The organism is Acidovorax sp. sif1233 (assembly GCF_019218755.1).
GTDB lineage: Bacteria > Pseudomonadota > Gammaproteobacteria > Burkholderiales > Burkholderiaceae_C > Acidovorax.
The window spans coordinates 1,409,785-1,467,234 of sequence record NZ_JAHUWZ010000001.1 but is presented as its reverse complement, the minus strand read 5'-3'; the positions used below and the strand labels follow the sequence as shown (position 1 = coordinate 1,467,234).

Annotated in this window: 48 protein-coding genes and 4 tRNA genes (2 of these 52 cut by a window edge); 23 read left to right on the top strand and 29 right to left on the bottom strand. The window is 67.5% G+C overall.

Features of this window, described 5'->3' with window-relative positions; all coding sequences use genetic code 11:
- The 4 genes in view from KW843_RS06710 to KW843_RS06695 are tightly spaced (each overlapping or abutting the next) and all read right to left on the bottom strand, a layout consistent with a single transcriptional unit that may run on beyond the window.
- Positions 1–419: the 5' portion of a DUF2894 domain-containing protein gene (locus tag KW843_RS06710; protein ID WP_218294265.1), read on the bottom strand. The gene continues 175 nt to the left of window position 1, outside the view; 419 of the gene's 594 nt are visible here — the first part of the coding sequence; its start codon is at positions 417–419; its stop codon lies off the left edge, out of view.
- Positions 412–1,071, bottom strand: a complete 660-nt coding sequence (locus KW843_RS06705; RefSeq protein WP_218294264.1) for an OmpA family protein — start codon at positions 1,069–1,071, stop codon at positions 412–414. Before KW843_RS06705 ends, KW843_RS06710 begins: the two co-directional genes overlap by 8 nt.
- Complete coding sequence (locus KW843_RS06700; RefSeq protein ID WP_218294263.1) at positions 1,068–3,749, bottom strand: DUF802 domain-containing protein; 2,682 nt, start codon at positions 3,747–3,749, stop codon at positions 1,068–1,070. The genes KW843_RS06705 and KW843_RS06700 overlap by 4 nt, the downstream gene beginning before the upstream one ends.
- Positions 3,746–4,516, bottom strand: a complete 771-nt coding sequence (locus KW843_RS06695) for a DUF3348 family protein (protein WP_218294262.1) — start codon at positions 4,514–4,516, stop codon at positions 3,746–3,748. Before KW843_RS06695 ends, KW843_RS06700 begins: the two co-directional genes overlap by 4 nt.
- 337 nt (positions 4,517–4,853) lie before the next feature.
- Between KW843_RS06695 and KW843_RS06690 the strand changes: the two genes are divergently transcribed.
- The 10 genes from KW843_RS06690 (at position 4,854) to KW843_RS06645 (ending at position 13,664) form a co-directional block, all read left to right on the top strand.
- On the top strand, positions 4,854–5,477 hold the full coding sequence (locus tag KW843_RS06690) for a YitT family protein (RefSeq protein ID WP_218294261.1): 624 nt from the start codon (positions 4,854–4,856) through the stop codon (positions 5,475–5,477).
- 87 nt (positions 5,478–5,564) lie between these two features.
- Positions 5,565–6,038: a hypothetical protein gene (locus KW843_RS06685; protein ID WP_218294260.1), complete on the top strand. Its 474-nt coding sequence runs from the start codon at positions 5,565–5,567 to the stop codon at positions 6,036–6,038.
- Positions 6,039–6,590: 552 nt separating this feature from the next.
- Positions 6,591–8,051, top strand: a complete 1,461-nt coding sequence (locus KW843_RS06680; RefSeq protein ID WP_218294259.1) for a TolC family protein — start codon at positions 6,591–6,593, stop codon at positions 8,049–8,051.
- A gap of 1 nt (position 8,052) precedes the next feature.
- Positions 8,053–9,435 carry a multicopper oxidase family protein gene (locus tag KW843_RS06675; RefSeq protein ID WP_218294258.1) on the top strand — a complete coding sequence of 461 codons (1,383 nt, stop codon included), beginning with the start codon at positions 8,053–8,055 and terminating at the stop codon, positions 9,433–9,435.
- A 44-nt stretch (positions 9,436–9,479) separates the two neighbouring features.
- Positions 9,480–9,977, top strand: a complete 498-nt coding sequence (locus KW843_RS06670) for a plastocyanin/azurin family copper-binding protein (RefSeq protein WP_218294257.1) — start codon at positions 9,480–9,482, stop codon at positions 9,975–9,977.
- Between the two features lie 26 nt (positions 9,978–10,003).
- Positions 10,004–10,582, top strand: coding sequence for a DUF411 domain-containing protein (locus tag KW843_RS06665; RefSeq protein WP_218294256.1), 579 nt, complete (start codon positions 10,004–10,006; stop codon positions 10,580–10,582).
- Complete coding sequence (locus KW843_RS06660; RefSeq protein ID WP_218294255.1) at positions 10,579–10,947, top strand: copper-binding protein; 369 nt, start codon at positions 10,579–10,581, stop codon at positions 10,945–10,947. Before KW843_RS06665 ends, KW843_RS06660 begins: the two co-directional genes overlap by 4 nt.
- 65 nt (positions 10,948–11,012) lie before the next feature.
- Positions 11,013–12,023 (top strand): P1 family peptidase, encoded by a 1,011-nt coding sequence (locus KW843_RS06655; RefSeq protein WP_218294254.1) that lies wholly within the window; start codon positions 11,013–11,015, stop codon positions 12,021–12,023.
- A 329-nt stretch (positions 12,024–12,352) separates the two neighbouring features.
- A complete protein-coding gene (locus KW843_RS06650) occupies positions 12,353–13,150 on the top strand; it encodes a lectin (RefSeq protein ID WP_218294253.1) in 798 nt (265 codons plus the stop codon).
- A gap of 10 nt (positions 13,151–13,160) precedes the next feature.
- On the top strand, positions 13,161–13,664 hold the full coding sequence (locus tag KW843_RS06645; RefSeq protein ID WP_218294252.1) for a hypothetical protein: 504 nt from the start codon (positions 13,161–13,163) through the stop codon (positions 13,662–13,664).
- A 31-nt stretch (positions 13,665–13,695) separates the two neighbouring features.
- Here the strand turns inward: KW843_RS06645 and KW843_RS06640 are convergent, their stop codons facing one another.
- On the bottom strand, positions 13,696–14,358 hold the full coding sequence (locus KW843_RS06640) for a gamma-glutamylcyclotransferase (protein WP_218294251.1): 663 nt from the start codon (positions 14,356–14,358) through the stop codon (positions 13,696–13,698).
- 300 nt (positions 14,359–14,658) lie between these two features.
- On the opposite strand from KW843_RS06640, the gene KW843_RS06635 reads away from it, so the two are divergent.
- Positions 14,659–15,981 (top strand): TAXI family TRAP transporter solute-binding subunit, encoded by a 1,323-nt coding sequence (locus KW843_RS06635; RefSeq protein ID WP_218294250.1) that lies wholly within the window; start codon positions 14,659–14,661, stop codon positions 15,979–15,981.
- Between the two features lie 95 nt (positions 15,982–16,076).
- On the opposite strand, the gene KW843_RS06630 is transcribed toward KW843_RS06635, so the two are convergent.
- Both KW843_RS06630 and ettA read right to left on the bottom strand, forming a co-directional pair.
- Positions 16,077–18,536 (bottom strand): DUF1631 family protein, encoded by a 2,460-nt coding sequence (locus KW843_RS06630; protein ID WP_218294249.1) that lies wholly within the window; start codon positions 18,534–18,536, stop codon positions 16,077–16,079.
- Positions 18,537–18,594: 58 nt separating this feature from the next.
- Positions 18,595–20,256 (bottom strand): energy-dependent translational throttle protein EttA, encoded by a 1,662-nt coding sequence (ettA, locus tag KW843_RS06625; protein ID WP_010460919.1) that lies wholly within the window; start codon positions 20,254–20,256, stop codon positions 18,595–18,597.
- Positions 20,257–20,498: 242 nt separating this feature from the next.
- On the opposite strand from ettA, the gene KW843_RS06620 reads away from it, so the two are divergent.
- From KW843_RS06620 to KW843_RS06605, 4 genes are all read left to right on the top strand, one after another.
- Positions 20,499–22,331, top strand: coding sequence for a DEAD/DEAH box helicase (locus tag KW843_RS06620; protein ID WP_218294248.1), 1,833 nt, complete (start codon positions 20,499–20,501; stop codon positions 22,329–22,331).
- Between the two features lie 37 nt (positions 22,332–22,368).
- Positions 22,369–22,944 carry a nucleoside-diphosphate sugar epimerase gene (locus KW843_RS06615; protein ID WP_369642251.1) on the top strand — a complete coding sequence of 192 codons (576 nt, stop codon included), beginning with the start codon at positions 22,369–22,371 and terminating at the stop codon, positions 22,942–22,944.
- Between the two features lie 54 nt (positions 22,945–22,998).
- Positions 22,999–24,108: an endonuclease/exonuclease/phosphatase family protein gene (locus tag KW843_RS06610; protein ID WP_218294246.1), complete on the top strand. Its 1,110-nt coding sequence runs from the start codon at positions 22,999–23,001 to the stop codon at positions 24,106–24,108.
- A gap of 289 nt (positions 24,109–24,397) precedes the next feature.
- Entirely contained in the window at positions 24,398–26,269 is a 1,872-nt protein-coding gene (locus tag KW843_RS06605; RefSeq protein ID WP_370628445.1) for a M14 family zinc carboxypeptidase, read from the top strand.
- A gap of 64 nt (positions 26,270–26,333) precedes the next feature.
- On the opposite strand, the gene ybaL is transcribed toward KW843_RS06605, so the two are convergent.
- Positions 26,334–28,085, bottom strand: coding sequence for a YbaL family putative K(+) efflux transporter (ybaL, locus tag KW843_RS06600; protein WP_218294245.1), 1,752 nt, complete (start codon positions 28,083–28,085; stop codon positions 26,334–26,336).
- 215 nt (positions 28,086–28,300) lie between these two features.
- Here ybaL and KW843_RS06595 point away from each other — a divergent pair.
- Positions 28,301–28,377 (top strand) — tRNA-Arg (locus KW843_RS06595).
- Between the two features lie 127 nt (positions 28,378–28,504).
- On the opposite strand, the gene KW843_RS06590 is transcribed toward KW843_RS06595, so the two are convergent.
- The 11 genes from KW843_RS06590 to KW843_RS06540 all read right to left on the bottom strand — a co-directional run bounded on the left by KW843_RS06590 (position 28,505) and on the right by KW843_RS06540 (position 38,863).
- A complete protein-coding gene (locus KW843_RS06590) occupies positions 28,505–28,708 on the bottom strand; it encodes a hypothetical protein (protein WP_055400780.1) in 204 nt (67 codons plus the stop codon).
- 180 nt (positions 28,709–28,888) lie between these two features.
- Positions 28,889–28,964 (bottom strand) — tRNA-His (locus KW843_RS06585).
- Positions 28,965–29,012: 48 nt separating this feature from the next.
- A complete protein-coding gene (locus KW843_RS06580; protein ID WP_218294244.1) occupies positions 29,013–30,941 on the bottom strand; it encodes a SurA N-terminal domain-containing protein in 1,929 nt (642 codons plus the stop codon).
- A 60-nt stretch (positions 30,942–31,001) separates the two neighbouring features.
- Positions 31,002–31,077, bottom strand: a tRNA-Val gene (locus tag KW843_RS06575).
- Between the two features lie 15 nt (positions 31,078–31,092).
- Positions 31,093–31,365 carry an HU family DNA-binding protein gene (locus tag KW843_RS06570; protein ID WP_008906675.1) on the bottom strand — a complete coding sequence of 91 codons (273 nt, stop codon included), beginning with the start codon at positions 31,363–31,365 and terminating at the stop codon, positions 31,093–31,095.
- A 475-nt stretch (positions 31,366–31,840) separates the two neighbouring features.
- Positions 31,841–32,407, bottom strand: coding sequence for a CDP-diacylglycerol--glycerol-3-phosphate 3-phosphatidyltransferase (gene pgsA / locus KW843_RS06565; RefSeq protein WP_218294243.1), 567 nt, complete (start codon positions 32,405–32,407; stop codon positions 31,841–31,843).
- 60 nt (positions 32,408–32,467) lie between these two features.
- The gene (gene uvrC, locus KW843_RS06560) at positions 32,468–34,477 is read right to left on the bottom strand and encodes an excinuclease ABC subunit UvrC (protein ID WP_218294242.1); all 2,010 of its coding nucleotides are present in this window, start codon (positions 34,475–34,477) and stop codon (positions 32,468–32,470) included.
- A gap of 112 nt (positions 34,478–34,589) precedes the next feature.
- Positions 34,590–35,570: a tripartite tricarboxylate transporter substrate binding protein gene (locus KW843_RS06555; protein ID WP_218294241.1), complete on the bottom strand. Its 981-nt coding sequence runs from the start codon at positions 35,568–35,570 to the stop codon at positions 34,590–34,592.
- An 82-nt stretch (positions 35,571–35,652) separates the two neighbouring features.
- On the bottom strand, positions 35,653–36,633 hold the full coding sequence (locus KW843_RS06550; protein WP_218294240.1) for a tripartite tricarboxylate transporter substrate binding protein: 981 nt from the start codon (positions 36,631–36,633) through the stop codon (positions 35,653–35,655).
- A gap of 47 nt (positions 36,634–36,680) precedes the next feature.
- Positions 36,681–37,661 (bottom strand): hydroxymethylglutaryl-CoA lyase, encoded by a 981-nt coding sequence (locus KW843_RS06545; RefSeq protein WP_218294239.1) that lies wholly within the window; start codon positions 37,659–37,661, stop codon positions 36,681–36,683.
- Complete coding sequence (locus KW843_RS06540; protein WP_218294238.1) at positions 37,658–38,863, bottom strand: CaiB/BaiF CoA-transferase family protein; 1,206 nt, start codon at positions 38,861–38,863, stop codon at positions 37,658–37,660. The genes KW843_RS06545 and KW843_RS06540 overlap by 4 nt, the downstream gene beginning before the upstream one ends.
- A gap of 132 nt (positions 38,864–38,995) precedes the next feature.
- Between KW843_RS06540 and KW843_RS06535 the strand changes: the two genes are divergently transcribed.
- The 3 genes from KW843_RS06535 to efp all read left to right on the top strand — a co-directional run bounded on the left by KW843_RS06535 (position 38,996) and on the right by efp (position 41,762).
- Positions 38,996–39,901, top strand: a complete 906-nt coding sequence (locus KW843_RS06535) for a LysR family transcriptional regulator (protein WP_218294237.1) — start codon at positions 38,996–38,998, stop codon at positions 39,899–39,901.
- Positions 39,898–41,052: an elongation factor P maturation arginine rhamnosyltransferase EarP gene (earP, locus tag KW843_RS06530; protein ID WP_218294236.1), complete on the top strand. Its 1,155-nt coding sequence runs from the start codon at positions 39,898–39,900 to the stop codon at positions 41,050–41,052. Before KW843_RS06535 ends, earP begins: the two co-directional genes overlap by 4 nt.
- A gap of 155 nt (positions 41,053–41,207) precedes the next feature.
- Positions 41,208–41,762: an elongation factor P gene (gene efp / locus KW843_RS06525; protein ID WP_057223504.1), complete on the top strand. Its 555-nt coding sequence runs from the start codon at positions 41,208–41,210 to the stop codon at positions 41,760–41,762.
- A gap of 179 nt (positions 41,763–41,941) precedes the next feature.
- Here the strand turns inward: efp and rimO are convergent, their stop codons facing one another.
- Entirely contained in the window at positions 41,942–43,333 is a 1,392-nt protein-coding gene (rimO, locus tag KW843_RS06520; RefSeq protein ID WP_218294235.1) for a 30S ribosomal protein S12 methylthiotransferase RimO, read from the bottom strand.
- Between the two features lie 143 nt (positions 43,334–43,476).
- The gene (phaR, locus tag KW843_RS06515; RefSeq protein ID WP_218294234.1) at positions 43,477–44,010 is read right to left on the bottom strand and encodes a polyhydroxyalkanoate synthesis repressor PhaR; all 534 of its coding nucleotides are present in this window, start codon (positions 44,008–44,010) and stop codon (positions 43,477–43,479) included.
- Between the two features lie 288 nt (positions 44,011–44,298).
- Between phaR and KW843_RS06510 the strand changes: the two genes are divergently transcribed.
- On the top strand, positions 44,299–45,387 hold the full coding sequence (locus KW843_RS06510; protein WP_218294233.1) for a mechanosensitive ion channel family protein: 1,089 nt from the start codon (positions 44,299–44,301) through the stop codon (positions 45,385–45,387).
- Between the two features lie 841 nt (positions 45,388–46,228).
- Here the strand turns inward: KW843_RS06510 and KW843_RS06505 are convergent.
- The 4 genes from KW843_RS06505 to KW843_RS06490 all read right to left on the bottom strand — a co-directional run bounded on the left by KW843_RS06505 (position 46,229) and on the right by KW843_RS06490 (position 50,204).
- Positions 46,229–46,381: a hypothetical protein gene (locus KW843_RS06505; protein WP_218294232.1), complete on the bottom strand. Its 153-nt coding sequence runs from the start codon at positions 46,379–46,381 to the stop codon at positions 46,229–46,231.
- A gap of 467 nt (positions 46,382–46,848) precedes the next feature.
- Positions 46,849–46,925: transfer RNA gene (locus KW843_RS06500), tRNA-Val, on the bottom strand.
- 112 nt (positions 46,926–47,037) lie between these two features.
- Positions 47,038–49,248 (bottom strand): bifunctional (p)ppGpp synthetase/guanosine-3',5'-bis(diphosphate) 3'-pyrophosphohydrolase, encoded by a 2,211-nt coding sequence (locus KW843_RS06495; protein WP_218294231.1) that lies wholly within the window; start codon positions 49,246–49,248, stop codon positions 47,038–47,040.
- Entirely contained in the window at positions 49,245–50,204 is a 960-nt protein-coding gene (locus KW843_RS06490) for an alpha/beta fold hydrolase (protein ID WP_218294230.1), read from the bottom strand. The genes KW843_RS06495 and KW843_RS06490 overlap by 4 nt, the downstream gene beginning before the upstream one ends.
- A gap of 228 nt (positions 50,205–50,432) precedes the next feature.
- Between KW843_RS06490 and KW843_RS06485 the strand changes: the two genes are divergently transcribed.
- Positions 50,433–51,215 carry a 3-hydroxybutyrate dehydrogenase gene (locus tag KW843_RS06485; RefSeq protein WP_218294229.1) on the top strand — a complete coding sequence of 261 codons (783 nt, stop codon included), beginning with the start codon at positions 50,433–50,435 and terminating at the stop codon, positions 51,213–51,215.
- Positions 51,216–51,370: 155 nt separating this feature from the next.
- On the opposite strand, the gene KW843_RS06480 is transcribed toward KW843_RS06485, so the two are convergent.
- Complete coding sequence (locus KW843_RS06480) at positions 51,371–52,087, bottom strand: SIMPL domain-containing protein (protein ID WP_218294228.1); 717 nt, start codon at positions 52,085–52,087, stop codon at positions 51,371–51,373.
- Positions 52,088–52,304: 217 nt separating this feature from the next.
- Between KW843_RS06480 and ompR the strand changes: the two genes are divergently transcribed.
- Positions 52,305–53,036: a two-component system response regulator OmpR gene (gene ompR / locus KW843_RS06475; RefSeq protein WP_010460834.1), complete on the top strand. Its 732-nt coding sequence runs from the start codon at positions 52,305–52,307 to the stop codon at positions 53,034–53,036.
- Between the two features lie 19 nt (positions 53,037–53,055).
- Positions 53,056–54,594 (top strand): ATP-binding protein, encoded by a 1,539-nt coding sequence (locus tag KW843_RS06470; RefSeq protein WP_218294227.1) that lies wholly within the window; start codon positions 53,056–53,058, stop codon positions 54,592–54,594.
- 33 nt (positions 54,595–54,627) lie between these two features.
- On the opposite strand, the gene gudD is transcribed toward KW843_RS06470, so the two are convergent.
- From gudD to kdgD, 3 genes are all read right to left on the bottom strand, one after another.
- Positions 54,628–55,980 (bottom strand): glucarate dehydratase, encoded by a 1,353-nt coding sequence (gene gudD, locus KW843_RS06465; RefSeq protein WP_218294226.1) that lies wholly within the window; start codon positions 55,978–55,980, stop codon positions 54,628–54,630.
- A gap of 49 nt (positions 55,981–56,029) precedes the next feature.
- Positions 56,030–57,007, bottom strand: a complete 978-nt coding sequence (locus tag KW843_RS06460; protein WP_218294225.1) for a tripartite tricarboxylate transporter substrate binding protein — start codon at positions 57,005–57,007, stop codon at positions 56,030–56,032.
- A gap of 88 nt (positions 57,008–57,095) precedes the next feature.
- Positions 57,096–57,450, bottom strand: partial view of a 5-dehydro-4-deoxyglucarate dehydratase gene (gene kdgD, locus KW843_RS06455; RefSeq protein WP_218294224.1) — the end only. It continues 557 nt past the right edge of the window; only the last 355 of its 912 coding nucleotides appear in the window; its start codon lies beyond the right edge, outside the window; the stop codon is at positions 57,096–57,098.

Genomic DNA, 57,450 nt, shown 5'->3' with positions numbered 1-57,450 from the left:
TTGAGCGGCCCCGCGTTCTCCGGTCCACGGTCCAGCGCCTGCACCACCTGCTGCTCCGCGGCAATGCGGGACCACACCTCGCCGAACTGGCGCACGCTCTTCATGTCCGACGCGCTGGCACCGCCTTCGATGCGCACCCGTTCCGCATCGGCCTGCGCCCGTGCATCCAGGTCGCGGTTGAGCCGGGCCAGGGGTGATGCCGCCGGTGGCTCGACCGCGCCGGGGGCCGGCCCGCCGGCCGCGCGGGCTCCGTCCGCATAGGCCCCAACGGCCCGCCGCAGCCGCTGTTCCAGTATCTGCTGCACCGCGGGGGGCTGTGCGGGCAGGCGCGCGGCCAGCACCTCCAGGTAGCGGTAGCGCACGGGGTCGTGGCGGTCCGCGCCCTCGGCGCGCAGGGATTCGAGCGTGGGTTCACTCATGCCGCGCAGGCTTTGCACCCGATGCCTTGGGCACGGGAGCCATTTCCACGCGGCGGTTCTGCGCGCGGCCTTTTTCATCCGCGTTGGAGGCCACCGGCTGCTCCGCGCCGAACGCTGCGGCGAACACCTGCGACGACGGCATGCCTTCGTCGATCAGCGCCCGCGCGACCGTCAGCGCCCGCTGGGCGGACAGCTCGAGGTTGTCGGCAAAGCGCTGCTGGCTGCCGCGCAGCAGTGTGGTGTTGTCGGTGAACCCGCTCACCATCAGCATCTCGTCGCGTTCGCGCAGGTACACCTGCAGGGGCTGCACGAGGCTTCTGAGAAGCTGGCGGCCTTCGGGCCGCAACTCGTCGGAGCCCGTGGCGAACAGCACGCTGCCGCTGATCCCGATGCGGCCGTCATTCACCGTCACACGGCCGCTGGCCAAGGGGATGGCCAGCGCCTTCTCCAGGGCCATGCGGCGCTGCTCTTCCTGCTGGCGCTTTTCCACCTCCTGCCTGAGGCTGGCCACCAGATCGATCTGTACCACCAGCACGCCCACCAGGATCAGCACGAAGGCGCCCAGCAGGCCGGCCATGAGATCGCCGAACACGGCCCATACCGGCGCGGTCTGCTCGGTCCCCTCGTCGAGGGCGTCGTCCAGGCCCATCATCCGGCCACCTCCGGTTCGGCAGCGGCCACCGCCCTGCCCTTGAGCCGGCGCAGGTCTTCCACAATGCCCTGCTGCGACGCGATGCTCAGGTCGATCACTTCGCGTGCCTGCGCCACGTAGTAGGCCAGTTGCTCGTCACTGCGCGACAGGGACTGGCCGATGGCGCCTTCGATGCGCTGCAGGCTGTCCATGAGCTTTTCGTTGCTGGCGGTGAACAGCCCCACGCCGTGGCCAAAGGCCTCGCCCAGGCTCGACAGCTCCACCGCGCTGGCGGCCACGTGGGTGGCCGCTTCGTCCGCCTTGCCGACCTGGCTGTCCAGCGCCTGTGCAAACTGCGATGCCGCCTGCTCCAGCACCGAAGCGGCCGTGCCCACCAGGGATTCGATGGCACCGCGCTGCTCTACAGCGGCCTCGTTGACGGACTGGAGCAGCGTACCCAGCTGCTCCATCATGGCCGTGCGCTCGGCCAGCGCCACGTTGTCGCGCTCGCTCAGCTGCGTCATCTCATGGCGCAGCTGGGCGATGACCTCCGCAGCCGCTTGCGGCACGTCGGACGCCGTCTGCAGCAGGCGCGTGAGCGGTGCTTCCAGCGCCGACCCCAGCGTGGCCAGGTGCTGGGCCACGGCCTCCTGCAAGGCCTCCAGGCGGTCGACCGCCGCACGCCCGCGCTCAGCCTCGGCATCGCGCAGCGCCGCCAGCTCGGTGCGCCACACGCCTGCCAGCGCATCCATGCGGTCGCCCTGCGCCTGCAGCCACTGGGCCTCCGCGTCGGTGCGGGTGCGCAGCAAGGCTTCGGACTGGTCCATCAGGCGCGCGGTGCCGTCCAGGGTCTTGGCCACCTGCTCGCCCATGCGGCCGGTGAGCCCGGTCACCGCGGTCTCGAGGGCATCGCACACGGCCTGCTGGCGCTCCAGCGTCTGGGTGCTCACGCGTTGCCATTCGGCCGTCAGCGACTGCGCAATACCCTCCATGGACGCGTTCCAGCCGGCCAGGCGCGCCTGGTCGGCCGACATCTGGGCCGTGTGGGACTGCGCCACCGTGTCCTGCAACGACGACAGCAGCGCGCTGGAGCGCTGGTCGAACGATTGCGTGGCCGATTGCAGCGACTCGCCCAGCTGCGCGCCAGCACCTGCGAGCGCCTGCGCCACGCCCCGCTGCTGGGCTGCGGCCTGCTCGCCCGCGCGCTCCCATTGGGCGGCGAGTGAGCGGGCCGTGTCTTCCATCGATGCGCGCCAGCCGGCGATGCGCTGCTCGTCGGCCGCTGCCTGGGCCGCGTGGGTGTGCGCCACCGTGTCCTGCAGCGACGCGACCAGGGCCGTGGAGCGCTGCTCGAAAGCCTGGGTGGCCGCTAGCAGGGACTGGTCCAGGCGCGCCGTGGCGCCCTCCAGCGCGTCGCGCATGCCCTGCTGCTGCTCCACGGCGCGTGTGCCCGCCCGCTCCCACTGCGCCGCCAGCGTCTGGCCCATGCCCTCCATCGACCGCGTCCACCCTGCCAGGCGCTGTTCGTCGGCCGCCTTCTGGGCGGCGTGCGACTGCGCCGCCGTGTCCTGCAGCGCCGCGTGCAGCGCCGCGGAGCGTTGCTCGAACGACTGGGTCACCGACTGCAGCGCGCCATCGAACCCGCCCATCAGGCGGTCCTGCACTTGCGTGTGCTTGTCCAGGGCCGATGTCCAGGTGTCCGAGACCTGGCGGGCCGTGCCCTCCCACTGGGCCGAAAGCGCCTGCATCTGGGCCGCCGTGGCATCGGCCAGCCGCTGGTGCGCGCGTTGTGATTCCTGCGCCAGTTCGGCCATGGCCTGCTCGACCACGGGCCGCAGCGTTTCGCCGGCCATGCGGGCACTGGCGCCCAGGCTGTCGTGCAGCGATGCGCCCACGGCGCCCGCCAGCTGGGTGTAGGCCGACGACGCCTCACCATGGAAATCCTTCTGCTGCGCCAGCAATTGCGCGGCCAGCTTGTCGTGGCGGCGTTCCAGCCCTTCCACCAGGCCCTGAAGGCGCTCGGCGATCAGCGGCATGGCCTGTGCCTGGGCCTGCAGCGCCTGGAAGGTCTCCTCGCGGCGATGGCTCGCAGAGAACGGGCGGAACACGGTGGGAATGTGCGCATCGAGCTGCCGCACCGCCACCAGCCGCTCACGACGGGCGATCGCGGACATGAGCCCCAGCATGGCCGAGGCCGCCACGCCCGCCACCGAGGTGCCGAACGACAGGCCCAGGCCCTTGATGGGCTCGGCCAGGGCGGCGCGGATGCCCTCCAGGCTGCCCGAGGTTTCCAGGGCAAACACCGCGCCCTTGAAGGTGACCACCATCCCGAGGAAGGTCCCGAGCATGCCCAGCATGACCAGCAGTCCCACCAGATACGGCGTGAGGGCCGGCCCCGGGAGCACGGCACGCTCCCCCTCGATGCGCTGGCGCACCGGGTGGCGCAGCGCGGCGGGCAGGCGGTCGAGCCAGGAGCCCAGGTCCACCAGGGGCTGCTGCGCGCCATCCGCCAGCGCCGTGGCCAATGCCACGGTGCCGCGGCGAAACTGCACCAGCTCCAGCGCACCCAGCACATAGACCGCGCCGATCACCACCGTCATCGCCAGTGCCAGCGGGCTCGACCCCACGAATCCCCAACCGACCCATCCCACTGCCGCCAGGCCCAGGGCAAATACGGCGGCCATCACACTCTTGTTCATTCGTGTCGTTCCAAGTTCTCGTTGCGGGCTGCTTCCAGCAGGCCCAGGATCGGTTGCAGCCGCACATGCATCTCGGCCAGAAGCAGCGCCTGCATGTCGCGCTCGAACGCGTGCAGCCACCCGCCGGGCAGGCGCCAGCGCTGCGGGTCATCCGGCAGCCCCTGGGCCGAAAGCCGCTCCTGGTGGGCGCGGCGCAATTGCACCAGGCGCCGGTCCAGGTGCGCGGACAGGGATGCCCACAGGCGCTGTTCGCGCACAAAGCTCAGTTGTTCCATCACGGCATCGAGTGCCGCCAGTTGCCTCAGGCCCCGGGAGCCTTGCGACACCCCGTGGCGCACCTGCGCGCGCAAGCCCAGCAACTTCGCATCCATCTGCTTTTGCAGGCCCAGGTAGCGCGGCGCATGAAAGCCGTACTCGGCCTCGGCCTGCGGGTCCGGCGCCTGGGCGCGCGTGTTGTCGGCGCGCTCGCGGGCCGGCTTGGCGGGTGCGGGCTTGGACGACGCCAGCGCCGTCAGCTCTGCCTGGGTGCGCTGAAACAGCGCTTGCAGTGCCTGCAGGTCCGCCCCGTCCGCGCCCGCCACCTCCCCCTGCGGGAAGGCGTCGATGGCATGCAGCGAACGGCTCAGCGTGACGGCGTCCACCGTGCTCAGCCATTGGCCCAGCTCCTGCGCCACGTCGGCGCGCGCGGCCGCACCCGCATCGGCCTGCATCCATTGCTGGAGCAGGACAACCAGTCCTGAGCTGCTGAGTCTGTGGTGCGGATACATCCCTGGAAAACCATTTCACTGCGCTTCTTGCCGCCCTCCCGGAGGGCGGGGGCATCAGGGAACCGGTCCCCAGTGGGCAAAACCAGCTATTTTCGCAGGAACCGCGGGCCGCCCTGCCGCGCCGGGCCCGAGGTTGCAGGTGTTACATCTGGTCCAAGGCAAAAACCTGGCCAGGGGCCCGTGCCGGCGGGAGCGCCTCCCCACCTCCTTCCCCGCGCGCGCAAGCCTTGACGCCGCTCAAGCCGGGCACGGGGATTGCATGGTCCAATCCGGCGGTTGTCCCTCCCCCCACGGCCCGTCGCTGCGCACCATGCCGAGTTCTCCCGCTGTTCCTCCCATGCCCTCCACCCCCACGCCCGCTGCCGCCGCAGCGCCCCACACGCTCACGGAAGACGCGGTGGCCATCTTCACGGGGGTGCTGCTGATCTCCGTGGGCGTGGCGTTTTTCACCAATGCGGGATTGCTCACCGGGGGCACGGCAGGCCTTGCCTTCCTGTTGCACTACGCCACGGGCATCGGTTTCGGCAAGATTTTCTTCGTCCTCAACCTGCCCTTCTACTGGCTGGCCCTGCGCAAGCTGGGGCGTGCGTTCACGGTCAAGACCTTTGCCGCCGTGCTGCTGCTGTCGCTGCTGACCGAACTGCAGGCGCAGTTCCTGCAGTTTGCGCAGCTGCAGCCGCCGTATGCGGCCATCGCGGGGGGGCTTATCACGGGCACGGGGTTCCTGGTGCTGTTTCGCCACCGGTGCAGCCTGGGCGGCGTGGGGATCGCCGCGCTCTACCTGCAGGAACGCTATGGCTGGCGCGCGGGCAAGATCCAGATGGCCGTGGATTGCGGCATCGTGCTGCTGGCGCTGTGGACGGTGGAACCCCTTCGCGTCGCCTGGTCCATCGCCGGGGCCGTGGCGCTGAACCTGGTGCTGGCCATGAACCACCGCCCGGGGCGCTACATGGCGGTATGAGCAGCCTGGGCGGCCCGGCGATGGCCGCCAGATGACAATATGGAAAGGCGCCGGGAACCTTGGGGCCCGCCGCCGTATCATTGGTGGATGCGTCGCGGCCTCTATTTCGTGTTGATGTTGGTGCTGGTCCTCCGGGGCCTCACCGGCACGGCCATGGCCGCGGGCGTCTTGCCGCCGCTGCTCCCCGCGGGCACGTCGCACCCGCAGGAACATTCCCATCACCATGCCGCTGGCGGCGACTCCATCGGCATGGCGGGGCAGGAGCGCCACCAGGGCCTGCCTGCCGGAGAGGGCGGGGACGGACAGGACCCTGCCCACGCCCCTGGCCATGCCATGCTGGCCGCTGCCTCCGCCGGGTGCGACGGCACCAGCGCCGGCTGCGCGGCGCACGAGCACCACTCCGCCGCTTGCTCGGCGTGCGAGATCTGCCATTCCGCGATGCTGGATGCACCCATGGCGCCAGCACCGGATCACCCCCCCACGGGCGCCATGCTGCCCGTCGCCTCCGCACAGTTTGACAGTGCTCCCGCGGCACTGGCCATCAAGCCACCCATCGCCTGACCTCTGACGCCCGAAGTGCGTCTGCCCGAGCCCCACAGCCACCCGCCATCGGGTGGCGGGGCGGCAGCGCCATGCCCTGTTCGTCTGTTGTCTGGAGATCGCCATGCGCGCCCCCATTTCACTTTTCCTGTCTTTACCGCCGCTCCGGCGAGCAGCCTGCCTGGTGCTGCTCGCACCGGCACTTTCACTCGCCAACGGCACCGCATCCCCGGGCACGGGATCCCTGCCCTTCCCTGCGGCGGACCCCGATGCGCCCACGGCGTCGCTGGTCCACCGCGCCACCGGGCCCCAGCCTGCGCTGGCGCAGGAGGCGCCCGCACCCCATGCATGGCGTGATGCGCACAGGGCGGTGGCCGCCTTTCCCCGCGGCCATGCCGACATCCTGGCCTGGGAGGCCCGGCAGGGCGCCCAGCTTCCCACCCCCAGCGCCCCGACGCCACAGGGGCCCCGCGCCGGACGCGGCGACTCCCACGGCCTCCACGGAAGCCAGGGCGGTTCCGCAACCCCGCAACCCTCCCCGCATGGCCACCACCACGCGCCCGGGAGCCGACCATGAGCGCGCCGCAGTTCCTTTCTTCAACGGCACGCCGCCGTCCCGCACGCCTGTCCGTGCTGGCCGCTGCGGCCGTGCTCGCGGGCTGCGCCAGCGTCTCGCCCGACGGCCTGCGGGGCGACGTGGCCGCGCTCACCGCGGGCCGAACGGGCAGCACGCAGGCCGCGGCCCTGCCCGCCAACGACACGGCAGCCCGGGCCAAGGCGGAGCAGTCCTTGCAGGGGTGGCTGGCCCAGCCCCTCACGCAGGATGCCGCCGTGCGCATCGCCTTGCTCAACAACCCCGGCCTGCAGGCGCGGCTGGCTGCCCTGGGCGTGGCGGATGCCGAACGCGTGCAGGCCATCACGCTGCCCAACCCACACCTGGCCCTGGGGCGCTTCACCAACAGCCAGGAGCGTGAAATCGAGCGCACCCTGGCCTTCAGCCTGCTGGATCTCATCACCCTGCCATGGCGCAGCCAGCGCCAGGAAGAGCGCATGCAGATCGCCACGCTGCAAGCCGCGCAGGAGGTGGTGGCGCTGGCCGCCGACACACGGCGCGCCTGGCTGCGCGCCGTGGCTGCCGAACAGGTCAGCGCCACGCACGACCGCATGGTGCAAGCCGCAGAAGCCGGGGCCGAACTGGCCCGCCGCATGGCGCGCGTAGGCAACTGGAGCCGCCTGCAGCACGCCCGTGAACAGGCGGTGCTGCAAGAGGCCATCCGCCTGCGTTCCCGCGCCCGGCTTGCCGCCGCCACCGAGCGCGAACAGCTCAACCGCCGCATGGGCCTGTGGGGACTGCAGGCGCAGTACCGCCTGGCGGACGCGCTTCCACCCCTTCCAGACGGCGCCTTGCCCGCGGACGGCATCGAATCCATCGCATTGCGCGAGCGGCTGGATGTGCAGGCCGCACGCCGCCAGCTCGACACCCAGGCGGCCCGCCAGGGCTGGAGCCGCGCGGGGGCCGTGTTTGGCGACGTGGGCCTGGCCTACAGCCGCAACACCGCCACCGAGCGCGGCTCCGGCCACCGCGAGATCACGCGCGGCTGGGAGATCGATGCGCCCCTTCCCCTGTTCGACTGGGGCGGTGCCGCCCGCACCCGGGCCCAGGCCCAGGTGGAGCAAAGCGCTGCCCAGCTGCAGGAGACCGCCGTGCGCGCCCGTGGCGAAGTGCGCGCCGCCTGGCTCACCTACCGCACCGCGCTCGACCTGGCGCGCCAGCAGCGCGACGAGGTGGTGCCCCTGCGCCAGCTCATCACCCAGGAGACCACCCTGCGCTACAACGGCATGCTCGCCAGCGTTTGGGAATTGCTGGCCGAGGCGCGCGCCAGCACGCAGTCGGTGGCCAACGCCATCGAAGCCCAGCGCGATTTCTGGCTGGCCGAGACCGACCTGCAGCTCACCCTCACCGGCACGTCGCCGGGCGCGCTGCAAGACCTGGCAGCCAGCGCTGCCCCCTCCTCATCCCCACAAGGCCACTGACATGCAAAGACGCCATTTCTTCTCCGGCGCCGCCACGGCCGTGGCCGCTGTTTCCGTCAGCCGCGCGGCCCTGGCCGCCTTGCCCGAGCCCGCCATGCAAGGCAGCGCCGATACGTCCGCGCCGCTGCACCCGCCCACGGGCCGCCCCTACAACCCCGTGGTCACCCTCAACGGCTGGACCACCCCCTGGCGCATGAACGCGGGCGTCAAGGAGTTCCACCTGGTGGCCGAACCCGTGGTGCGCGAGGTCGCGCCGGGCTTCGTCGTCAACATGTGGGGCTACAACGGGCAGAGCCCCGGCCCCACCATCGAGGTGGTGGAGGGCGACCGCGTGCGCATCTTCGTCACCAACCGGCTGCCCGAGCACACCACCATCCACTGGCACGGCCAGCGCCTGCCCAACGGCATGGACGGCGTGGGCGGGCTCAACCAGAACGCCATCCAGCCGGGCAAGACCTTTGTCTACGAATTCACGGCACGCCGCCCGGGCACCTTCATGTACCACCCGCATGCGGACGAAATGGTGCAGATGGCCATGGGCATGATGGGTCTGTGGATCACGCACCCGAAGGCGGCGCACCCGCACATTGCCCCCGTGCAGCGCGACTACGCCTTCCTGCTCAACGCGTTCGACGTGGAGCCTGGCAGCCGCACGCCCAAGGTCAACACCATGCTGGACCACAACATCTGGTGCTGGAACAGCCGGGTGTTCCCCGCCATCAGCCCGCTGGTGGCGCGCCAGGGCGAGCGCGTGCGCATCCGCGTGGGCAACCTCACCATGACCAACCACCCCATCCACCTCCACGGCCACGAGTTCGAGGTGACCGGCACCGACGGCGGCCCCGTGCCCAAAGGCGCGCGCTGGCCCGAGGTGACCACCGACGTGGCCGTGGGCCAGATGCGCCAGATCGAACTCATCGCCGACGAGCCCGGCGACTGGGCATTGCACTGCCACAAGAGCCACCACACCATGGGTGCCATGGGGCACGACGTGCCCACCATGATCGGCGTTCAGCACGAGGGCCTTGTCGGCAAGATCCAGAAGATCGTGCCCGACTACATGGTGATGGGCGAGCGCGGCATGGCCGACATGGGTGCGATGGAAATGCCCCTGCCCGACAACACCTTCCCCATGATGACCGGCACCGGCCCCTATGGCCCGCTGGAGATGGGCGGCATGTTCACCACCTTCAAGGTGCGCGCCGGCCAGGCGGCGGGCGACTACCGGGACCCGGGCGACTACCCGCAGCCGCCCGGCACCCAGGCCCAGGAATGGAAGGGCCTCGCGGCCAGCACCCCGCACCCGCCCCGCGGCGACACGCCAGGCACAGCAACCGGCGCGGCCTCCGCGCGCAAGCCCCCGGCCAGCGGACATCGGCACTGACATCCACGGCCAGCACCATCCCCATTGAAAAGGAATCACCCATCATGAATACTATCAAATCCATAGCAGCCATCGCTCTACTGGCATCCGCAACCAGCAGTTTTTCCCATGAAAACATGCCGCACCCCGGTGCCCGCGCAGCGGCGGTGAAGGAACAGAAGGCATGGGGCATCGCGGGCGACACCCAGGCCGTGGCCCGCACCATCACCCTGCGCATGACGGACGACATGCGCTTTACCCCCAGCCACATCGAAGTGCGCGAGGGTGAAACCGTGCGGCTGCGCGCCGAGAACAAGGGCCAGGTGCTGCACGAGGTCGTGATCGGCACCAAGGCCGACCTGGACGCCCACGCCGAGATGATGGCCAAACACCCCGGCATGGAGCACGACGAGCCCTACATGGCCCATGTGGGCGCGGGAAAGAAAGGCGACATCGTGTGGCAGTTCAACCGCGCGGGCCAGTTCGACTTTGCCTGCCTCATCGCGGGCCACTACCAGGCGGGCATGACCGGCACCATCACCGTGCTGCCCCGCAAGCCGTGATACCGCCCCGCACCCCAGGAGAACCCATGAACCGATACACCACGGCCGCGCACGGCGCCGCCCTGCCCCAAGCCACGGGCACGACAACATCCGCAGGCCAGTCCAGCCGCCGCCAATGGCTGGCCACCACGCTGCCCCTGCTGGGTACCGCGCTGGCAACCGCCACGCTGCCGGGGCTGGCCCGGGCCGCTACGGGCACCGCCACCCCGGTGGAAGTGTGGAAAGACCCCAGCTGCGGCTGCTGCAAGGACTGGGTGGACCACATGCAAGCCAGCGGCTTCAAGCTGACGGTGCACGAGACCGGCAACAACGCCGTGCGCGCCCGCCTCGGCCTGCCGCCAAAGCTGGGCTCGTGCCACACCGCGCTGGTGGGCGGCTACCTCATCGAGGGGCACGTTCCCGCCAGCGATGTGCGCACTTTGCTGCGGCAAAAGCCCCCGGCCCTGGGGCTGACCGTGCCGGGCATGCCCATCGGCTCGCCCGGAATGGATGGCGCCGCCTATGGCAACCGCCGCGACCCTTACGACGTGCTGCTGGTCGCCCGCGACGGCACCACCCGCGTCTTCAACAGCTACCACGCCACCACAGCGAAAGGCACCCCATGAAATCCTTGCAAGCCATCACCGCCTCCACCCTCCTTCCGGTCCTGGCCGCGCTCGCGCTGGCTGCAGCGGCGCAGCACGCCGTGGCCCAGGTGCCTGCGGCCGCCCCCGCCCAAGCAGCGTCCGCGCACGCCGGTGGCCAGGATGCGCTCAGCGAAGGCGAGATCACCCGCTGGGACGCGCGCACGCTGCGCGTCACCCTTCGCCACGGAGAGATCAAAAACCTGGACATGCCACCCATGACCATGGTCTTTCGCGTGCAGGACGCCAGCGTGGTGGGCGACCTGAAACCCGGCGACAAGGTGCGTTTCAGGGCCGAACAGGTGGGCGGGGCCTACCACGTCACGCGCCTCGAAAAAGCGCCCTGACAGGATCGCCCGGAGCCCTGACACCGCGCAAGGACAGCGCGGTGCCCGGGCACATAATCAAAGCCATGAGTTCATCCCCCCACGTCCTGGCCGGCAGCGCCGGCAGCATCACCCGCGTGGCCGGCATCGAAGTCGGCCACTTCACAGAAACCCGTCGCCCCACGGGCTGCACCGTCATCATCACCCGCGAGGGCGCGGTGGCAGGCGTGGACGTGCGCGGCGCCGCGCCCGGCACGCGCGAGACGGATCTGCTCGACCCGTCGAATCTGGTGGACAAGGTGCACGCCATCATGCTGGCCGGGGGCAGTGCCTGGGGGCTGGATGCCGCCACCGGCGCCGTGCGCTGGCTCGAAGAGCGCGGCATCGGCTTCGACGTGGCGGTGGGTCGCCTGCCCATCGTGCCCGCCGCCGTGCTGTTCGATCTGCTGGTGGGAGACATGCGCATCCGCCCGGATGCCGCGGCGGGGTATGCGGCGTGCGATGCGGCCTCCACCGCAGACCCCGCGGAAGGCAATGTGGGCGCTGGCACCGGCGCGGCCCTGGGCAAGATCTTTGGCATCCAGCGCGCCATGAAGGGCGGCATCGGCACCGCCTCGGTCATGGTCGATGGCGTGACCGTGGGGGCCCTCATTGCCTGCAATGCGCTGGGCGACGTGGTGGACCCGGACACCGCCCAGGTGATCGCCGGCGCCCGCACCGACGACGGCCTGCGCCTGCGCGACACCCGCCGCGCCCTGCTGCGCGGCGACCCGCCACAGCCGCTGCTGGCGGGCACCAACACCACCATCGGCGTGGTCGCCACCGACGCTGCCATCACCAAGGTCCAGGCCCATCGCCTGGCCGTTGCCGCCCACGACGGGCTGGCCCGCAGCATCAACCCCGTGCACACCATGTCGGATGGCGACACGATCTTCAGCCTGGGCACCGGCCGCGCCAACAAGAGCCTGGGCATGATGGTCCTGGCCACCATGGCCGCGGAAGCCACGGCCATCGCCACGGCGCGGGCGGCACGGGCAGCACGCGCGATCACCACGGCGGAGGGACTGCACCTGCCCTGGGCGGGCGACCTGGGATGACGCCTCCCTGATCCCTGGCCGGCCACGCCTGCCCGGTTGACGCCGATGCAGGCACTGCCGCTGGGGCTTCCCGCGCGGGCCACCGCACGGCAGGCCAGCGCCGAAGAAGGCGTGCGCATTGCCCCCCGCCGGCCCGGCGCAACGGCGCCCCTCGCCAGAGGATTCCAGGCACGGCGGCTGGAACAGCCGACACGGCAAGCCCCCCGGAAGCCCCTATGATGCATACGCCGGACGGCCCCCATGCGCCGGGCTTCCGGCAGCCGTGCAGTGCGGCCCGGCCGCGCGGCGCGCTTCGAGCACCACAGTTCCGATTGCAACGAGGAGAACCCATGAAAGACCCGACCCGTCTACGGCGCGCCTGGCTGCTGTGCCTGCCTCTTCTGGTGAACGCCCAGGCCGCGATGGCCCAGGACCAGTTCGTGGACCTGCAGTCGAACGGAGGCTATGCCTCCTACCGCCTGCCGGACGACACCACCCAGGTGGACCTGAGCGAACAGACGCAAGGCGCCTGCCGCTTCAACAGAACCTGGGGCTATGACCTGACCCGCCGCGAGCTGTGGACCAACGGTGGCTGCGGCGGCCGCTTCAAGGTCACCCGGGCCTACGCGTCCGGCAACAGCCAGAGCGGCTCCAATGCCGGCGCGGCCGTGGCTGCCGTCGCCGCCATCGCAGGCATTGCCCTGCTGGCCAACCACAACCGGCATGACGACGACCGGAGGCCCGAGTACCCGGACTATCCCGACTACGGTGGCCGTGGCGGCGAGATCCGTGTGGACGGCCGCCTGTGCCTGGACGTGACCAAGGGCAACATCCGGCCTGGCACCCCGCTGCAGGTGTATGACTGCAACGGCACGGCATCCCAGCGCTTCAGCGTGGGCCGGAGCGGCGAAATCCGCGTGCGTGACCTGTGCGTGGATGTGGACCGTGGCGATCCACGCGACGGCGCGCGCGTGGTGCTGTGGTCGTGCTCCGGCTCCCGCAGCCAGAGCTGGTCCACACGGGGTGGGCAGATCGTGAGCCAGCTCAATGGCAAGTGCCTGGACGTGGAAGACGGCCGGGTCCGCCAGGGAGCGCCCACCATGGTGTGGCCATGCAACCGCAGCCCCAGCCAGCGCTGGTGGTGGTAAGGAGCCCGAGATGACGACGATGACGAATCCCGCCCTTCGCCTTCTTGGCGCTGCCGCCTGCACGCTGGCGCTGGTGGCAGCGGGCCACGCAGCCGACACCCCCGTGTCCTCGCCCGCCACGCCGCCCAGGCCTGCCGCTGCCGGCCAGAAACCCGCACCCAAGCCCCTCGCCAACCGGCTCCAGGCCATCTGCTCCTCCGCCGATCTCAACCACGATGGCAGCGTCTCGCTGGATGAGTTTCACCAGGACATCGTGCGCAGCTGGCACAGCCTGGGCCCTGACGCGGACGGCTATGTCCCGCTCTCCGGCCTGGCGAACGTGCCCCGCATGGGCAAGGGCCGGTTGAAGCGGCTGGCGGCCACCGACAAGGACGGTGACGGCAGGCTTTCGTTCAAGGAGGTTGTGGAAACCCGCATGGCCTACTTCGAAGCCGCGGACACGGACCAGAATGACGAGCTGTCGCTGCAGGAATGCGTGGCCTACGAGCGCCAGCGGCGCAGCAGCAAGCCGTAGATGCCGTGGGAGCCCCGGGATGCGGCGTAGGCTACGGCGCCTCGGACGCTTCCCGCATCCTGGCCATGATCGCCTCGATGTAGGGATCATGCAGCCCGTGCTCCCGCAGCGCACGATCAAGCGCCAGCACGTAGTCAATATTGGGGCCAAACACGCCACGGGCGCGGGCGACCAGCCGTGCCACGGTGGAGGCTGACGCGTCCTGCTCGTGCTGTGGGTGCTCGGTATTGGCCACGAAAGTAATGGCATGGACCGTACCGCCCCCGGCCAGCTGCACCGGCAACCACCGCGGCACATAGCTGCCGCCCGTCATCTCGCGCGTCCACAGCAGGCGGACTTCGTCGCGGGCAGTGGGTGCGGCAAGCCTCAGCGCCACCCCCTGGACCTCGCCGCCGGACAGCAGGGAGAGCACGCGGCCAGGTTGCCCGGGACTGCCCCGCCCCGAGATGGAGCGCAGACAGAAGCTGCGGTGCCAGCCCCGCAGCGTGGCCGTGCGCTGTTCTTCGAAGACCATGAGCGGGTTCCAGATGAGCGAGCCATACCCGAAGACCCAGACAGGGCCGCGGGGGCGCTGGGCCCAGGTCTCTGCAAAGGACTGATCGAGCCGTGCATCCGTCCATGAGGCATGTTCCGGCATGGCCAGGTGGCTGCGAAAGCTGCCGTTGCCGAGGTTCTCGCGGGTCAGGATCGTCATGGGAGCGACGGCGCCAGGGTGGGCACGGAAGATGAAGCAGCAGACAGTTTGCCATGCTGCCCCCGTCCTGCGCACGGGGCCGCAGGGGCGAGGCCCGGCACATACCGCACCAACGGATACGTTTGCTCCCCTGGCGCGGCCGCGCATGCACTGATAATCAGCGTGCCCCGGCCCCGCAGGGAGCATCGCCAGCACCGCGGCCGGCCATCCGCCCTGATTCAACCGCCTCAGGCGTGAGACCCGTACCCGCTCCCTTCTCGCAGCCCCCGCCGTCCACCCTTTGCACTCCACACCGATCACATGTCCCAGGCCTTTCGCAACACCCTGCTTTCCCTGCGCGACCTGATCGTGTCGGCCGGCCCGCTTGCCTTTCTGGCGGTGGGGCTGCTGATGGTGGCGTACTGGTGGCTCAACCCCAACCCGCCCAAGACGGTGACGCTGGCCACCGGCCCCGGTCAGAGTGCGTATGAAGAGTTTGGCAAGCGTTACCAGAAAGCGCTGGCGGTGGACGGCATCGAGGTCGTGCTGCTGCCCAGCGACGGGTCCTCGCACAACCTCCAGCTGCTGCGCGAGGGGAAGGCCGACGTGGCATTCGTGCAGGGCGGCACGGCCGAACTGCAGCCTGATGATGCGGACGCGCTGGTATCGCTGGGCAGCCTGTTTGTAGAGCCCGTGTGGCTGTTCTACCGGACGGAATCCGCCGAGCGTGCCTACAACGTACCCAGGCTCGACAGCCTGCGCCAGCTGCGCGGCTGGCGTGTGAATGTGGGGTCCGAAGGCAGTGGCGTGCCCAAGCTGATGGAACGCCTGCTCGACGCGAACAAGGTGGAGCCCGGCGCGGTGAAGATGTCGCGGCTGGAGCAGACGCCTGCCACCATGGATTTTCTGGCGGGCAAGCTCGATGCGCTGGTTTTTGCCTCCGCCCCTGAATCGCTGATGGTGCAGATGCTGCTGCAGACGCCAGGCGTGCAACTGCTCGACTTCGCCCAGCATGAGGCCTATGCGAGGCGCTTTCCGTTCCTGACGCCGGTGACCCTGCCACGTGGCGTGGTGGACCTGGCCGCCAATGTGCCCACACGGGACGTGCGCCTGGTCGCCTCCACCACCTCGCTGCTGGCGCGCGAGGGCACGCACCCCGCTTTGCTGACCCTGTTCGCACAGAACGCGCAGAAGCTGCACGGCGGCTCGGGCTGGTTCAACCGCGCACGGGAGTTCCCCAACTCGCGCAGCAGCGAACTGCCCATCGCCAAGGAAGGCGACCGTGCCATGAACGAGCCCGTCCCCATGCTGCAGCGCTACCTGCCGTTCTGGATGGCCAATCTGATTGAGCGCATGTGGCTCGTGCTGGGCATCCTGCTGGCGATCATGCTGCCACTGTCGCGCATCGTGCCGCCGCTGTACCAGTTCCGGGTGCGTTCACGCGTGTTCCGCTGGTATGGCCGGCTTCGCGAGATCGAGAACGACATGGAAGCGGGCAAGGCGGATTCGGCCGAACTCCTCAAGGCCCTGAACACGCTGGAGGCACAGGCCGAAAAGGTGAGCGTGCCGCTGTCCTACGCCGACGAGCTGTACGCGCTGCGCAACCATATTCACCTGGTGCGCAAGAAGCTGCTGCGCGCATGACCCACGGGGCTTGACCCCCATGGCGGGGAAAGGCGCCCCGTCGCAGCCGCGGGGCCAGTGCCTGGAATGCCGCCGGAGCCGGGGCCGGTTGGTTTCTAGCGCGTCTTGGAAGAGGAAGACCTGGAGCCCGATATCGACCCGGATCCGCCCGAACCCTTGCGGGCCGCTCCTGCGGCGACGGCATCCAGGGCACGGGTGGTGGCCGGCAGGGTTGGCACGACGCGCAACGAACCCTCCGCGGCCAGCTTGTCGCGCATGCGCCGCGTCATGGACTGCGTGCTCGCATCGGGCGCCGTGAACAGGAACAGCGTGCCATGCGGACTGGCCCAGGTGAGCTGGGTGCGCACCAGCCGACCATTGGTGATGAGCTCGACCCAGGCACCGATCACGAAATCGGCATAGGGATCGGGGGCTGCCTCGACAGGCGCCTGTGCGCTGTCCTCCGGTACCGGGGCGGAGGATGCGGCTTCGGCAGGCTGCGGCGCCGGCGGCGGAGCATCGGCCTCCGGCTCTGGCTCTGCCTGAGGCGCTGCCGCCACGGGGGCGGGCGCGGGCTTTTCAAAGGCAGACTGGTGCAGGCCCACCAGCCGCTGCAAGAAGGCGCTGGTCTGGACGGCAGGGTAGTTGACGGTCTTGAGACCTTTGCGCAGCTTGGCCAGCAAGCCGGGAATCGCCTCATTCAGGCGGTCAGGCTCCTTGCGCGTCAGGTCTGGCTGCGAACTCCACAGCAGCACTGGAACCAGCGCCAGATAGCCACCAGGATCTTCATCCCGGCTGTCGTCCGCCTTCAATACCTGCGCCAGCGCGATCACATCGGCCCAGGGACCTGCCGCAAAATCGAGCACGTCGGCAGGGACATTCTCCAGATCCGGCAGCTTGCGGATGTCCGCCGCAATCTTCTCGGCCAGCATTTCGCGCTGTTCGGCATGCAACAGGGCTTTCTGCTGCGCCTCCTGGTGGGCCTTGATCTTCTGCTCCTGCGCCTCCCAGGCGGATTGCAGGGCCTTGAGCACCGTGTCGAAGGGCCCCGCATCCTTGATTTCGTTGGTGGTGAGGTGCTCCACCGCCCCATTGAGCAGGCGCATGAAGCGGCTGAACCCGGGCGTGGATTCCGCGGTGAAAGCGAGGCTGCGCTGCGTCAGCTCATCGAGCAGGCGCCGGGCGGGATGGGTTCCGTCGGAGAAGAACCGCCCATCGTGCCGCACCAGTTGCTTGAGCGCAGGCTCCAGACTCTTCACGGCCTGCTGGACCTGCGGCAGCAGGCGGGAGTCTTGCGCAATGTTCTCCATCATGCGGCCGACCACTTCGATGGCCATGGCCGTGGACTGCGTGGCGGCCTCCATCGGCATGGCCGCATAGACCACCGGCGCCACCCCGGGGCCCCGCCATCCCGACAGCGGGGCCGACAGCGAAGCCGACTGGCTGCCACTTGCAAGGCGGCCCACCAGGCGTTCAAGCTGGGCCATGTCCTCGATGGCCTCCGCCGCGGCGCCCGCAGGGAAATAGCCACCGCCATGGGGCATCGCCTGTGCTCCGGCCACGGCGCCCCCCACTTGAGGAGACGCCACCCACGCAGGCTGCAGCGCCACCGGCTGCGAGGGCATCGCCGCCCCGTACGCACGCGGATCGAAGGGGTCGCCACCCGCCAGCATCTGGCGCAGGATGCCCACGGTCAACAGGGCCTCTTCCGCGGCGGGCGCCATGGGCGACTGCATGGAATCGCCGCTCCAGCCGGTCGACGGGCCGATTCCCCGGCCATAGCCGGTGGTGCCATAGTCTCCCATCGGTGCTGCCATGGAGTTTCCGTAGCCGGAATACCCCCCGCCATAGCCCGTCCCCATGCCGGTGTTCATGCCAGGGCCGCCGTATCCTCCGCCGCGCCCCGAGTTTCCGGAAGGCGTGCCCAGCACCGCATAGCCGACCGGCTGCACGCCGTGCTCTCTCAGGCTCGCAGCGGTTTTCTTGTATTCATCGACCAGGAGCTTGCCCAGCAGATCGCGCATGTGCTGCATCCACAGCTGGCGCACCTCGGGCGAGACACCGGTGTCGCCCACGACCTGCTGGAGGGCGCGGATGTAGCTTTCAGGGCGCAAGGGGTTGCGCTCGGGCTGCACGCTGCGCAGGCCTTGCGCCGAACTGACCAGGGTATTGAGTTCGGCCAGCACCGCGTCGGTGGCGTGCAGTGCCGACTGCTGCGCCTTGGAGAGTTCCACCTGCGCCTGCATCTCGCTCTCATCCATGAGCGAGAGTTCGCCGAAGTCCATGCCCGTGTCTTCCGCCGAACTGCGGCCTTTGGCGATGCCCGGCCCTTCGGCGAAGATCTCCAGCAAGGCCATGGGGTAGCCCTTGACCAGCGCAGCCTCATGCTGGTTCAGCAGCCGCAGGCTGTCGCTGACCAGGTTGCGCTGCTGGATGTTGCGGTTGGCCGACTCTTCCTCCGTCAAGGCCGCCTGCGTGACCTTGACCAGTTGCTGCATCAGCGCCTCGCCCCCGCGCACGGCGTTGACGACACAGGCACGGAAAACGGTTCTCGAGCGAGACGCAGTCTGGGACATGGTGGGGGAAGGAATCGGACGACAAGTTTCCAGATGCAATGCTACTTGACCTGACGCCTTATTTGAGGGCTTTGAAACGCATCCGCTTGGGCTTTGCACCCTCTTCACCCAGGCGTTTCTTCTTGTCCGCCTCGTATTCCTGGTAATTGCCGTCAAAGAACGTCCACTGGCTGTCACCTTCGGCGGCCAGGATGTGCGTGGCGATCCGGTCCAGGAACCAGCGATCGTGGCTGATTACCAACATCGTGCCGGCGAATTCCAGCAGCGCATCTTCCAGAGCCCGCAAAGTTTCCACATCCAGATCGTTGGACGGCTCATCGAGCATCAGCACGTTGCCGCCAGCAATCAGCGTCTTGGCCAGGTGCAGGCGGCCGCGTTCGCCGCCGGAAAGCATGCCGACCTTCTTTTGCTGGTCGCCGCCATTGAAGTTGAACCGGCCACAGTAAGCGCGGCTCGCCATCTGGAACTTGCCGACATTGAGGATGTCGAGTCCGCCGGACACGTCTTCCCACACCGTCTTGTCGTTGGACAGGTCATCGCGGTGCTGGTCCACGAAGGCCATCTTGACGGTGGAGCCAATGACGACTTCGCCCGAATCCGGCTTTTCCTTGCCGGCAATCAGCTTGAACAGCGTGGATTTACCTGCGCCATTGGGGCCGATGATGCCGACGATGGCGCCCGCGGGAATGTTGAAGCTCAGGTTGTCGATCAGCACCCGGTCGCCAAAGGACTTGGTGACGTTCTTGAACTCGATCACCTGGCTGCCCAGGCGGTCGGCCACGGGAATGAAGATTTCGTTCGTTTCGTTGCGCTTTTGGTATTCGTAGTCGCTCAATTCCTCGAAGCGGGCCAGGCGGGCCTTGCTCTTGGCCTGGCGGGCCTTGGGGTTCTGGCGCGACCATTCCAGTTCCTTCTTCAGGGCCTTGGCACGGGCTTCTTCGCCCTTTTGCTCGGCTTCCAGGCGTGCGCCCTTTTGCGTGAGCCAGTCGGAGTAATTGCCCTTGTAGGGAATGCCGGAGCCACGGTCCAGTTCCAGGATCCACTCGGCCGCGTTGTCCAGGAAGTAGCGATCATGGGTGATGGCCACCACGGTGCCGGAGTAGCGCTGCAGGAACTGCTCCAGCCAGTCCACGGATTCCGCGTCCAAGTGGTTGGTGGGTTCGTCGAGCAGCAGCATGTCGGGCTTGGAGAGCAGCAGGCGGCACAGGGCCACGCGGCGCTTCTCACCACCGGAAAGCACGCCGATGTTGGCATCCCACGGGGGCAGGCGCAGCGCGTCGGCGGCAATTTCAAGCTGGTGCTCGGAGTCGGTGCCGGCGGTGGCGATGATGGCCTCCAGCTCGGCCTGTTCGGCGGCCAGCGCATCAAAGTCGGCGTCTTCGGCGCCGTAGGCGGTGTAGACCTCCTCCAGGCGGGCCTTGGCGGCAAATAGCTTGCCCATGCCCGCTTCCACGCTCTCCCGCACGGTTTGCGTGGGATCCAGCTGGGGCTCCTGGGGCAGGTAGCCGATGTTCAGGCCCGCCATGGGAATGGCTTCGCCCTCGATTTCCTTGTCCAGGCCCGCCATGATTTTCAGGAGGGTGGACTTGCCCGAACCGTTGGTTCCCAGCACGCCGATCTTGGCGCCCGGGAAGAAGCTCAGGGAGATGTCTTTCAAGATCTGCCGCTTGGGCGGCACGATCTTGCCGACGCGGTTCATGGAGAAAACGTATTGGGCCATTGAATGTCAAACCTGCAAAAGTGAGCAGAAATTCTGCGTGCAAACCGAGATTATCGGGCCATGCGACAATACCCACCGTAGCGGGCTCCAGTTGCCCGTCACATCAGCACACTGCTGGGGACGAAAGAAGCAACGCTTCCGGGCTCCCAATCCTGAACCTCATCAGCCTGAGACTGGCTCGGCAACCCCCCGGTTGCACGACAGGTTGATACCCAGCGCCCCGGACGGGCGCAATCAACGACATGACATTTGACGAACTGAACCTGGCTCCTGCCATCCTGAAGGCCGTGCACGAAACGGGCTATGAAACCCCCACGCCCATCCAGGCCCAGGCCATCCCCGCCGTTCTGGAAGGCCACGATCTTCTGGCCGGCGCGCAGACTGGCACCGGCAAGACCGCCGCGTTCACCCTGCCCATGCTGCACCGCCTCTCGCAAAGCGCCGCACCCAAGAACAAGTTCGGCGGCAAGGGCATCCGCGCCCTGGTGCTGACCCCCACCCGCGAACTCGCCGCCCAGGTGGAAGAGTCCGTGCGCGAATACGGCAAGTACCTCGACATCAACTCCACCGTGGTCTTCGGCGGCGTGGGCATGAACCCGCAGATCGACCGCATCAAGCGCGGCGTGGACATCCTGGTGGCCACCCCGGGCCGCCTGCTGGACCTGCAGCAGCAGGGTTTCCTGGATCTGTCGACCGTGCAGGTCCTGGTGCTTGATGAAGCCGATCGCATGCTGGACATGGGCTTCATCCACGACGTGAAGAAGGTGCTGGCCCTGGTGCCCAAGGACAAGCAGAGCCTGCTGTTCTCCGCCACGTTCAGCGACGAGATCCGCGAGCTGGCGGGCACGCTGCTCAAGAACCCGCAGAGCATCCAGGTCACGCCGCGCAACACGACCGTGCAGCGCATCTCGCAAGTGATCCACCCCGTGGGCCGCGGCAAGAAGAAGCAGGTGTTGCTGCACATCATCCAGCAGCACAACTGGAGCCAGGTGCTGGTGTTCACGCGCACCAAGTTCGGCGCCAACAACGTGGCCGAGTTCCTGACCAAGAACGGCGTGCAGGCCATGGCCCTGCACGGCAACAAGAGCCAGAGCGCCCGCACGCAGGCCCTGGCTGGCTTCAAGAGCGGCGACATCCGCGCGCTGGTGGCCACCGACATTGCCGCGCGCGGCATCGACATCGACGACCTGCCCCACGTCGTCAACTATGAAATCCCCAACGTCTCGGAAGACTACGTGCACCGCATCGGCCGCACGGGCCGCGCTGGCGCCACCGGCGAAGCCGTGAGCCTGGTCTGCATGGACGAAGAGGGCTTCATGATGGACATCGAGCGCTTCACCAAGCAGCAGATCCCGGTGCAGATCATCGAAGGCTTTGGGCCCGAGCCAGGCGAGAAGGCCGAGCCCATCGCCATGGGCCGCCAGACCATCTGGGGTGGCGCCGGCAAGCCCCCGAGCCGCGAAGTGATGCAGGCCGCCGCCAAGGCGGCGCGCAGCGAAATGATGGAACGCATCCGCACCAACAAGGCAGGCCAGGGTGCTGGCGGCGGTGGCGGCGGCGGTGACCGTGGCCCCCGCCCAGCCGGCGGTGGCAATGGCGGCGGCCGTGGCGGCCGCGCCGGTGGTGGCGCAGCAGCAGGCGGCGGCGGTGGCAGCAACAGCCCGCGCGGCGCCCGTGCCGGCGGTGGTGGCGGCCAGGGCGGCAGCGCACGCGCTGGTGGCCAGGCCCCTGCACGCGGCCGCTCCGGCGGCGGTGGTGGTGGCGGCGGCTACGAAGGCGGCAACCGCTATGACGACTCGCAACCTCCACGCGCCAATGCCCACCTGGGCACGCACATGGGCCACGCCAACCCGGGCCACCGCAGTTCCGGCCATGCCGGCGGCGGCGCGGGCGGCCAGCCTGATCCGATGCGCACCAGCGTGGACAGCATGGGCGGCGGCGGTCGCCGTGGTGGTGGCGGTTATCGTGGCGGCAACGGTGGAGGTGGCGGCTATGGCGGAGGCACGGGTGGTTCTGGTGGCCGGGGCAACGGGTCTCGTGGGCCAGGCGGTTCTCGCGGGTCTTTTAACCGCTGAGACGGATGAGGCGGGGGGCGCTCCAGGCGCCCCCCGCGTGGCAGCCGTGCATGTGCTGCACGCCAAGGGACGGCGCGCGCCAGCCACGAGCCACCCCCGCCTGCACTTGCACGCGGTGGACTTTGCCGCCCTGCCCGCCCTGCCGCCCATTGACGAGGTCTACATCACGCTGGGCACGACCATGGCTGCCGCGGGCAGCCAGAGCGCTTTTCGCGCCGTGGACCATGACGCCGTGCTGGCCACCGCCCGCGCAGCGCGTGCCGCCGGGGCCACCCGCTGCGGCGTGGTCACCGCCATGGGCGCCAACGCGCAGTCGGGCATCTTCTACAACCGCGTCAAGGGCGAGGTCGAGCGCGACCTTCAGAGCCTGGGCTTTGCCACGCTGGTGATCGCGCGCCCTTCCCTGCTCATCGGGGAACGCCAGGCCCTGCAACAGGCAGCGCGCCCCGCCGAATCCATCTCCATCAAGTTGTTCAGGTGGCTGGATCCGGTCATTCCCGCCAAGTACCGCGCCCGTCCGGGCACCGATGTGGCGCGGGCGCTCGTGCGGGCCGTGCGGTCAGGCCCTGCCGGACTGCATGTGCTGGCGGGCGACGCGCTGCGGGCCTTCTGACCCTGCCAGCCGGTGCGGACCGCAGCCGCGGCATCCTTGTGCGATGCTCTGCCCATGCGCCCCAACGACCCACCCCAGCCCCTGGCCACCCTGATGGTGGCCACCTGCAACGTGCTCAACCTGGCCAACCCGGGCCGCCTGTTCTATGAGAACCAGGATCCGTACACCCAGGCCGAGTTTGATCGCAAGCTCACCTGGCTGGGCGACCGCTTCCGCATGCTCAATGCCGATGTGCTGGCGGTGCAGGAGGTATGGGACGACGCGGCCTTCAAGGGGGCCATCGGCCGCAGCGGCCTGCGCTACGACTTCGTGGCCGTGCCCGGGGCGGAGAACGACGCCACGCATGGCGGTGCACAGGGCACGCCACGCGTGGGCATCGCCACGAGGCTCCAGGTGGAAGCCTTGCAGTCGTTCCCGGAATTCCCGCCGGGCTTTCACGTGGATGTACCAGGGCTGGCGGTGCATGCGCGCTTTGAGCGGCCGCCACTGGTCCTGACGCTGCGCATGAAGCATGGTCAGCGCCTGAATGTGCTGACCGCGCACCTCAAGTCCAAGCGCCCCAAATTCCTGCAGGATGCGCAGGGCAACCCGACGGAAGACCGGGACGACCGCAAGGTGATGGCATTGGCCTCCCTGCGTTCCTTGATCATGCGGGGCGCGGAGGCCATGGCGCTGCGCTGCCTGGTGATCGATCTGCTGCACCGCACCAGCGTGCCGCTGGTGGTGATGGGGGATTTCAACGACACGCCCGACAGCGTGACAACGCAGCTCATCTGCGCCACGAACGAGATCGCCTACGACCGCTCCGCCCGCGATGTGGCCCTGTTCAATGCCTACGACCTGCAGGGCGACGCGGCGCTGAAGAAGGATGTGGCGTACTCGCACATCCACCAGGGCTCGCCCAGCGTGCTCGACCAGATCCTGGTGAGCGAGGAGTTCGTGCACAACGGCCGAAACAGCATCGGCGACGTGCGGCGGGTGGACTACTTCAATGACCACCTGCATGAAGGGCGCGACCGCACCCGTTCGGACCACGGGTTCGTGCGCGCGCTGCTGCGGCTGAAAATGATGCCGGCGACCACGGCTGCACCCGGGGCGCCAGCGGCCGCGCATGCGGCGGCGGAGCCTCCATCCAGCCCGCTCGCTTCCGGCCCGGGCATGTAAGCGCGGGCAGGGCACACCGCGGCCCGGCGCGCATTCGGCGGTTGCGGGATGGCACAGCCCGTGCCCGCGCTCGCGGGGGGGACGGCGCTGAGCCCCCAGGGGCTGCGATCACCCAGCCTGGGCGGCAAGGCGCCTTCGAGAGTCGCCGGTGAAACTGCGTGGAAAAGCGGCAATCCGGGTGTCAACCCTGCGTTTGCAACGGGATGTACGCTGACACGGTATGGCGGGGGCAGGCAGGTAACATCACCGTAACAAGCCGCCCGCGAGGCTCCCAATGGCAGAAACCACCATGACCATGCATTCCCCTTTTCTCCGCCACCCAACGGACGCCCCTGCCGCCCTGGTTGCGCCCGCCTTTTCGACAAGGCGGATGCCCTTGCGCGCGTCGGCGCTGCTGGTCGCCGTGCTGCTGACGGCCTGCTCCAGCACGCCCCTGCCCCCCTGGCCGTCCACCCCTGCCGCCAGGACCACCGCACCGGCCCCGCTGCCGCGTGTGCAGCAGGGCACCGTGGTGCCCACGCCGCTGGGCCAGGCATCGCAGGCGCAACGTCAAGGGGCCATCGCCAGCCCCCTGCCACCACCCGCCGCGCTGGTGGTCCAAAACGAAGGCCCCATGGCACCGCCCTATGGCGCAGCCGTGGCAGCCCGCTTCCCCGACCCCGCCGTGGCCTACAGCACGCCTGGCCTGGGCCCGGACCGCCGGGCTTTCACCACCAATGCCGAACTCGGCCAATGGCTGCTCTCGCTGGCTGAACCGGCCCCCCGCGGCTCCACGCGCGCCAAGTTGCTCCATCTGGGCACGTCCCAACGCGGGGAGCCCATCCAGGGGCTGCTGGTCACCCGTGCCGCTGGCACCGAGCCCGCCAACCTGGACACGAGTGGCCGGCCGACGGTCGTTCTGGTCGGGCAACAGCATGGCGACGAACCTGCGGGCAGCGAGGCCCTGCTGGTGATCAGCCGCGAACTGGTGCAGGGGCTGCTCGAGCCCCTGCTCGACCGCATCAATGTGGTGGTGGTGCCCCGGGCCAATCCCGACGGCGCGGCCGTGGGTACGCGTGTCACGGCCAATGGCGTGGACATGAACCGCGACCACCTGCTGCTCAACACCCCGGAGGCCCGCGCGCTGGCCAAGGTGGTCAATGACTACCGCCCCATCCTCGTCGTGGACGCCCACGAATACACCGTGGTGGGCCGCTACCTGCAAAAATTCAATGCCATCCAGCGCTACGACGCACTGCTGCAATACACCACCACCGCCAACTACCCCGAGTTCCTGACCAAGGCCTCGCAGGAGTGGTACCACCAGCCGATGGTGGCAGCGCTCAAGGCGCAGGGCCTCACGAGCGACTGGTACTACACCACCTCGACCAATCCGGAGGACAAGCGCATCTCCATGGGCGGCACACAGCCCGACACGGGCCGCAACGTGAACGGCCTGAAGAACACGGTGAGCCTGCTGATCGAAACACGGGGCGTGGGCATCGGGCGCATGCACATCCAGCGCCGCGTGCATTCGCAGGTCACGGCCATCGCCAGCGCGCTGCGCAGCACGGCCGAGCGCGCCGGCAACCTGGAGCAGGTCCGCTCCTTTGTCGCGCGGGATGTGAGTGCCCTCGCCTGCCGCGACCAGGCCGTGATCGAGGCCGCCGCCACGCCCACCCAGCGGGAGCTGGACTTCCTCGACCCGGAGACAGGGGCAGACCGCCCCATCCGCGTGGACTGGAACTCCTCCCTTACCTTGCGCCCGACCAAGACCCGGGCCCGGCCCTGCGGCTACTGGCTTTCGGCCAGCTCCACCGCCGCCGTCGAGCGCCTGAGGCTGCTGGGCCTGCAGGTCATGCGCGTGGCCGAGCCGGGCTCCGCGCTGGCCGACATCTACCGTGAAACCGCCCGCGAGGCAGGCGACCGCCAGGATGTGATCGGCACCATCGCGGGTGGCGCAGGAATCGTGCGTGTACAGGTGTCGCCCGTGCGCAGCGCCATCGACGTGCCCGCGGGCAGCTTCTACGTGCCGCTGAACCAGCCCCGCGCCAACCTGGCCCTTGCCGCGCTGGAGCCGGACACGCAAAACAGCTATTTCGCCAACCACCTGATCGAAGAGCTGGGGAATACGGCGCGCATCATGGCGCCTCCAGCACTGGTATTTGAAGAAACCGACTGATTTGCTATTCAATTCATAGCATTCAGCGCTTTCCACCAAAGCGCTACAGGCCTCAAAGACCAAGCTAGACCCGGCTGTGCAGCGATGCCGGGCTGGTGTGGCGTGCAAGGCGGGCCTCCGTGCGTTCCAGCACATGGCGGGCCATGGCCTGCGCCAGTGCCTCGTCGGCCAGAAACACCGTGCTGTCGCATTCCTGCGCCAGTCTGCGGGCCTCGTCCCCGCTATGGCTGCGCACCACGGTTTCGATGTGGGGATTGAGGGTGCGCGCGGTAGTGATGATCTGGCGCACATTGAGCGTGTCCGGTGTTGCGATCACCAGCATCGCGGCCCGTGCGATGTGGGCCTGTATCAGCACCGCGGGGTCCACGGCGTCGCCAAAGACCGCCGCAATGCCCGCTTCCCGCAATGACTCCACCAGTTCACGGTTCTGCTCCGCCACGACGAATGGAATGTCATTGGCAACCAGCACCTGTGCCACGCGGCGCCCCACCCTGCCATAGCCCACCAGCACCACCTGCCGAGCGAGATACCGGGCGTCGGTGCTCATGGGGAGCTCCGCGAGCGGATCGTCCCGCTGCTCCAGCCGCCGCGCCAGCTCCGAGCGAGCGCGCAGCCAGGTCTGCAAGGGAGCGATGGCGTGGAACAGCATGGGGTTGAGCGCCATCGAAATCAGTGCCCCCGCCAGCACGAGGCTGGCCCCTTCAGGTGGCAGCAGCCCCAGCGAAGAACCCAGCGCCACCAGGATGAAGGAGAACTCCCCGATCTGGGCCAGGCTCGCGGACACCGTGAGGGCGGTATTGAGCGGATAGCGAAATGCCAGGACCAGCGCGGCCGCGGCCAGCGTCTTGCCCAGCATGATGATCGCCACCACCGCCAGCACCTGCACCGGGCGGTCCCACAGCACGGCCGGGTTGAAGAGCATGCCGACGGAGACAAAGAACAGCACGGCAAAAGCGTCGCGCAACGGCAGGGATTCTTGCGCGGCCCGGTGGCTGAACTCTGATTCACGCATCACCATGCCGGCAAAAAAGGCCCCCAGCGCAAACGAAACCCCAAACAGGGCCGCTGAGCCAAAGGCAATGCCCACGGCGGCCGCCACCACGCACAGCGTGAACAACTCCCGCGAGCCCGTGCGTGCCACCTGCCAGAGCACCCACGGAAACAGGCGGCGCCCCACCAGCAGCATCAACGCGACAAAGCCGCCCACCTGCAGCAGCGTCCATCCCAGGGCCTGCCACAGTGCCGCGCCATCCACATCCTTCGCCGCGGCGCCATCGGGTCCGCTGCCGCCCAGCCAGCCGGCAAGTGGCGGCAGCAAGACCAGCACCAGCACCATGGCCAGGTCTTCCACCACGAGCCAGCCCACGGCAATGCGGCCTGTGTGGCTGTCCAGAATACCCAGGCTTTCAAGGGCACGCAAAAGCACCACCGTGCTGGCCACCGACAGCGCAAGGCCAAACACCAGGGCACCGCCCAGCCCCCATCCCCACCAGGTGGCCAGCGCCATGCCGAGCGCGGTGGCCACCATCATCTGCACCACAGCCCCGGGCACGGCGATTTTTCGCACGGCCAGCAGATCCCCCAGGGAGAAATGCAGGCCGACGCCAAACATCAGCAGCATCACACCAATTTCTGCCAGCTGGCTGGCCATCGCTGCATCCGCCACAAAACCGGGTGTAAAAGGTCCGATCACCACCCCCGCCAGCAGATACCCGACCAGCGCGGGCAGCCGCAACCGCGCGGCCACGAAACCCAACGCCAAAGCAAGCCCCAGCGCAGCAGCAATGGTGTGTATGAGCGTGACGCTGTGGGGCATGGTGTGGCCAGATCGAGGAAATGGATGGCGAGCGCGTGTGGCCTCGTTATAACCGCATCCGCCTTGCCCCTGCTACCACCGCATCAGCGCGGGCGGGGCTGTCCAGGGCAGCACTGGCCACGGGTTATGATCCACGTTCTGCGCAATCGCGCGGTTGCGGAAGATTTCCGCAAGGCAAGTAGGCCCCCGTGCGCCAAAAGCCCATCTCCATCTATCTGCCCGTAGCTCAACTGGATAGAGCAATAGCCTTCTAAGCTATAGGTCGGGGGTTCGAGTCCCTCCGGGCAGGCCAGCTTCCTTTACAGGCCAGGCGCTGTACCAAGCCCCTCTGCAAAAAGCAAGGCACAGGCCACAAAGGCATCCATGCGGTTTCGCACCCACCTGCCCGGGCAGCCCCATGCCCCGGACAGCGGGAACCACTATCGGTTGGGCTGAGGAACTGCCGCGTAGTTCATGGCAATGGCCTGCACCACCGCTCCGATCAAGGCGCCATCTCCCGCGCTCTGGGGTAGAACCTCGCGCACGATCTGGACCGCGTACTCCAGTTGCTCCTTGGCAAGGGCTGCGGACATGGCGTTGCCACGCTTTTCACTGGGCGACGCATCGCGGATCACAAGGCTCATGGAAGGCTCCGAAAAGGAATGAAGGCACAGTATGCGCTGTGCCACAAGATCTGCGGCAACCACTGAGGCCTTCAGCCACCAAGATGCCCCCGCCTGGGGCGAGCTGGTGACCGAAAACTCCGTTGCGGGCCTCAAAAGCAAAAAAGCGCTGCAACTATCGTTGCAGCGCTTTTGCATGTTTGGGGTGGCTGATGGGGCTCGAACCCACGACAACAGGAATCACAATCCTGGACTCTACCAACTGAGCTACAGCCACCGTAGCTTTGTATTATAGCCTGGGATTTTCATCCCACGGCCAATTTGATCAATTTTCTGCGGTAGCTTGTGCCAGGGCGGACGGACGAGGCGCCTTGATCTCTGCCTTGAAGCGCTTCTTCAGCATCTCGTAGTACGCCTGGCCCTCGGCCGATGCCCACCATTGCAGGTATTGCTGACGTTCTTGCTGGGCACGCTGCGCATCGGGGGCCTGGCGTGGCACAACACGGTTGACCTTCACCACCGCGTAGCCTTCAGCCCCCAGGTCCACGCCAGTCCAGGCCGGCAGGGGTTCCGTGGGTGTGTGCAGCGCGGCATCAATCACCGGCCGGGGCAGGCCCTGCACCTGCTCGCGTGAAATCTGGACAGGGGCGCTCAAGCCACTGGCGCTGGACGGAGTCGCCTTCCACGCTGCCAGCTTGGCTTCGCCTTCCTTGCGCGCCAGCTCCGAGGCCTTCTGCCCAATGTAAAGCTCCCGCACGCGGGCGCGAACCTCTTCCAGCGGCAGTGTCCTGGCGGGGGTGTACTGCACCACGCGGCCGGCTGCCATCTGGCTGGGCCCGACTTCCACGGCCTCGGTATTGCGCTTGTTCTGCAGCGAGTCCGAAGAAAACAGGGCTTCGAGGAATTTGGCATTGGCCAGCGGGCCAGCCGCACCGGGCGCGGGCGTGCGGGTGATGCCGGATGCCGCCTGCACCTTCAGCTTGAGCTTGTCGGCCACCGGCTTGAGGCTGTCAGCCTGCTCGTACACACCATTGGTGAACGCTTCGGCCACTTCCGCGAACTTGCGCTGGGCCTGCTGCTGCTTGAGCTCCGCCTCCATGGCGGGGCGCAGCTCTTCGAAGGAAGGCTGGCGGGGCGCCTTGATGTCGGTCAGCTGAATGATGTGGTAGCCGAAGTCTGTTTCCACCACATCGCTGATGTCGCCCTTCTTGAGCGCAAAGGCCGCGTCTTCAAACGGTTTGACCATGGCGCCACGCCCAAAGAAATTCAGGTCGCCGCCGCCCGTGGCCGAGCCCTTGTCGTCCGAAGCTTTCTTGGCAACCTCCGCGAACGTGGCGGGCGCCTTGCGCACTTGTGCCAGCAGTTCGGTGGCGCGGGCCTTGGCCTTCTCGCGGTCGGCCGAAGAGGCCTCCTTGGGGGCATTGATCAGGATGTGGCTGGCACGGCGCTCTTCCTTGCCTGCCATGCGCGCCACGTTTTCCTTGTAGTAGGTGCGCAGATCATCCTCATTGAGCGTGATGCCGGAACGCACGCTGTCGAGGTCCAGCACCACGTACTCCACCGCGGCCTGCTCCAGTTGCTGGAACTGGGCGGAGTGGGTCTTGTAGTACGCCTCCAGGTCCGCATCCGTGGGCACCACCTTGCCGGCGAAGTCCGTGGACTTGAAACGGGCCACCTGGACTTCGCGCTGCTCGTACAGCGAATCCAGCGCGACCTTGACCTGGGCATTGGTGCCGAACACCGAACCCATCACGCCGCCAAGGACCTGGCTGGTGGAAAGATCACGCCGTACGTTCGCCTCGAAGCCTTCGGGTGTCAGGCCTTGCGTACCCACCAGGGCCCGGTAGGCCTCCGCATCGAGCGTGCCGTCCGCGCGCTTGAGCCCGGCGATCGCGGGGATCTCCTGCAGGCTGCGGGCCAGGCGCGAGTCGCTCGTCACCAGATGCATGTCCTTCGCGGCGGCGGCCAGTACCCGGTCGCGCACCAGCCGCTCCAGCGTGGCATAGCGGGCCTGCGGCGAGTCCAGGAGCTTGGGATCGACCGAGGGAGACTGCGCGCGCACGCGGTCAGTCTCCATGCGATGTGCGTTGTCCCAGTCGGTCTGGTTGATCTTGTTGCCATCGACGCGCGCGACCACAGGGCTCTTTTCAGAGAAGTAGTTGCTGTCAATGCCCACCAGCACAAACGATGGAATGATCAGCAAGAACAATAAGACCATGACGATCTTGGAGTGCTTGCGGATGGATTCAAACATGGTCGATCTTTCAGAAGGCAAAAAACAAAAGGCGAACTTGCGTTCGCCTTTGTTCGGTGATGGTGGGTCCTGACGGTCTCGAACCGCCGACCTACTCCGTGTAAAGGAGCCGCTCTACCAACTGAGCTAAGGACCCCACCTAAACTGATCCTCAGTTCAAGGCATCTTTCAATGCCTTGCCAGGACGAAACTTCGGAACTTTAGCAGCTTTGATTTTAATCGTTGCGCCCGTGCGGGGATTGCGGCCCGTGCGGGCAGCGCGCTTGCCGACCGCAAAAGTGCCGAAACCGACGAGCGAAACGGTGCCGCCCTTCTTCAGGGTCTTCTTGACGGCCTCGATCGTGGATTCCAGGGCACGAGCAGCAGCGGCCTTGGAGATGTCGGCGTTGGTAGCGATGTGCTCAATCAGTTCGGTTTTGTTCACAAGAAGCCTCTCGGAAAAGAGTTGATGGAATGTCTCGCGGATATCTGGTCTTCACACGTCCGAAAGCACAGCCAAGGGCTGGTTGAAAACAGACGGGGGAATGACTGGCATACACAGCAGTGGCTGCTGCATCAGATTAAAGCCATCGAGTTTCCGGGTGTCAATACAACACGCTGCTTTGGAGCAGCGTTGCGTCGAATTCTAGTCGTATTTCACGCTGCGACAGGGCTTGTGGGGCGTTTTTGTCTCAAACATGCCGTATGGGCAGCATTCCGTATTGACACCCCAGTTCCAGCACTGCACGGCGGGCTGAAACACGTTGCCGCGCACCGGAATGCAGGGCGTCGGCGGGGTGACAAGAAGTACGCGGCCCCCGCCCCCCAGGGAGCCGGCGCCCCGGCCAGGGTGCGCGCCGAAAGGGGGCGAAAAGTCGGGCCTGGCCCAGGCCATGGCGCCTGCGGCCCACGGTTCCATGTCACTTCACGCGCGCGCGGATCTCGGGCAATGCCTTTTGCAGGTAGTAGACCATGGACCAGACCGTGAGCACGGCGGATGCCCAGATCAGCCAGGTGCCCCACACCCCGGTGTCGATCATTCCGAACAGACGCCCGTCATACAGCAGGAACGGGATGGCGATCATCTGCACCGTCGTCTTGACCTTGCCGATCATGTGCACGGCCACGCTCTTGCTCGCGCCGATCTGCGCCATCCACTCGCGCAGGGCCGAGATGGCGATCTCGCGCCCGATGATGATGAGCGCCACGAACACATCGGCGCGCTGCAGATGGACCAGCACCAGGAGCGACGCGCAGACCAGGAACTTGTCGGCCACCGGGTCCAGGAAGGCGCCAAAGGACGAGGTCTGGTTCAGCTTGCGGGCCAGATAGCCGTCCAGCCAGTCGGTGGCGGCAAACACCACGAACATCACGGTGGCGATCAGGTTGCGCGTGGCGGGGTCCAGCGGCGCATAGAACACCCCCACGATCAAAGGTATCGCGACGATGCGCGTCCAGGTCATCAAGGTGGGGATAGTCCAGAACATGGCGGCGATTGTGTCACGGCGGCACGGGGAACTCCGGGTGCGCCGCGATCAGCACGGCGTCTAGCGCAATGCGCGGTAGATTTCCTCGGCAAGCTCGCGCGAAATGCCGTCCACCGTGGCCAGGTCTTCCACGCTGGCCGATGCCACGCCCCGCACACCGCCAAAGCGCTGCAGCAGCCGGGCGCGCTTCTTGGGGCCCACTCCGGCGATCTCCTCCAGTTGGCCCCCGCCCACGCGCACCTTGGCGCGCGCCGCGCGCATGCCGGTGATCGCGAAGCGGTGGGCCTCGTCGCGGATCTGGGCCACCAGCATCAGCGCGGCCGAGTCCTTGCCCAGGTAGACCTTCTCGCGCCCGTCGGCGAACACCAGCTCCTCCAGCCCCACCTTGCGGCCTTCGCCCTTTTCCACGCCCACGATGCGGGTGAGGTCCAGCCCCAGCGCGGTGAACACCTCGCGTGCCACGCCCACCTGGCCCTTGCCGCCGTCGATCAGCACCAGGTCGGGCAGGCGGGCAACGCCCCGGGGCTGAACGGGCTCGCCGGCCCCTGGCGCCGGGTTGGCCGCAAAGTCGATGCCCCCCGCCTCGCGCGCGGCTTCGGCCACCTTGCTGTAGCGGCGCGTGAGCACCTGCCGCATGGCGGCGTAGTCGTCGCCCCCGGTGATGCCTTCGATCTTGTAGCGGCGGTATTCGCTGCTCTGCATCTTGTGGTGGTGGAACACCACGCACGAGGCCTGGGTGGACTCGCCGGCCGTGTGCGAGATGTCGAAGCACTCGATGGTGAGCTGGTCCAGGTCCTCGGGCGGCAGGTCCAGCGCTTCGGCCAGGGCGCGCGTGCGCGCCTGCTGCGAGCCCTCTTCCGCCAGCAGGCGCGCCAGCTGCAGGTCGGCGTTCTTTTGCGCCATGTCCAGCCAGGCGCGCCGCTGCTCGCGGGGCTGGTGCACGGCGGTCACGCGCAGGCCGCACTGGTCCCCCAGGGCTTCCAGCAGCGCCTTGTCCACCGGCTCGCTGGTGACCAGTACCGGGGGCACGGGCACGCCGATGTAGTGCTGTGCAATGAAGGCCTCGAGCACCAGCACCTCCACGCGGCGGGCGACGCGGTTGGGGGTGGCGTCGTCGGCGCCTTCGCCCCCCTCTTCCTCGAACACGGCCGCGGCGTCCTCCACATGCACGGGGAAGTACGGGCGGTCGCCCAGATGCCGCCCGCCACGCACCATGGCCAGGTTCACGCAGGCACGGCCGCCCAACACCCGCACGGCCAGGATGTCCACGTCCTTGTCATGAGCGGTCTCGATGGACTGCTGGTGCAGCACGCGCGACAGCGCCTGGATCTGGTTGCGCACCTCTGCGGCCTGCTCGAACTCAAGCTGGCCGGAGTGCGCCATCATGCGCGCCTCCATGGCCTGCAGCACCTCCTGCGTCTCGCCGCGCAGCAGGGCCTCGGCATGCGCAACGTCGGCGGCATAGGCTTCGGGCGATATCAGGTTGACACACGGCCCCGTGCAGCGCTTGATCTGGTACAGCAGGCAGGGCCGCGTGCGGTTGGCGAACACCGTGTCCTCGCAGGTGCGCAGGCGGAACACCTTCTGCAGCAGCTGGATGGACTCCTTCACCGCCCAGGCGCTGGGGTACGGGCCGAAGTAGCGGTGCTTCTTGTCCACGGCGCCCCGGTAGTACGCCATGCGCGGGAAAACCTGCGAGGGCGAATCCCCGCGGCCCGCCCCGGCAGCCCCCGGCGTGCCGGTGATCTTGAGATAGGGGTAGCTCTTGTCGTCGCGGAACAGGATGTTGAACTTGGGGTTCAGCGTCTTGATCAGGTTGTTTTCGAGCAGCAGCGCCTCGGCCTCGGAGCGCACCACCGTGGTCTCCATGCGCACGATCTTGCCGACCATGTGGCCGATGCGCGTGCCGCCATGGTTCTTGGTGAAGTAGCTCGAGACGCGGCGCTTGAGGTGGCGCGCCTTGCCCACATACAGCAGCGCGCCCTGGGCGTCGAAATAGCGGTAGACACCGGGCAGCGCGGGCAGCGCAGCCACCTGCGCCAGCAGTTCTTCGGAATGCACATCAGACATGCCGCATATTGTGGCTGCGCGCAGGACAGCGCACAGCCACCTCCACCCGGCATGCTACAGAAATAATAGCTACTGGCGCTTGTCAATCAAGCGCTGAAGGCCAATTTGATCCTTATTCCGCTTCGATCTTCGAGGTCTTCACCACCGAGGCCCAGTTGGCCAGGTCGGCCTTGACCTTCTCGCCCAGCTGCGGGGGCGACTGGTAGTCGGCCGTGGCGCCCTGCTCCTGGGCCTTCTGCTGGAAGGCCGGGTTCTGCACCACGGTGCGGATGTCGGCCGTGAGCTTGTCCACCACGGCCTTGGGCACGGCGGCCGGGGCGAACACCGCGAACCACGAGGTGGCATCGACCTTGGGGTAGCCCGCCTCGGCGGTGGTGGGCACGTCGGGCAGGCTGGGCAGGCGCTGCTTGCCGGTCACGGCCAGCACGCGCAGCTTGCCGCTGGCGATGTGGGGCATGAACGGGGGCGCGGTGCCGAAGGTCAGGTCCACCTGGCCGCCCAGCAGGTCCTGCAGCGCGGGGCCCGTGCCCTTGTAGGGCACGTGCACCATCTTCACGCCGCCCTGCTGCTCCAGCATGGCGCCGGTCACATGCTGCAGCGAGCCATTGCCCGACGAGGCGTAGTTGAGCTTGCCCGGGTTGGCCTTGGCGTAGGCGATGAGCTCGGCCAGCGTCTTCACGGGCAGGTCGTTGCGCACCACGATGATCTGCGGGGCCGAGATCACGTTGGCCACGGGTTGGAAGTCGCCTTGCTCCCACTGCTTTTGCCTGGTGATGTGGGGCGAGATCACGTGGTAGCCGGAGTACTGCATCAGCAGCGTGTAGCCATCGGCCTCGGCGCGCTTCACGGCGGATGCCGCGATGTTGCCGTTGCCGCCGCCCTTGTTGTCCACCACCACCGACTGGCCGAGCACGGGCGCCAGCGCCTGCGCCAGCATGCGGGCCGACAGGTCCGTGGTGCCGCCAGCGGCGGTGGGCACCACCAGGGTCACGTTCCTGGACGGGTAAGCGCCCTGCGCCCCCACGCTGCCGACACAGCAGGTGCCCAGGGCCGCGAGGGCCAGGATGGTGAATTGTTTGCGGGTTGTGTTCATGAACGCGATGTCTCCGTTGTCGTTGTTGCGAAGGGTTTGACCCCCAAAAAAGTGAAAAGCCGAAAGGGGCGGCGGCCGCCCCTCAATCGACCGTCGCCCCCGTGTCCTTGACGACACGGCTCCACTTGGGCAGATCGGATTGCACCAGCGCGGCCAGCTGCGCCGCCGTGCCCTTGAAGGGCTCGCAGCCCACGGTGGCCAGCTTGTCCACCACGTCCTTGTGCTCCAGCGCGCGGGCCACCTCGGCCTGCAGCAGCGCCACGATGGGCGCGGGCGTGCCGGCCGGGGCAAACAGCGCGTACCAGGGCGCCTGGCCAAAGCCCTTGAGGGTTTCGCCAATGGTGGGGGCATCCGGCAAGGCCGCCACGCGTTTTTCATTGACCACGCCCAGCACCTTGAGCTTGCCCGCCTTGATGAACGCAATGGCCGACGGCAGGCTTTGCACCGACAGCGGCACCTGTCCGCCCACCACGTCGGTGGCCGCCGCCGCCGAGCCCTTATAGGGAATGTGCTGCAGCTGGATGCCGGCGGCCTTCTGCAGCATCTCGCCGATCAGGTGGTTCAGCGTGCCATTGCCGGCCGAGGCGATCGAATACTTGCCGGGGCTGGCCTTGGCCAAGGCCACCAGTTCCGCCACCGTGCTGGCGGGGAAGGATGGGTGTGCCACCAACACATAGCCCGCCGTGGCCACGGGCGCCACGGGCGCGAAATCCTTGACGGGATCGAACCCCGGGTTCTTGTACAGCGCGGGGCCGATCACATGGGCGCTGTCGGCCGTGAGCAGCAAGGTATAGCCATCGTTGCGCGCACGGGCCGTGGCGCCCGTGGCCAGCGTGCCGCCCGCGCCGGGGCGGTTGTCCACGATCACGCTCTGGCCCAGTTGCTCGCCGAGCTTTTGCGCCACCACGCGCGCAATGGCGTCGTTGGCGCCGCCCGCCGCCTGGGGCACCACCACGGTGATGGGCTTGGAGGGGTACTTGTCCTGCGCGCCCGCGGCCAAGGCGGCGGAGCACAGCACGGCGACGGTAAAGATGCGGCGGGACAGCGGGGTGTGAAATGTCATGGCGTTTGTCTCCTCGTGTTATTGGGGTGATGCGGGCTCACCCGTGTTCAGCGGGCAAGCGCCCTTTCGCGGATCGCCTCGAAATCGGCAGGCACCGGGTGCAGCGCCAGGCGCGGACCCGCCTTGGCGATCTGGCTGGGAATGTCGTGATCGATGAGCGCAGGCAGTTGCTGCGCCACCGCCACGAGCTGCGCCAGATCCACCCCGGTGTCATAACCCATCAGCGCCAGCGCATGCACGATCTCCTCGCTGCACACATTGCCGCTGGCGCCCGGCGCATAGGGGCAGCCGCCCAGGCCGCCCAGCGAGGCATCGAACCGGTCTGCGCCTGCGCCGATGGCCGCCAGCACATTGGCCAAACCCATGCCACGCGTGTTGTGGAAATGCAGGGTGAACTCCACGCCCGGCCAGCGCGCGCGGGCGGCCGCCGTGAGCTGGTGCACCTGCGTGGGGTAGGCCATGCCCGTGGTGTCGCACAGCGTGATGCCACGCACGCCCCGATCCACAAAACGCTGCACCCAGCCGAACGCATCGGCCTGGGCCACATCACCCTCCATGGGGCAGCCAAACACACAGGACAGCGACACATTCACCGCCACGTTGGCGCCCTGCGCCAGGGACACCACCTGCGCCAACGCCGCGAACGACTGTTCCTGCGTCATGCGCAGGTTAGCCAGGTTGTGCGTGGTACTCACCGACATGACGAGATTCAGCTCGTCCGTGCGCGACTCGATGGCGCGCTCGGCCCCGCGCAGGTTGGGCACCAGTGCGGTGTAGACCGTGCCCGGGCGGCGCGTGATCTCGCGCATCACGATCTCGGCGTCTTTCAGCGCAGGAATGGCCGTGGGCGAGGTGAACGAGGTCACCTCGATCTTGGCCAGGCCCGCTGCCGACAGCGCATTGCACAGTGCGATCTTGTCGGCCGTGGGCACGAAGGCTTTTTCCATCTGCAAGCCGTCGCGCAGGCCGACCTCCTGCATGTGGATGCGCTGGTTCGCGCCCTGCCACACGGTATTGGATGCGCTCATTGAATCACCCCCTTGCTGCGCAGCAGCGCGATCTGTTCGGCCGTGAGGCCTGCCTCTGCCAGCACCGCATTCGTGTCGTCGCCCAGGTGGGGCGCGCTGCTGCGGATGCTGCCCGGCGTGGCCGAGAGCTTGGGCACGATGCCCGGCACTTCCACGGTGTAGCCGTCGCGCGTCTGTTGCGTGAGCAGCATGTCGCGGGCGCGGTAGTGCGGGTCTTGCGCAATGTCCTTGGCGGTGTAGACCTTGCCGGCGGGCACGCGGGCAGCGCCCAGGGCGTCCAGCACCTGCTGCACCGTGCGCTGCGCGCTCCAGGCGCCGATGGCGGCGTCGATTTCTTCCACGCGGGCCACGCGGCCGGTGTTGTTGGCCAGGTCGGGCGCGGCGCCCAGGTCGGGCCGGCCAATCGCGTCCATCAGGCGCTTGAAGATGCTGTCGCCATTGCCCGCCACCAGCACCCAGCCGTCGGTACAGGGGTAGGCATTGGACGGCGCGATGCCCGGCAGCGCACTGCCCGCGGCCTCGCGCACGGCACCGAAGGCGCTGTATTCGGGGATCAGGCTTTCCATCACGTTGAACACCGCCTCGTGCAGCGCCACGTCGATCACCTGGCCTTTGCCGCCGTTGACCTTGCGGTGGTACAGCGCCGTGAGCACGCCGATGGTGCCGTGCAGCGCCGCCAGCGTGTCGCCGATCGACACGCCCACGCGCACCGGCACGCGGCCGGGCTCGCCCGTGAGGTGGCGCAGGCCGCCCATGGCCTCGCCAATGGCACCAAAACCGGGCAGGTCGCGGTACGGCCCCGTCTGGCCGTAGCCCGAAATGCGCAGCATGACCAGGCCGGGGTTGAGCGCGTGCAGCTCCTGGGGCGACATGCCCCAGCCTTCGAGCGTGCCGGGGCGGAAGTTCTCGACGAGCACGTCCGCCTCGGCGATGAGCTGGCGGGCGATGTCCTGGCCTTCCTTCTGGCGCAGGTCGAGTGCCACCGAGCGCTTGTTGCGCGACTGCACTTGCCACCAGACGGAGGTGCCCTCCTTGATGAGGCGCCAGTTGCGCAGGGGGTCGCCTGTCTCGGGGGCCTCGATCTTGATCACGTCGGCGCCGAACTCGCCCAGCGTCTTGCCGCAGAAGGGCCCGGCGATGAGCTGGCCCATTTCGATGACGCGCACGCCTTGCAGCGCGGCGGGGGAAGCAACGGAATCCATGGAAATACAGTCTCCTGCGGCCTCGCTCCGGGCCGGTGTGCGCGAATCATGCGCAGCACGCGCGGCGCCGTAAATCGCTCAAGCACGAAGCTGCCATCGCAAACCAGCATGGCGGGGTACCATCCACGGTCCATGAAACTCGACCCCGTCTCCCTGCGCCTGTTCGTGGCCGTGATGGAAGAAAACACCATCGCCGCCGCCGCCGCGCGCGAGCACCTGGCCGCCTCGGCCGTGAGCCGCCGCCTGGCCGACCTGGAGGCGGCCCTGCGCGTGGAGCTGTTCACCCGCAGCAACAAGGGCACCGAGCCCACCGCCGCCGCGTTTGCGCTGCTGAACATGGCACGGGGCGTGCTCAACGACCTGGACGGCATTGCCACGCAGATGCATGACTACGGCACGGGCGTGCGCGGCCATGTGCGCGTGGTGGCCAACATCTCGGCCATCACGCAGTTCCTGCCGGCCGAGCTGCAGAGCTTCATGGCGCTGCACCCGCAGGTGGATGTGCGCCTGCAGGAGCAGATCAGCAGTGCCATCGCCCATTCCGTGGCCGAGAACGCGGCCGACGTGGGCATCCTCAACGAAGGCCACTACGGCGAGCGCGTGACGCTGCTGCCCTACCGCACCGACGAACTGGTGCTGGTGGTTCCCACCGGCCACGCGCTGGCGCGCCGCAAGGCGGTGCGGCTGGCCGATGCCCTCCCGTTCGACTTCGTGGGTGCCCACCCCAACAGCGCCATCAACAACCAGTTGGCCCGGGCGGCCTCCGCGGCGGGGCTGCCCCTGCGCCTGCGCATCCAGGTGACCAGCTACGACGCGCTGTGCCTCATGGTCAACGCCGGCCTGGGCGTGGGCGTGATGCCGCGCGGCAGCGCCGCGCTGTACCAGGGCAAGCTGGCCGTGCGCACCCTCACGCTGAACGAGCCCTGGGCACACCGGCGGCTGGCGCTGTGCGTGCGCTCGGAAGAGGCGCTCTCCAGCGTCGCCCGGCTGCTGGTCGATCACCTGCGCAGCCCCCCGCCATCCACCCCCGCCCCATGACCCAGTCTTCCGCCCCCCTGCAGTGGGACGTGTTCTGCCGCGTGATCGACAACTTTGGCGACATTGGCGTGTGCTGGCGCCTGGTGGCGCAGCTGGCCGGCCTGGGCCACCGCGTTCGGCTGTGGGTGGACGACGCCTCGGCCTTGCAATGGATGGCTCCCACAGGCTGCCCCGGCGTGGAGCTGCGCGCCTGGGGCTCGCCACCGCCCGGCCCCGGCGAGCCGCCACCCGATGTGATGGTGGAAGCGTTCGGTTGCGATATTGCTCCTGAATTCATAGCTTACAGCGCTTGCCAATCAAGCGCCATGAGCCCAAAGCACCCAAAACCGGTCTGGATCAATCTGGAATACCTGTCGGCTGAAAGCTATGTGGAGCGCCATCACAGGCTCTCCTCGCTCCTCTCGTCCGGCCCCGCTGCCGGCTGGACACGCTGGTTCTTCTATCCCGGCTTCACCCCCGGCACGGGCGGGCTGCTGCGCGAGCCCGGCCTGATGGCACGGCGCGTGGTGTTTGACCGCAGCGCCTGGCGTGCACGGCACGCGTCGGCGTTCGGCCTGGGCCATGGCGGCCCAGAGCAGCGCTGGGTTTCGCTATTCTGCTACGAACCCGCCGCCCTGCCTGAGCTGCTGCGCCACAGCCAGGCACAGCCCACGCAGTTGCTCGTCACACCCGGTCGCCCCACCGCCGCCGTGCGGGCAGCGCTGGCGGAAGACAGCGCCAAGACGACGAGCCAAATTGACCGCCAGCCCTTGTCCGACAAGCGCGAGCAGCTCTGCATTTCATACCTGCCCCACCGGCCCCAGCCCGCCTTCGACGAGATGCTGTGGGCCTGCGACTTCAACGCCGTGCGGGGCGAGGACTCGCTGGTGCGCGCACTCTGGGCCGGGCAGGCGCTGGTCTGGCAGATCTATCCCCAGCACGACAACGCGCACCACGACAAGCTGCGGGCGTTCCTGGACTGGCTGCAGGCGCCGCCTTCGCTGCGGCGGTTTCATGCCACCTGGAACGGACTGGACCAGGCTGCGCTGCAGTGGCCCGATGACGCCACCCTGGCGGAATGGACCGCGTGCATCCAGGCGGCCCGTGCACGGCTGCTGACGCAGGACAATCTCGTCGCACAGCTTTTGGGCTTTGTCGCTGAAAAACGGTAAAATCCAGGGCTTTGCGCAAAACAGGGGCGGCACACCGGTGTCCAGCCCTGGCGCATTCCCGCCGCGGAACATGCATCGGCAGGGCAAAACCAGCTGGTCCACCCAGCGAATTTGCCGGCCCGCGCGTTGAGCGGCCCCAACCCAAGCAACTTGCTATGAAAATCGCTCAAGAAATCCGCGCCGGCAACGTCATCATGCACGGCAAGGACCCCATGGTGGTCCTGAAGACCGAATACGCCCGCGGCGGCCGCGGTGCCGCCACCGTGCGCATGAAGCTCAAGAGCCTGATCGGCAACTTCGGCACCGAAAACGTGTTCAAGGCCGACGACAAGATCGACAACGTGATCCTGGACAAGAAGGAGTGCACCTACTCCTACTTCGCCGACCCCATGTATGTCTGCATGGACACCGAGTTCAACCAGTACGAAGTCGAAGCCGAAAACATGGGCGACGCACTGAACTACCTGGAAGACGGCATGTCCCTGGAAGTGGTGTTCTACGACGGCAAGGCCATCTCGGTCGAACTGCCCACCAGCGTCGAGCGCGAAATCACCTGGACCGAGCCCGCCGTCAAGGGCGACACGTCCGGCAAGGTGCTCAAGCCCGCCAAGATCGCCACCGGCTTCGAAGTGCCCGTGCCCCTGTTCGTCTCGCAAGGCGACAAGATCGAAATCGACACCCGCACCGGCGAATACCGCAAGCGCGTGTAAACATCGTGTGGCACCCAGCAAAAAGGCTTCCCTCGGGAAGCCTTTTTTCATGGGGTCCTGCCCCACGGCTCTATCAAAAAATGAGCTTCCGCCGCTTGCTGCCTATAGGTTTCCAGGAGAAAACACCTTGAAACCCTCTACACACCAGCGCTGGCAGCTCACTTTTTTCAATCACCCATTCAGATAGGCTGCGCCACCAGGTCGTGCCCGCGCACGCCCACGATGCGGGCCCTGGTGAACTCGCCCACCTTCATGGTCTTGCTGATCTTCTCGGGCGGCAGCAGCTGCACCGTGCCGTCGATCTCGGGCGCATCGGCGTAGGTGCGGCCCACGCCGCCCTTGCGGCCCAGGCCCGGGGCGGAGTCGACCAGCACCTGCATGGTGGCGCCCACACGGCGCTGCAGGCGGGCGATGGAGACCTCTTCGGCCACGGCCATGAAGCGGGCGCGGCGTTCCTCGCGCACTTCCATGGGCAGCATGCCGGGCAGTTCGTTGGCGGCGGCGCCGTTCACGTCGCTGTAGGCAAAGCAGCCCGCGCGGTCGATCTGCGCCTCGCGCACGAAGTCCAGCAGGTGCGCGAACTCTTCTTCCGTCTCACCGGGGAAGCCGGCGATGAAGGTGCTGCGGATGACCAGCTCCGGGCACACCTCGCGCCAGCGCTGGATGCGCTCCAGGTTGCGCTCGCCGCTGGCCGGGCGCTTCATGCGCTTCAGGACATCGGGGTGGCTGTGCTGCAGCGGCACGTCCAGGTATGGCAGCACCTTGCCCGTGGCCATGAGCGGCAGCACCTCGTCCACGCTCGGGTAGGGATACACATAGTGCAGCCGCACCCAGGCGCCGTAGGGCTCGGCGATCTCGCCCAGGGTCTGCACCAGCTCCAGCATGCGGGTCTTGACGGGCTTGCCGTCCCAGAAGCCGGTGCGGTACTTCACGTCCACGCCGTAGGCAGACGTGTCCTGGCTGATCACCAAGAGCTCCTTCACGCCGCCTTCGAACAGGGCCTTGGCCTCGCTCAGCACGTCGCCGATGGGGCGCGACACCAGGTCGCCGCGCATCGAGGGGATGATGCAGAAGGTGCAGCGGTGGTTGCAGCCCTCGCTGATCTTGAGGTAGGCGTAGTGCTTGGGCGTGAGCTTGATGCCCGCGATGCCGAAGTTGCCGGGCACCAGGTCGATGAAGGGGTCGTGCGGCTTGGGCAGGTTCAGGTGGACAGCGTCCATCACCTCCTGCGTGGCGTGCGGGCCGGTCACGGCCAGCACGCTGGGGTGCATCTGGCGCACCATGTTGCCGCCATCCTCGCCCGCGCGCGCGCCCAGGCAGCCGGTGACGATCACCCGGCCGTTCTCGGCCAAGGCCTCGCCAATCGTGTCCAGGCTTTCCTTCACGGCATCGTCGATGAAGCCGCAGGTGTTGACGATGACGAGGTCAGCCCCGTGGAAGGTCTTGGAGGTTTCGTAACCCTCGGCGCTCAGCTGCGTGAGGATCAGTTCGGAATCCGTGAGAGCCTTGGGGCAGCCAAGGCTCACAAAACCGACTTTGGGTGTTTTCGTGGGGGACAGTACTTCGCTCATATCCCCGTATTGTCCCAGTTCCGGCGTGCAACAGGGTGGGATTGCCCATTTCCCGAACGTTTGCCGTGCCCGCCAACCCGTGAAACCGGCGCGCCCGGGACCAGCGGACGCCGTGGAACCCGCGTCGCCAGTGGCTCAGGGGGCTACCTTTTGATGCCGAAGGCGCCCAGCATCTGCTCCGTCTGCTTTTGCATCTGCTCCTGCATCTGCGTGAGCATGGACTGCGACTGCTCCACGTAGTTGCCCATCATGCCCTTGAGCATGGGCGACTGCAGGCTCATGAACTGCGCCCACATCTCCGGGGTCACGCTTTGCGACTGCTCGGCCAGCTTGGCCTGGATGTCGGTGAAAGCCTGGACGTTCTTCTCCAGGTAGGCCCCCATGAAGCCCTGCATGGCATGGCCATAGAAACGGATGATGTTGGCCAGCACCGCCTCGGTGAACATGGGGGCGCCGCCGGCCTCCTCCTCCAGGATGATCTGCAGCAGGATGCTGCGCGTGAGGTCCTCGCCCGTCTTGGCGTCGCGCACCACCACGCTCTGGTGGTCCATCACCAGATGGCGCACTTCCGCCAGCGTGATGTAGGTGGAGGTATCCGTGTCGTACAGACGACGGTTGGGGTACTTCTTGATCACGCGCTGGGCCGATTTGGACGCGGCACTTTTCTGTTCGGACACAACGAACTCCTCGGGCTCGGAAACCCATGTATTGCAGTGCAACACATTCTAGGGAGGGAGAGCCCCGGCAATTGCAAAGGAATACCCTGATGGCAACTTGTCCACCGCTGCCGCAGGGGCGCCTGCAACGGGTTGTGCGCCCGCTTGCCGGCAGCCCACGGCGGGGCCCACGCGCATGCACGGCGAACAGGCGCGGCGCCCCGTCCGACAGACAGCGCCCGGTGCCGATGCGAGAGTCGCTGTTCCCGCCCATCTGCCGTTCGCGGCCTCGCCCCACCCTGCCCTGCCATGCCCGAAGGACTTCACCTGTCTCCCTGGTCTGCCACCGCCCTCGCCGCCCTCCTGGCCGTGGCCGTCGCCGCCATGGCCCACCGCATCGCCGCGGTGGTCCTGCGCCGTGCCACGGCCCCGGTTCCGGTGGTGCGTGCGGTGGTCATCGCCTGCATTCCCGTCATGCGGGTTCTGCTGCCGCTGATCGCGCTCCAGCTCGTCTGGCAGGCGGCCAGCGACGACTTGAGGTACATCGGCAGCGTGCGGCATCTCAACGGCCTGCTGGTGATCGGCGGAGCGTGCTGGCTGCTGATCGCGGCCATTGGCGGACTTGCCAATGGCGTCATCGCGCAGCATCCCGCGGACGTGGAGGACAACCTCACGGCGCGGCGCATCGCCACGCAGGCACGCGTGTTGTCTCGCACCGCGATGACCGGCGTGGTGATGGCCGGCGTGGCCCTCATGCTCATGACCTTTCCAGGGGCGCGGCAGGTGGGCGCCAGCCTGCTGGCATCGGCCGGCGTGGTGGGCATCGTCGCCGGCATCGCAGCGCGCCCGGTGTTCAGCAACATGATCGCGGGCCTGCAGATCGCGCTGGCCCAGCCGCTTCGCATCGACGACGTGCTCATCATCGAGGGCGAATGGGGCCGCGTGGAAGAGATCACCGGCACCTATGTGGTGTTGCGCATCTGGGACGAACGGCGCCTGATCATTCCGCTGCAGTGGTTCATCGAACACCCGTTCCAGAACTGGACGCGCACCAGCTCGGAGATTCTGGGCACCGTGTTCCTCTTCGCCGACTACCGCATGCCGCTCGATCCCCTGCGCGCCGAATTGCAGCGCGTGCTGGAGGCGGCCCCCGAATGGGACCGGCGCGTCGGCATTCTTCAGTTGACCGACGTGACCGAGCGCACCCTCCAGATACGCGTGCTGGTTTCCGCGCGCTCTTCAGGCCTGGCCTTCGACCTGCGGTGCCGCGTGCGCGAGGCACTGGTGACCTTCATCCAGCGCGAGCATCCCGACTGCCTCCCACAGGTGCGCCTGCACGGGCAAGGCAGCCCCCTGGTGCCCGCAGGTGCCGCCTCACCCGCTCCGGGCATGGGCTGACGCCTGCCCGCAGTGGCAGGCGTTGCACCCCAGGGGCAGGCGCGCGGCGCGCGTGGGGCGGCCCCCAGCCCAGGCAAAAAAAAAGCCCGCACCAGGCGGGCCGAACTCTCGCATGAAAAAAGCAAGAGGAGGGGAGGTGTCAGGGAGAGAGCCTGACAGAAGCATCGTAGGCCCCTATCGGCGTTACGCGCTGACAACGCAAGCAACTTGCCTGTCGAGACGTAACGGCCCCTGCCCGGGCCTATCGCACGAGGCTGAGGCCGGGTCGGCGTGTTGGCTGGCACAAAGCGCCACGGGAAGGCGATAACGTGAGGCCATTGCCCAGGTCCACTCGAAAGGAAAGACCGCGATGCTTCACACCCACGTACCCGCCCCCTCCCCCGTACCCCCCTTCCCTCCCGTGGACACCCCGCCCCCCTGGACGCCCGAGCCACCCCAGGTCGATCCGCCAGCGCAGCCAGGCACACCCCCGGTGCAAGACCCGCCGCCCCACTTCTAGCTGGCGGGCGGCTTCGGCGGTAGCAGCTCAGGTCGGCCCGCACCGCGTGGCGCCGGTGCTTCGAAGGGGAGGGGATGAAGTTTCTTGCCACTCAGGATGGCCGCGCGATCAGGGTCGCGGAGGGCTGCGGCAGAGATGGGCCACGCGGCCTTTGGTGGGCGCAAAGTGCCAGCCATGTCATGCGCCGTGCAGGCTGCTGGTATACAGGGATACGTCAAGAATCAAGACCAGCGGTGCCGCTTGCACTCAAGAGATAGCACCAGCGCGATGAAGCACCGCGCTTGGCGGTGCGGTTGATGGGAGACGGGAACGCCGGCCCAGGCGATGGCGGCATCGAACGATTCAATAGCCCATCTTGAAATACGCCACCGCCAGCACCGCCACCGTGGCAACCACTGCGGCAAGCCAGAAGACGCGGGTGTCGTACATGCCCAGTTCTGGATCCGTATCCACGAGAACGTGTTGCATGCGGGAAGAATTGGCTGGTGTGTTCATGGTGGTGACCCTTCTCTCTGGAGCCCCCAAGTTAACGCGGCGAAACATCTCGCCGTGTCAGACAAACGCCAATCTGCGTGCAGCCACCCGCCGATAGGTGTGCCCCAGTCGCCAAATCTCGCCACAAGGCGCCATGAGCCACGACATCAATCACCCTTCTTATATGGATGCCTCCGTGGCAAGCGCCTGTGGAGCATTGCACATATGCGATCACGAGTGATTGTGGCGCGGGCCGAGCCACTCACCCGTCGCCCCACAGACAGGCCGCGGGATTGCCCAGTTGCCTTTCAACCGCCATGCGGAATGGGTCAACGGCCTGGGGCCAGGACAGACAGGGCAAAGCTGGACGTTGCGCAGAAACAAAAAAGCCGCCCAGTGGGGGCGGCTTAATTTGATCAGGAACCCCAAAAAACAGGGTCCTCAAGAATCCCGAAAACCCGAAGTCTGGTTCACTTCAGAAGGAAACTTGGTAGGCGCGATTGGACTCGAACCAACGACCCCCACCATGTCAAGGTGGTGCTCTAACCAGCTGAGCTACGCGCCTGTCGTTGTTTAGACCACGATTATAGCCATAAAAATGAGGGGCTTGCCAAAAAACAGGCAACACTTCGCATGGAACTCACTGGCGCCCTTTGCATGCCTGTCCTGCAAGCCGCTCAGCGGCGGCGTGCCGAGCGCACGCCCGGCACGCTGGCCACGATGCCGAGGACCTTGTTGAGGCGGCCTGAATCGGCGACCTCCACCGTGAAGGTCATCCACGCAGTGCCTTTCACCGACTGGGTCTGTACGCCGATCACATTGGTTTTTTCCCGGGCAAAGACTTCAGAGATGTCGCGCAACAGGCCCTGGCGGTCGGCGGCTTCCACGGCTACATCGACGGGATACACGGCTGCAACCGCCGCTGACTTTGGCGCGCCCCATTCCACCTCGATGACACGCTCGATGCTGCGCGCGGCCATCTCGCGAAAGTTGCTGCAATCGGCCCGGTGCACGCTGACCCCCTTGCCGCGCGTCACGAAGCCGCGAATCAAATCGGGCGGTGCCGGCTTGCAGCACTTGGCCAGCTGGGTCATCAGCGAGTCGATGCCGACGACCAGTACGCCGCCCTTCGGAGCGGCATTCGTGCGGGCCTTCTTGAGCAGCAGGTAGTCATCCGGCTGCATCACAGGCTCGGGCGGTCGCAGCACCGTTTCGATGTTGCGCAGCGAGAACTCGTCCTTGCCCACCACCTCAAACAAGGCGTCGGCAGACTTGAAACCCAGCTGCACCGCAAGGTCGTCCAGCTTGACGGCGGTCTTGCCCTCGCGCTGGAGCAGCTTCTCGACCGCCTCGCGGCCCCGCGCCACGGTTTCGTGTGTCGCCTGGGCGTTGAACCAGGCACGCACCTTGGCCTTGGCGCGATGGCTGGTGAGGTAGCCCAGCTCGGCATTGAGCCAGTCGCGCGAGGGGCGGCCCTCCTTGACAGTCGATATCTCCACGGTCTGCCCGTTTTGCAGCGGGGTGTTGAGTGGCACCATGGCGCCGTCCACCCGGGCCCCCCGGCAGCGGTGCCCGAGGCTGGTGTGCACGGCATATGCGAAGTCCACGGGCGTGGCGCCCTGCGGCAACTCCACCACGGCGGCATCGGGCGTCAGCACGTAGATGCGGTCCTCGAACAGCCCCCGATTGGGTACAGCACCCGAGAGGTCGCGCTCCCATGCCAGCAGCTGGCGCAGCACCGCGATCTTGGCGTCGTATTCGCCCGAGGCAGAAACCCCCGCATAGCCCTTGCTCCCCGCCTCCTTGTAGGCCCAATGGGCGGCCACGCCGTGTTCGGCATGGTCATGCATGGCCTGGGTTCGGATCTGGATTTCGATGGGCTTGCCGTGGTCGTCGCGCACGATGGTGTGCAGCGACTGGTAGCCGTTGGGCTTGGGCTTGGCGATGTAGTCGTCAAACTCCTCCACGATGGGCTTGAACTGCTCGTGCACCCAGCTCAGGGCGGCGTAGCAATCCTTTACCGTGGGCACGACAACCCGCAGCGCACGGATGTCGAACACCTGGTCGAAGTTGAGCGACTTGCCGCGCATCTTCTTGACGATGCTGTAGATGTGCTTGGGGCGCCCCTGCACGCTGGCGCTGATGCTGCGCGCGCGCAGGTCAGCTTCGAGCCGCGCGCGCAGCTGCTCCATGTACACCTCGCGCTCGCCGCGTTTTTCGTCGAGCAGGCGCGCCACTTCCTTGTAGGTGTCGGGCTCCAGGAAACGAAAGGACAGGTCCTCCAGCTCCCACTTGACCTGCCAGATGCCCAGGCGATTGGCCAACGGCGCGAATACCTGCAGCGATTCGCGCGCCAGGCTGGGCGACACGGGGCGCTTGGCGGACGCATGAAAGCGCAGCGTCTGCAGGCGCGAGGCCAGGCGCAGCATCACCACGCGCAGGTCGCGCGAGAACGCGAGCAGCATCTTGCGCACGTTCTCCGTCTGGATGGCGGGGTCGTCCAGGTGCTCGGCGGCGCGGGCCTGCTGCTGCACGCGCATGAGCTTGGTGGTCTCCACCGCAAGCGCCGCGAAGTTCTCGCCAAAGGCCTTGGCAATGACCTCTTCGGGCTTGTTGAGGTGAATGCATGCGTGCACCAGGTAGCTGGCCGCCTGCATGGCCTCGGAGCCGCCTATTCCCTTGAGGATGGCGGCCACGGCATCGGCATGGGCCAGCGTGTTTTCGCCCGAGTCCAGGGTCTCGCCCGCCATCAGGGGCTCGGCGAAGGCGCGGGCGCGGGCCAGCGCGTTGACCTGCTCGGGCAGCGTGTGCGCAGTGGCTGCAATGAGCTGGGGGAGAACCTCGGCCTGGGGGGCGAGGGACGCCTGTGCGGGAGGGTAGGTTTTCATCCGGCCGAAGCACCTTCCGCCGCCAGCAGGAAACCGGTGACTGCAGCGACCTGGTCGGCCGCCACCAGCGTGGGCGCATGCCCCACGCCTTCGAACTCCACCAAGCGCGCACGGGGGCCTCGCTGCGCCATGGCCTGCGCGGTTTCGCGGGACAGCAGATCCGATTGCGCACCGCGCAGCAGCAGCGTGCGCGCGGCGATATGGTCATACAGCTGCCAGAGCATGGCCTCCCCCGCCGCGGCGGACTCCTGCGTCAATGCCCGAAACGGCACCGCGATGGCAGGGTCGTAGTGCAGTGTGATGCCGCCCTCCGGCAGCGTGCGCACCATGTGACGCGAAAGTTCCAGCCACTGTTGCGGCGTGTGCGGGCCAAAGCTCGTCGAAATGGCCCACATGGCATCCGCCGCCTGCTGCAGCGACTCGAACCGTGCCAGCTGTCCCAGATAGAGCCCGATGCGCTGCAGGGCTTCCCACTGGATGACCGGCCCCACGTCGTTGAGCACCAGGCGCCGCACGGGCACGGGCAGCGGCAGCCCTGGCTGCCCCGCGACGCCCATGCCGATGAGCCCTCCCATGCTGGTGCCCACCCAGTCGAGCGTGGCGATGGGGCCCTGCGCCTGCAACTGGTCCACCAGCGCGAGCATGTCGGCCGCGTACTGGGGGATCTGGTAGCCCATGGGATCGGCCAGCCAGTCGCTCTGGCCCCGCCCGACCACATCAGGACAGACGACGCGGGCATGCGCGCTCAGCGCACGCGCGAGGGTGTCGAAGTCCCGCCCCTGGCGCGAGAGGCCGTGCACGCAGAGCACCACGTGCGGATGTGCTGGATTGCCCGTGGCATTCCACTCCCAGTACGCCATGCGGTGGCGAGACTCGGCAACGGAGGCGTTACCAGAAGACACCCCGGTGGCCGCGGGGCCAGGGCACAGTACGTAGTTCAGCGTAGGTTCAATCATGGGGAGCGGAATCGAGGGGCAGCGCTTGATAATGCCGGGAAGGTCGGCACGGATCGCCGCACTGCGTCCATCCGCAGTCCCGGGTGTCTGCCGCGCTGCAAATCCCCGACCGCCGTGGCTGTCGCTGCGATTTGCGCCCTGCATCCATCCTGATCCGGGTGGCCGCGTGCCACGCAATCCGTGCCGCCCTTCCCTTGCGTTCATCGTAATTCATTCGGAGAGACTCTCATGCTGAAAGGCAAAACCGCCCTCGTCACCGGCTCGACCAGTGGCATTGGTCTTGGAATCGCAAAGGCACTGGCCCGCCAAGGCGCCAACATCGTGCTCAATGGCTTCGGAGACGTGGAAGGCCCGCGCGCCGAGGTGCTGGCCGCTGGCGAGGCCGCAGGTGTCCAGGTGGCCTACCACGGCGCCGACATGAGCCGTGTGGCCGACATCGAAGACATGATGAAGTACAGCACCGCGCAGTTCGGGCGCGTGGACATCCTCGTGAACAACGCCGGCATACAGCATGTGGCCAACGTGGAAGACTTCCCCGTGGAACGCTGGGACGCGGTGATCGCCATCAACCTCACGAGCGCCTTTCACACCTCGCGCCTGGCGCTGCCCGCCATGAAGGGCGCCAACTGGGGCCGCATCATCAATGTGGCATCGGTGCACGGCCTGGTGGGCTCGGCACAGAAGGCCGCCTACGTGGCAGCCAAGCACGGCATCGTGGGCCTGACCAAGGTGACCGCGCTGGAGAATGCCACCACCGGCGTGACCTGCAATGCCATCTGCCCCGGCTGGGTGCTGACGCCCCTGGTGCAAAAGCAGGTGGATGCCAAGGCAGCGGAACATGGCCTGTCCAACGAGGACGCCAAGAAGCTGCTGCTGGGCGAAAAGGAGCCCTCCATGCAGTTCACCACGCCGGAAGAACTGGGCGAGCTGGCCGTGTTCTTCTGCTCCCCCGCCGCCAACAACGTGCGCGGGGTGGCCTGGAACATGGACGGCGGCTGGGCGGCGCAGTAAGGGGCTGGGCCCCCGGGGGCACGGGGCCGCCGCCACATGCTCCCGGCAGATGCTCCATTTTCAACAGCAGGTGCCGCTGCTCAGCCCAGAACAGACGGCACTTTCAGTGCGGGATTTGACTTTCAGCCTTGGCGCTGTGGCCGGGCCGGCCGGTCTCAACGCATCTGCACCGAGCCCGACACGTTGACGACCACCTGGGCCTTGCCCGCTTCCACCGGGACGGCGGAGTCCGCATAGGCCCCGCCCATCTTGGCCTCGGCGGCCATCACGCGTGGGCGGGGACCGGGCGCCATCTCATTGCTGTTCACCGCCACCTCGCGCAGGCTGTAGTTGCTGAAGCCAAACCCCTTGGCCAGCTCGGCCGCGCGGGCCTTGAACTGCTCGATGGCCTGGGTCTGGGCCTCATCCTCCACCTTGGCACGCGCCTCGCGCGACAGGCCGAACGCGACCTGGTGGATGGCCATGGTCTGGATCTTGCCCGCCGTGGTGGTGATGCGGGCGAAATCGCGGCCTTCCAGCACCAGTTCCGCGCGGCCCTGCCAGCCATTGATCTTGCCGTCCTTGTTGTAGCGCGGGAAAAGGCCGAACGGGCCCGTGCGCACATCCAGCTGGCCGGGCTGGGCATTGCGCTTGGCTTCGGCCAGCGCCGTGTCGAGCGCCTGCTTGAGCTGCGCCTGCACGGTGGCGGCATCCGCGGCCTCCTTGCTGGTGGCGAGGCTGAGCACCAGCAGATCCTGCTGCACTTCGACCGTGCCCGTGGCTGACAGCTGCACCACATTGCGCGGCTCTGCCGCAGGTGCATTCTGAGCAAATGCGGCTCCAGCGCAAGCCAGAAAAGCGCCTGCAGCTATCATTTTGGTAGTCATCTTCATGGCGGAAACATCCTTGGCATCAAAGCGCCGCCCTTCGTTGGGCAGCGCGGGGCACCACGATAACCGCGTGGCATCCCGCCCGTGATGAAGCCCCGCTGCGCACTGTGCGAAGCTGGGCAAAACTTGTAACAGTTGGTCAAACCCAAGGCCAAAACCCGAACTTCGGCGTTCCAAGTGGTCAGAATCGGCTCTGTTACAAATTGGACTTGGGATCAAGATGGCCACAACAACCAATCGCACCGACAAAGTTCTGGTGGTGGATGACGATGCACGAATCCGTGATTTGCTGCGCCGCTACCTCACCCAGGAAGGCTTTGAAGTCATGGTCGCCGAAGACGGCAAGGCACTCAACCGCCTGCTGCTGCGCGAGACCGTGGACATCATCGTGCTCGACCTGATGATGCCGGGCGAGGACGGCCTGTCCATCTGCCGCCGCCTGCGTGCGGCCAATGACCGCACGCCCATCATCATGCTCACCGCCAAGGGCGAGGACGTGGACCGCATCGTGGGCCTGGAAGTGGGCGCCGACGACTACCTGGGCAAACCGTTCAACCCCCGCGAACTGCTCGCGCGCATCCACGCCGTGCTGCGCCGCCGCCCCGCGCAGGAAGCCCCCGGTGCGCCTTCGGGCGACAACGAGGTCGTGACCTTCGGCCCCTTTACCTTCGACCTGGGCACCCGCGCACTGCAGCGCAATGGCGAAGAGCTGCCCCTGACCACGGGCGAGTTCGCCATGCTCAAGGCCCTGGTACGCCACCCGCGCCAGCCGCTGTCGCGCGAAAAGCTGGCCTTGCTGGCACGCGGCCGCGAGTTCGAGCCCTTTGACCGCAGCCTGGACGTGCAAGTCTCGCGCCTGCGCAAGCTGGTGGAAGTGGACGCCGCCGCACCGCGCTACATCCAGACCGTGTGGGGCGTGGGCTACGTTTTCGTGCCGGACGGAACGAGCTGACCCCTTCCTTCTTTCTTGTATGCGCAAATCCGACGGCCATCCGAGGTCGAGATCACCATCGTTCCGGCAGTCCGTGACCGCTCCTTCCGACGCCACCAGCCCCGCCCCCCTCGAGTCCCTGAGACAGGCTCGGGAGCAACGGGCCCGCGTGGGCCTCAATCTCTTCTGGCGCACCTTCTTCCTGCTGGCGCTGCTCCTGGTGGGCAGCATCCTGGCATGGCTGCAGACACTGAGAGCGCTGGAGTTTGAACCGCGCACGCTGCACACCGCGCAGCAGATCGCCTCGCTGGTGAACCTGAGCCGCGCCGCGCTCGTGCACTCCGATGCCATCGCCCGCGTGTCGCTCATCAAGACCATGGCCGATCAGGAAGGCGTGCGCATCCTGCCGCGCGAGCCGCGCGACAAATTCGAACTGCTGGAGGGCACGGCCCTGGGCAACCGCCTGACCGACGAGCTCACCCAGCGCCTGGGCCCCGACACCATCGTGGCGCAAAACGTGAATGGAGAAACAGGCCTGTGGGTCGGCTTCAACATCAACGGCGACCCCAACTGGCTGCTGATGGACCGCTCGCGCTTCAGCCCGGCGGGCGGCCGCACCTGGCTGATCTGGCTGATCACGGCGGGGGCGCTGTCATTGGCAGGCGCCGCGGCCATTGCACGGCTGATCAACCGGCCGCTCAAGCAGCTGTCGTACGCCGCCAACCGCGTCAAGGACGGCGACTTTGCGGCCAGCCATCTCGACGAAGAGGTGGTGACCAGTGAAATCCGCGAGGTGAACATCGGCTTCAACCGCATGGCGCAGAAGCTCGCCAAGCTGGAGCAGGACCGCGCCGTGATGCTGGCCGGCATCTCGCACGACCTGCGCACGCCGCTGGCGCGCCTGCGGCTCGAAACCGAGATGAGCGTGAACGATGAAGTCGCGCGCGAGCACATGGTGGCCGACATCGTGCAGCTCGACGCCACCATCGACAAGTTCCTCGACTACGCGCGGCCTGACCACGTGACGCTGACACCCGTCAACCTGCATGCGGTGGTCTCGTCCTGCGTGTACGCCGTGCAGGACCACCGCGAACTCCAGATCACCATGTCGGTGCCCGAAGACTTGAACGTGCTGGCTGACGAAGTGGAACTGGCGCGCGTGATCTCCAACCTGCTGGAGAACGCCCGGCGCTATGGCAAGACCGAGGACACCGGCATCACCAGCGTGGACATCGTCGCGAAAGGCCGGGAGAACTGGGTGCTGGTCAAACTGCGCGACCATGGCCCGGGCGTGCCGCCCGAGCAGCTGTCCAACCTGACCAAACCCTTCTTCCGGGGGGATTCCGCCCGCACGGCCGCCGCCGGTGCGGGGCTGGGGCTGTCCATCGTCGACAAGACGGTGCAGCGCATGGGCGGCATCTTCGCGCTGGCCAATTCCAGCACGGGCGGCCTGGTGGCCCACCTGCAGTTGCAGCGTGCCACCGACCTGCCCGACGGCGCCGACCCCAAGCAGCGCCTGCAGCGGCCGTCCATCAAGCGCCAGCTGCCAAGACGCCGGGCGGAAGACAAGACCGCCTGACTCAAGCATCCGCTCCCCGGGCCGCAGGCCCGTTCAGCGCACCATGCAGGGCGATTTGTTGTTGAACTTCCAGCCGGGGATCAGGTACTGCATGGCCACCGCATCGTCGCGCGCGCCCAGGCCGTGCTCCAGGTACAGGCGGTGCGCGCGCTCCACCTCGTCCATGTCCAGCTCCACGCCCAGGCCGGGCTTCTTGGGCAACTCGATAAAGCCGTTCTTGATCTGGAACGGCTCCTTCGTCAGGCGCTCGCCGTCTTGCCAGATCCAGTGCGTGTCGATTGCGGTCACACGGCCGGGGGCGGCGGCGCCCACGTGGGTGAACATGGCCAGCGAGACGTCGAAATGGTTGTTGGAATGCGAGCCCCAGGTCAGGCCGAAGGCCTGGCACATCTGCGCCACGCGCACCGATCCGGCCATGGTCCAGAAATGCGGGTCGGCCAGGGGGATGTCCACCGACTGCAGGGCCAGGCTGTGCGCCATTTCGCGCCAGTCGGTGGCCACCATGTTGGTGGCGGTGGGCAGGCCCGTGGCGCGGCGAAACTCGGCCATCACCTCGCGGCCCGAGAACACGCCTTCGGCACCGCAGGGGTCCTCGGCATAGGCCATCACGCCGTGCAGGTCGCGCGTGATGCGGACCGCATCTTTCAGCAGCCAGCCGCCGTTGGGGTCCAGCGTCACACGCGCCTCGGGAAAGCGCTCGTGCAGCGCGCGGATGGCCTCGACCTCTTCCTCGCCGCGCAGCACGCCGCCCTTGAGCTTGAAGTCGGCAAAGCCGTAGCGTTCGTACGCGGCCTCGGCCAGGCGCACGATGCCGTCGGCCGTCATGGCTTTCTCGTTGCGCAGGCGGAACCAGTCGTTGTCGGCACCGGGCTCGGTACGGTAGGCCAGGTCGGTCTTTGCGCGGTCGCCCACGTAGAACAGGTAGCCCAGCATCTGCACCGACTCGCGCTGCACGCCATCGCCCAGCAGCGCGGCCACGGGCACGTTCAGGTGCTGGCCCAGCAGGTCCAGGAAGGCCGACTCCACCGCCGTCACCGCGTGGATGGTGATGCGCAAATCGAAGGTCTGCAGGCCGCGCCCGCCCGCATCGCGGTCGGCGAACCGGGCGCGCATGGCGTTGAGCACGGCGTTGTGGTGGCCGATGGGCCGGCCCACGATCAATGGCCGTGCGTCCTCGATGGTCTGGCGGATCTTCTCGCCGCCGGGCACCTCGCCCACCCCGGTGTTGCCCGCGCTGTCGCGCAGGATGATCAGGTTGCGCGTGAAGAACGGGCCGTGCGCGCCGCTCAGGTTCATGAGCATGCTGTCGTGGCCCGCCACGGGCACCACGCGCAGCTCGGTGACGACGGGGGTGCTGGTGGCAGAAGGGATGGAAGAGGTGGTCATGGTGGTCTGGAAACGAAGATGGACGCGCAAAGACGCCCCGTGACAAGGCTTAATCGGCAGTGATTTTTCGGGTTTCGATGACCGTCTTCCAGCGCGCGAATTCGCGTGCCTGGTAGGCGGTGAAAGCCTCGGGCGTGCTGGCCACGATCTCCAGGCCCTGGTCGAGCATGCGCTTCTTCACGGCGGGGTCGTTCATGGCGGCGATGGCGGCGTCCGAGAGCTTCTTCTTCACGGCCGCAGGCAGGCCCTTGGGCGCGGCCATGCCCTGCCACGAGTACACCTCGGCACCGGCCACGCCGGCCTCGGCCAGGGTGGGCACGTCGGGCAGCACGGGGCTGCGCTTGTCGCCGGTGACGGCAATCGCATGCAGCTTGCCGCCGCGGATGTGCTGCAGCACGGCGTTCACGTTCTGGAACGAGAACTCCACCTGCCCGCCCAGCAGGTCGTTGATGGCCGGCGCGCCGCCCTTGTAGGGGATGTGCAGGCCTTCGGTGCCGCTTTGCTGCCAGAAGACCTCGGCCGAGAGGTGGTCCGACGAGCCGTTGCCCGAACTCGCGAAGCTCACCTTGCCGGGGTTGGCCTTGAGCTGCGCGATCACCTCCTTCACGGTGCGTGCCTTTTGCGCCGGCGAGGCCACCAGCACATTGGGTGCCTGCACGGGCACGGTGATGTAGTCGAAATCCTTGAGCGCGTCGTACGGCACGCTCTTGAGCAGGTGCGGCGCCACCACGAAGGCGCCCAGGGACGACACCAGCAACGTGTAGCCATCGGGCGCGGCGCGTTTGACGGCACCCGCACCCAGCGTGCCCGTGGCACCGGGGCGGTTGTCCACCACGAAGTTCTGGCCCAGCTTGTCGCCCATGTGCTGGGCCATGGCGCGCGCCACCATGTCGGTGGAGCCGCCCGCCGGAAACGGCACAACGATGGTGACGGGCTTTTCGGGCCAGGGCGTGCCGGCCGTCTGGGCCGATGCGGAAAACGCCAGGGTGCAGGCGCTGGCCACGAGCAGCAGTTGCTTGACGAACATGAGGGATGTCTCCTGAGGTGGTGGTGGTGGTCGGCGGCCCTCTGCGGGGCCTTGGGTTGAAGGGTTGGCGTGGGACAGGGGGGCGCGCTTACTGCGGGCCGAGCTTGTCGATGAGCGCCTTGAGCTCTTCCACCTCGGCGGGCTTCAGGTCCGTCAGCGGCGCGCGCACCGGGCCACCGTCGTGGCCCACGATCCTGGCGCCCGCCTTGATGATGCTCACGCCATAGCCCTCCACCCGGTTGCGGATGGCCAGGTAGGGCATGAAGAACTCCTTGAGCAGCCTGTGCTGCGTGGCCGTGTCGTCGGCCGCCACGGCCTTGTAGAACTCCATGGCCGTCTTGGGGATGAAGTTGAACACTGCGGACGAATACACCGGCGTGCCCAGCGCCTTGTAGGCCGCCGCATACACCTCGGCCGTGGGCAGGCCGCCCAGGTAGGAGAAG

Coding starts and splice junctions, on each gene's coding strand:
- KW843_RS06705 (WP_218294264.1), bottom strand. CDS start 1,071: ATGATGGGCCTGGACGACGCCCTCGACGAGGGGACCGAGCAGACCGCG.
- KW843_RS06700 (WP_218294263.1), bottom strand. CDS start 3,749: ATGAACAAGAGTGTGATGGCCGCCGTATTTGCCCTGGGCCTGGCGGCA.
- KW843_RS06695 (WP_218294262.1), bottom strand. CDS start 4,516: ATGTATCCGCACCACAGACTCAGCAGCTCAGGACTGGTTGTCCTGCTC.
- KW843_RS06690 (WP_218294261.1), top strand. CDS start 4,854: ATGCCCTCCACCCCCACGCCCGCTGCCGCCGCAGCGCCCCACACGCTC.
- KW843_RS06685 (WP_218294260.1), top strand. CDS start 5,565: ATGCGTCGCGGCCTCTATTTCGTGTTGATGTTGGTGCTGGTCCTCCGG.
- KW843_RS06680 (WP_218294259.1), top strand. CDS start 6,591: ATGAGCGCGCCGCAGTTCCTTTCTTCAACGGCACGCCGCCGTCCCGCA.
- KW843_RS06675 (WP_218294258.1), top strand. CDS start 8,053: ATGCAAAGACGCCATTTCTTCTCCGGCGCCGCCACGGCCGTGGCCGCT.
- KW843_RS06670 (WP_218294257.1), top strand. CDS start 9,480: ATGAATACTATCAAATCCATAGCAGCCATCGCTCTACTGGCATCCGCA.
- KW843_RS06665 (WP_218294256.1), top strand. CDS start 10,004: ATGAACCGATACACCACGGCCGCGCACGGCGCCGCCCTGCCCCAAGCC.
- KW843_RS06660 (WP_218294255.1), top strand. CDS start 10,579: ATGAAATCCTTGCAAGCCATCACCGCCTCCACCCTCCTTCCGGTCCTG.
- KW843_RS06655 (WP_218294254.1), top strand. CDS start 11,013: ATGAGTTCATCCCCCCACGTCCTGGCCGGCAGCGCCGGCAGCATCACC.
- KW843_RS06650 (WP_218294253.1), top strand. CDS start 12,353: ATGAAAGACCCGACCCGTCTACGGCGCGCCTGGCTGCTGTGCCTGCCT.
- KW843_RS06645 (WP_218294252.1), top strand. CDS start 13,161: ATGACGACGATGACGAATCCCGCCCTTCGCCTTCTTGGCGCTGCCGCC.
- KW843_RS06640 (WP_218294251.1), bottom strand. CDS start 14,358: ATGACGATCCTGACCCGCGAGAACCTCGGCAACGGCAGCTTTCGCAGC.
- KW843_RS06635 (WP_218294250.1), top strand. CDS start 14,659: ATGTCCCAGGCCTTTCGCAACACCCTGCTTTCCCTGCGCGACCTGATC.
- KW843_RS06630 (WP_218294249.1), bottom strand. CDS start 18,536: ATGTCCCAGACTGCGTCTCGCTCGAGAACCGTTTTCCGTGCCTGTGTC.
- ettA (WP_010460919.1), bottom strand. CDS start 20,256: ATGGCCCAATACGTTTTCTCCATGAACCGCGTCGGCAAGATCGTGCCG.
- KW843_RS06620 (WP_218294248.1), top strand. CDS start 20,499: ATGACATTTGACGAACTGAACCTGGCTCCTGCCATCCTGAAGGCCGTG.
- KW843_RS06610 (WP_218294246.1), top strand. CDS start 22,999: ATGCGCCCCAACGACCCACCCCAGCCCCTGGCCACCCTGATGGTGGCC.
- KW843_RS06605 (WP_370628445.1), top strand. CDS start 24,398: ATGACCATGCATTCCCCTTTTCTCCGCCACCCAACGGACGCCCCTGCC.
- ybaL (WP_218294245.1), bottom strand. CDS start 28,085: ATGCCCCACAGCGTCACGCTCATACACACCATTGCTGCTGCGCTGGGG.
- KW843_RS06590 (WP_055400780.1), bottom strand. CDS start 28,708: ATGAGCCTTGTGATCCGCGATGCGTCGCCCAGTGAAAAGCGTGGCAAC.
- KW843_RS06580 (WP_218294244.1), bottom strand. CDS start 30,941: ATGTTTGAATCCATCCGCAAGCACTCCAAGATCGTCATGGTCTTATTG.
- pgsA (WP_218294243.1), bottom strand. CDS start 32,407: ATGTTCTGGACTATCCCCACCTTGATGACCTGGACGCGCATCGTCGCG.
- uvrC (WP_218294242.1), bottom strand. CDS start 34,477: ATGTCTGATGTGCATTCCGAAGAACTGCTGGCGCAGGTGGCTGCGCTG.
- KW843_RS06555 (WP_218294241.1), bottom strand. CDS start 35,570: ATGAACACAACCCGCAAACAATTCACCATCCTGGCCCTCGCGGCCCTG.
- KW843_RS06550 (WP_218294240.1), bottom strand. CDS start 36,633: ATGACATTTCACACCCCGCTGTCCCGCCGCATCTTTACCGTCGCCGTG.
- KW843_RS06545 (WP_218294239.1), bottom strand. CDS start 37,661: ATGAGCGCATCCAATACCGTGTGGCAGGGCGCGAACCAGCGCATCCAC.
- KW843_RS06540 (WP_218294238.1), bottom strand. CDS start 38,863: ATGGATTCCGTTGCTTCCCCCGCCGCGCTGCAAGGCGTGCGCGTCATC.
- KW843_RS06535 (WP_218294237.1), top strand. CDS start 38,996: ATGAAACTCGACCCCGTCTCCCTGCGCCTGTTCGTGGCCGTGATGGAA.
- earP (WP_218294236.1), top strand. CDS start 39,898: ATGACCCAGTCTTCCGCCCCCCTGCAGTGGGACGTGTTCTGCCGCGTG.
- efp (WP_057223504.1), top strand. CDS start 41,208: ATGAAAATCGCTCAAGAAATCCGCGCCGGCAACGTCATCATGCACGGC.
- rimO (WP_218294235.1), bottom strand. CDS start 43,333: ATGAGCGAAGTACTGTCCCCCACGAAAACACCCAAAGTCGGTTTTGTG.
- KW843_RS06510 (WP_218294233.1), top strand. CDS start 44,299: ATGCCCGAAGGACTTCACCTGTCTCCCTGGTCTGCCACCGCCCTCGCC.
- KW843_RS06505 (WP_218294232.1), bottom strand. CDS start 46,381: ATGAACACACCAGCCAATTCTTCCCGCATGCAACACGTTCTCGTGGAT.
- KW843_RS06495 (WP_218294231.1), bottom strand. CDS start 49,248: ATGAAAACCTACCCTCCCGCACAGGCGTCCCTCGCCCCCCAGGCCGAG.
- KW843_RS06490 (WP_218294230.1), bottom strand. CDS start 50,204: ATGATTGAACCTACGCTGAACTACGTACTGTGCCCTGGCCCCGCGGCC.
- KW843_RS06485 (WP_218294229.1), top strand. CDS start 50,433: ATGCTGAAAGGCAAAACCGCCCTCGTCACCGGCTCGACCAGTGGCATT.
- KW843_RS06480 (WP_218294228.1), bottom strand. CDS start 52,087: ATGAAGATGACTACCAAAATGATAGCTGCAGGCGCTTTTCTGGCTTGC.
- ompR (WP_010460834.1), top strand. CDS start 52,305: ATGGCCACAACAACCAATCGCACCGACAAAGTTCTGGTGGTGGATGAC.
- KW843_RS06470 (WP_218294227.1), top strand. CDS start 53,056: ATGCGCAAATCCGACGGCCATCCGAGGTCGAGATCACCATCGTTCCGG.
- gudD (WP_218294226.1), bottom strand. CDS start 55,980: ATGACCACCTCTTCCATCCCTTCTGCCACCAGCACCCCCGTCGTCACC.
- KW843_RS06460 (WP_218294225.1), bottom strand. CDS start 57,007: ATGTTCGTCAAGCAACTGCTGCTCGTGGCCAGCGCCTGCACCCTGGCG.